The 41,806-nt window shown below is 73.0% G+C and carries 42 protein-coding genes and 2 pseudogenes (1 of these 44 cut by a window edge); 24 read left to right on the top strand and 20 right to left on the bottom strand.

Features of this window, described 5'->3' with window-relative positions; translation table 11 throughout:
* The 4 genes from ACFVVU_RS17125 to ACFVVU_RS17110 all read left to right on the top strand — a co-directional run.
* Positions 1-3,134: amino acid adenylation domain-containing protein (locus tag ACFVVU_RS17125; protein ID WP_387790645.1), on the top strand; the 3,134-nt coding region annotated here is incomplete at its 5' end.
* Positions 3,135-3,140: 6 nt separating this feature from the next.
* Positions 3,141-4,445: an MFS transporter gene (locus ACFVVU_RS17120; protein ID WP_380688329.1), complete on the top strand. Its 1,305-nt coding sequence runs from the start codon at positions 3,141-3,143 to the stop codon at positions 4,443-4,445.
* Between the two features lie 60 nt (positions 4,446-4,505).
* On the top strand, positions 4,506-5,318 hold the full coding sequence (gene ddaH, locus ACFVVU_RS17115) for a dimethylargininase (RefSeq protein ID WP_387790643.1): 813 nt from the start codon (positions 4,506-4,508) through the stop codon (positions 5,316-5,318).
* Positions 5,319-5,480: 162 nt separating this feature from the next.
* The gene (locus ACFVVU_RS17110; protein WP_387790641.1) at positions 5,481-5,696 is read left to right on the top strand and encodes a hypothetical protein; all 216 of its coding nucleotides are present in this window, start codon (positions 5,481-5,483) and stop codon (positions 5,694-5,696) included.
* A 98-nt stretch (positions 5,697-5,794) separates the two neighbouring features.
* Here ACFVVU_RS17110 and ACFVVU_RS17105 read toward each other — a convergent pair whose 3' ends face one another.
* Complete coding sequence (locus ACFVVU_RS17105; protein ID WP_387790639.1) at positions 5,795-9,007, bottom strand: BTAD domain-containing putative transcriptional regulator; 3,213 nt, start codon at positions 9,005-9,007, stop codon at positions 5,795-5,797.
* Positions 9,008-9,334: 327 nt separating this feature from the next.
* On the opposite strand from ACFVVU_RS17105, the gene ACFVVU_RS17100 reads away from it, so the two are divergent.
* Positions 9,335-10,354: a hypothetical protein gene (locus ACFVVU_RS17100; RefSeq protein ID WP_387790637.1), complete on the top strand. Its 1,020-nt coding sequence runs from the start codon at positions 9,335-9,337 to the stop codon at positions 10,352-10,354.
* Between the two features lie 7 nt (positions 10,355-10,361).
* Here ACFVVU_RS17100 and ACFVVU_RS17095 read toward each other — a convergent pair whose 3' ends face one another.
* Positions 10,362-10,700: a hypothetical protein gene (locus tag ACFVVU_RS17095; RefSeq protein WP_380687457.1), complete on the bottom strand. Its 339-nt coding sequence runs from the start codon at positions 10,698-10,700 to the stop codon at positions 10,362-10,364.
* Between the two features lie 56 nt (positions 10,701-10,756).
* Complete coding sequence (locus tag ACFVVU_RS17090; protein ID WP_387790636.1) at positions 10,757-13,120, bottom strand: tetratricopeptide repeat protein; 2,364 nt, start codon at positions 13,118-13,120, stop codon at positions 10,757-10,759.
* A 202-nt stretch (positions 13,121-13,322) separates the two neighbouring features.
* Between ACFVVU_RS17090 and ACFVVU_RS17085 the strand changes: the two genes are divergently transcribed.
* Positions 13,323-13,484, top strand: a complete 162-nt coding sequence (locus ACFVVU_RS17085) for a hypothetical protein (protein WP_387790634.1) — start codon at positions 13,323-13,325, stop codon at positions 13,482-13,484.
* Between the two features lie 321 nt (positions 13,485-13,805).
* Entirely contained in the window at positions 13,806-14,657 is an 852-nt protein-coding gene (locus tag ACFVVU_RS17080; RefSeq protein ID WP_387790632.1) for an S-methyl-5'-thioadenosine phosphorylase, read from the top strand.
* A gap of 13 nt (positions 14,658-14,670) precedes the next feature.
* On the opposite strand, the gene ACFVVU_RS17075 is transcribed toward ACFVVU_RS17080, so the two are convergent.
* Positions 14,671-15,474 (bottom strand): phosphotransferase enzyme family protein, encoded by an 804-nt coding sequence (locus ACFVVU_RS17075; protein WP_380687451.1) that lies wholly within the window; start codon positions 15,472-15,474, stop codon positions 14,671-14,673.
* Between the two features lie 142 nt (positions 15,475-15,616).
* Between ACFVVU_RS17075 and ACFVVU_RS17070 the strand changes: the two genes are divergently transcribed.
* Both ACFVVU_RS17070 and ACFVVU_RS17065 read left to right on the top strand, forming a co-directional pair.
* Positions 15,617-16,051 carry a GNAT family N-acetyltransferase gene (locus ACFVVU_RS17070; RefSeq protein ID WP_387790630.1) on the top strand — a complete coding sequence of 145 codons (435 nt, stop codon included), beginning with the start codon at positions 15,617-15,619 and terminating at the stop codon, positions 16,049-16,051.
* Between the two features lie 81 nt (positions 16,052-16,132).
* A complete protein-coding gene (locus ACFVVU_RS17065) occupies positions 16,133-16,705 on the top strand; it encodes a DinB family protein (protein WP_380687447.1) in 573 nt (190 codons plus the stop codon).
* A gap of 80 nt (positions 16,706-16,785) precedes the next feature.
* Here the strand turns inward: ACFVVU_RS17065 and ACFVVU_RS17060 are convergent, their stop codons facing one another.
* Positions 16,786-17,124, bottom strand: a complete 339-nt coding sequence (locus ACFVVU_RS17060) for a hypothetical protein (RefSeq protein WP_380689500.1) — start codon at positions 17,122-17,124, stop codon at positions 16,786-16,788.
* 267 nt (positions 17,125-17,391) lie between these two features.
* On the opposite strand from ACFVVU_RS17060, the pseudogene ACFVVU_RS17055 reads away from it, so the two are divergent.
* A pseudogene (locus tag ACFVVU_RS17055) lies at positions 17,392-17,484 on the top strand (integrase); the annotation flags it as partial.
* 54 nt (positions 17,485-17,538) lie between these two features.
* Here ACFVVU_RS17055 and ACFVVU_RS17050 read toward each other — a convergent pair.
* The 3 genes from ACFVVU_RS17050 to ACFVVU_RS17040 all read right to left on the bottom strand — a co-directional run bounded on the left by ACFVVU_RS17050 (position 17,539) and on the right by ACFVVU_RS17040 (position 21,803).
* Positions 17,539-18,048 (bottom strand): hypothetical protein, encoded by a 510-nt coding sequence (locus ACFVVU_RS17050; RefSeq protein ID WP_387790628.1) that lies wholly within the window; start codon positions 18,046-18,048, stop codon positions 17,539-17,541.
* Between the two features lie 460 nt (positions 18,049-18,508).
* Positions 18,509-19,894 carry an MFS transporter gene (locus ACFVVU_RS17045; protein ID WP_387790626.1) on the bottom strand — a complete coding sequence of 462 codons (1,386 nt, stop codon included), beginning with the start codon at positions 19,892-19,894 and terminating at the stop codon, positions 18,509-18,511.
* 535 nt (positions 19,895-20,429) lie between these two features.
* Positions 20,430-21,803 (bottom strand): tetratricopeptide repeat protein, encoded by a 1,374-nt coding sequence (locus tag ACFVVU_RS17040; RefSeq protein ID WP_387790624.1) that lies wholly within the window; start codon positions 21,801-21,803, stop codon positions 20,430-20,432.
* Between the two features lie 372 nt (positions 21,804-22,175).
* On the opposite strand from ACFVVU_RS17040, the gene ACFVVU_RS17035 reads away from it, so the two are divergent.
* Together ACFVVU_RS17035 and ACFVVU_RS17030 are read left to right on the top strand one after the other, a co-directional pair.
* Positions 22,176-23,231 (top strand): NAD-dependent epimerase/dehydratase family protein, encoded by a 1,056-nt coding sequence (locus tag ACFVVU_RS17035; protein WP_387790623.1) that lies wholly within the window; start codon positions 22,176-22,178, stop codon positions 23,229-23,231.
* Positions 23,228-24,376 (top strand): DegT/DnrJ/EryC1/StrS family aminotransferase, encoded by a 1,149-nt coding sequence (locus ACFVVU_RS17030; RefSeq protein ID WP_387790621.1) that lies wholly within the window; start codon positions 23,228-23,230, stop codon positions 24,374-24,376. The genes ACFVVU_RS17035 and ACFVVU_RS17030 overlap by 4 nt, the downstream gene beginning before the upstream one ends.
* A 19-nt stretch (positions 24,377-24,395) precedes the next feature.
* Here ACFVVU_RS17030 and ACFVVU_RS17025 read toward each other — a convergent pair whose 3' ends face one another.
* Positions 24,396-25,274 carry a glycosyltransferase family 2 protein gene (locus ACFVVU_RS17025; protein WP_387790619.1) on the bottom strand — a complete coding sequence of 293 codons (879 nt, stop codon included), beginning with the start codon at positions 25,272-25,274 and terminating at the stop codon, positions 24,396-24,398.
* A 28-nt stretch (positions 25,275-25,302) separates the two neighbouring features.
* Here ACFVVU_RS17025 and ACFVVU_RS17020 point away from each other — a divergent pair, with 28 nt between their 5' ends.
* Together ACFVVU_RS17020 and ACFVVU_RS17015 are read left to right on the top strand one after the other, a co-directional pair.
* Positions 25,303-26,052 (top strand): hypothetical protein, encoded by a 750-nt coding sequence (locus ACFVVU_RS17020; RefSeq protein ID WP_387790617.1) that lies wholly within the window; start codon positions 25,303-25,305, stop codon positions 26,050-26,052.
* A gap of 12 nt (positions 26,053-26,064) precedes the next feature.
* A complete protein-coding gene (locus ACFVVU_RS17015) occupies positions 26,065-27,366 on the top strand; it encodes a hypothetical protein (protein ID WP_387790616.1) in 1,302 nt (433 codons plus the stop codon).
* Here ACFVVU_RS17015 and ACFVVU_RS17010 read toward each other — a convergent pair.
* Positions 27,303-28,145 (bottom strand): SDR family oxidoreductase, encoded by an 843-nt coding sequence (locus ACFVVU_RS17010; protein ID WP_387790614.1) that lies wholly within the window; start codon positions 28,143-28,145, stop codon positions 27,303-27,305. The two genes, ACFVVU_RS17015 and ACFVVU_RS17010, sit on opposite strands and share 64 nt — an antisense overlap.
* Before the next feature lie 64 nt (positions 28,146-28,209).
* Here ACFVVU_RS17010 and ACFVVU_RS17005 point away from each other — a divergent pair, with 64 nt between their 5' ends.
* Positions 28,210-28,545, top strand: a complete 336-nt coding sequence (locus ACFVVU_RS17005; RefSeq protein WP_380689689.1) for a winged helix-turn-helix transcriptional regulator — start codon at positions 28,210-28,212, stop codon at positions 28,543-28,545.
* A 61-nt stretch (positions 28,546-28,606) separates the two neighbouring features.
* Here ACFVVU_RS17005 and lspA read toward each other — a convergent pair whose 3' ends face one another.
* Positions 28,607-29,140, bottom strand: a complete 534-nt coding sequence (gene lspA, locus ACFVVU_RS17000; RefSeq protein WP_387790612.1) for a signal peptidase II — start codon at positions 29,138-29,140, stop codon at positions 28,607-28,609.
* A gap of 314 nt (positions 29,141-29,454) precedes the next feature.
* On the opposite strand from lspA, the gene ACFVVU_RS16995 reads away from it, so the two are divergent.
* Together ACFVVU_RS16995 and ACFVVU_RS16990 are read left to right on the top strand one after the other, a co-directional pair.
* A complete protein-coding gene (locus ACFVVU_RS16995) occupies positions 29,455-30,531 on the top strand; it encodes an alpha/beta hydrolase (RefSeq protein ID WP_387790611.1) in 1,077 nt (358 codons plus the stop codon).
* Between the two features lie 239 nt (positions 30,532-30,770).
* On the top strand, positions 30,771-31,625 hold the full coding sequence (locus ACFVVU_RS16990; RefSeq protein ID WP_387790609.1) for an alpha/beta fold hydrolase: 855 nt from the start codon (positions 30,771-30,773) through the stop codon (positions 31,623-31,625).
* Between the two features lie 161 nt (positions 31,626-31,786).
* Here the strand turns inward: ACFVVU_RS16990 and ACFVVU_RS16985 are convergent, their stop codons facing one another.
* Positions 31,787-32,275 (bottom strand): NUDIX domain-containing protein, encoded by a 489-nt coding sequence (locus ACFVVU_RS16985; protein ID WP_380715186.1) that lies wholly within the window; start codon positions 32,273-32,275, stop codon positions 31,787-31,789.
* Between ACFVVU_RS16985 and ACFVVU_RS16980 the strand changes: the two genes are divergently transcribed.
* The 5 genes and pseudogenes from ACFVVU_RS16980 to ACFVVU_RS16960 all read left to right on the top strand — a co-directional run bounded on the left by ACFVVU_RS16980 (position 32,264) and on the right by ACFVVU_RS16960 (position 33,729).
* Complete coding sequence (locus ACFVVU_RS16980; RefSeq protein ID WP_380715220.1) at positions 32,264-32,479, top strand: hypothetical protein; 216 nt, start codon at positions 32,264-32,266, stop codon at positions 32,477-32,479. The two genes, ACFVVU_RS16985 and ACFVVU_RS16980, sit on opposite strands and share 12 nt — an antisense overlap.
* A 37-nt stretch (positions 32,480-32,516) precedes the next feature.
* Positions 32,517-33,021, top strand: a pseudogene (locus ACFVVU_RS16975) (DUF5753 domain-containing protein).
* Positions 33,018-33,224: a DUF397 domain-containing protein gene (locus tag ACFVVU_RS16970; protein WP_387790607.1), complete on the top strand. Its 207-nt coding sequence runs from the start codon at positions 33,018-33,020 to the stop codon at positions 33,222-33,224. The pseudogene ACFVVU_RS16975 and the gene ACFVVU_RS16970 overlap by 4 nt, the downstream one beginning before the upstream one ends.
* A 76-nt stretch (positions 33,225-33,300) precedes the next feature.
* The gene (locus ACFVVU_RS16965; RefSeq protein WP_387790605.1) at positions 33,301-33,510 is read left to right on the top strand and encodes a DUF397 domain-containing protein; all 210 of its coding nucleotides are present in this window, start codon (positions 33,301-33,303) and stop codon (positions 33,508-33,510) included.
* Between the two features lie 21 nt (positions 33,511-33,531).
* On the top strand, positions 33,532-33,729 hold the full coding sequence (locus tag ACFVVU_RS16960; RefSeq protein ID WP_387790603.1) for a DUF397 domain-containing protein: 198 nt from the start codon (positions 33,532-33,534) through the stop codon (positions 33,727-33,729).
* A 64-nt stretch (positions 33,730-33,793) separates the two neighbouring features.
* Here ACFVVU_RS16960 and ACFVVU_RS16955 read toward each other — a convergent pair whose 3' ends face one another.
* The 4 genes from ACFVVU_RS16955 to ACFVVU_RS16940 form a co-directional block, all read right to left on the bottom strand.
* On the bottom strand, positions 33,794-34,606 hold the full coding sequence (locus ACFVVU_RS16955; protein WP_387790602.1) for a hypothetical protein: 813 nt from the start codon (positions 34,604-34,606) through the stop codon (positions 33,794-33,796).
* A gap of 186 nt (positions 34,607-34,792) precedes the next feature.
* Entirely contained in the window at positions 34,793-34,927 is a 135-nt protein-coding gene (locus ACFVVU_RS16950) for a hypothetical protein (RefSeq protein ID WP_387790600.1), read from the bottom strand.
* A 309-nt stretch (positions 34,928-35,236) separates the two neighbouring features.
* On the bottom strand, positions 35,237-35,881 hold the full coding sequence (locus tag ACFVVU_RS16945) for a hypothetical protein (protein WP_387790598.1): 645 nt from the start codon (positions 35,879-35,881) through the stop codon (positions 35,237-35,239).
* Complete coding sequence (locus ACFVVU_RS16940) at positions 35,878-36,489, bottom strand: hypothetical protein (RefSeq protein WP_387790597.1); 612 nt, start codon at positions 36,487-36,489, stop codon at positions 35,878-35,880. The genes ACFVVU_RS16945 and ACFVVU_RS16940 overlap by 4 nt, the downstream gene beginning before the upstream one ends.
* A gap of 316 nt (positions 36,490-36,805) precedes the next feature.
* Here ACFVVU_RS16940 and ACFVVU_RS16935 point away from each other — a divergent pair, with 316 nt between their 5' ends.
* Positions 36,806-37,546 (top strand): VOC family protein, encoded by a 741-nt coding sequence (locus tag ACFVVU_RS16935; protein ID WP_387790595.1) that lies wholly within the window; start codon positions 36,806-36,808, stop codon positions 37,544-37,546.
* 80 nt (positions 37,547-37,626) lie between these two features.
* Here the strand turns inward: ACFVVU_RS16935 and ACFVVU_RS16930 are convergent, their stop codons facing one another.
* The 3 genes from ACFVVU_RS16930 to ACFVVU_RS16920 all read right to left on the bottom strand — a co-directional run bounded on the left by ACFVVU_RS16930 (position 37,627) and on the right by ACFVVU_RS16920 (position 39,915).
* Positions 37,627-38,028: a hypothetical protein gene (locus ACFVVU_RS16930; protein WP_387790593.1), complete on the bottom strand. Its 402-nt coding sequence runs from the start codon at positions 38,026-38,028 to the stop codon at positions 37,627-37,629.
* Between the two features lie 339 nt (positions 38,029-38,367).
* Positions 38,368-39,111, bottom strand: a complete 744-nt coding sequence (locus ACFVVU_RS16925) for an alpha/beta hydrolase (protein WP_387790592.1) — start codon at positions 39,109-39,111, stop codon at positions 38,368-38,370.
* Between the two features lie 225 nt (positions 39,112-39,336).
* On the bottom strand, positions 39,337-39,915 hold the full coding sequence (locus ACFVVU_RS16920) for a TetR/AcrR family transcriptional regulator (protein ID WP_380689723.1): 579 nt from the start codon (positions 39,913-39,915) through the stop codon (positions 39,337-39,339).
* Between the two features lie 114 nt (positions 39,916-40,029).
* On the opposite strand from ACFVVU_RS16920, the gene ACFVVU_RS16915 reads away from it, so the two are divergent.
* A complete protein-coding gene (locus ACFVVU_RS16915; RefSeq protein ID WP_387790590.1) occupies positions 40,030-41,109 on the top strand; it encodes a Gfo/Idh/MocA family protein in 1,080 nt (359 codons plus the stop codon).
* Positions 41,110-41,685: 576 nt separating this feature from the next.
* On the opposite strand, the gene ACFVVU_RS16910 is transcribed toward ACFVVU_RS16915, so the two are convergent.
* Positions 41,686-41,806, bottom strand: partial view of a prealbumin-like fold domain-containing protein gene (locus ACFVVU_RS16910; protein ID WP_387790653.1) — the 3' portion only. It continues 1,214 nt past the right edge of the window; the window shows 121 of its 1,335 coding nt (coding positions 1,215-1,335); its start codon lies off the right edge, out of view; its stop codon occupies positions 41,686-41,688.

Below are 41,806 nucleotides of genomic sequence, written 5' to 3'. Positions count from 1 at the left end.
TGGTCGCCGGCCGCTCGGACGAGGCGCTGGACGACCTGGTCGGCTTCTTCGTCAACACCCTGGTGCTGCGCACCGACACTTCCCCTCGCTCCATCGGGGGTGCCCCTCCCGTCGACCCGTCCTTCGCCGAACTCCTCGGCCGGGTCCGGGAGACCCAGCTGGACGCCCACGCCCACCAGGACGTGCCGTTCGAGCGCCTGGTCGAGGAGCTCAACCCGGCCCGCTCACTGGCCCGCCACCCGCTCTTCCAGGTGATGCTGCTGCTCCAGGGCGGCACCCCGGGGGCCGCGCCCGGCGACGCCCCGCTCGACCTGGCCGGGCTGCCGGCCACCGTCGAGCCGGTCGGCGGGTACGCGGCCAAGTTCGACCTCTCCATCGCCATGGGGGAGTCCTTCGACGCCGACGGCGCCCCCGCCGGTCTGGAGTGCGCGATCGACTACGCCACCGACCTGTTCGACCGCGAGACCGTCGAGGCGATCGCCGCCCGCTTCGGCCGGCTGCTGGCCGCCGTCGCGGCGCAGCCCGGTCGGCCGATCGGCCGGGCCGAGCTGCTGACCGAGCCCGAGCGCGCCGAACTCCTCGCCCCGGCCGACCCGTTGCCCGTCGAGATGCCACTGCTGCCGGCCGCCTTCGCCGCGCAGACGGCCCGCACCCCGGAGGCGACCGCGCTGGTCTTCGGCGCCACCCGGCTGACCTACGCCGAACTGGACGCCCGCGCCGAGCACCTCGCCGCCCGGCTGCGCGCGGCCGGCGCCGGAGCGGACACGGTGGTCGCCCTGGCCCTGCCGCGCTCGGCCGCGACGGTGGTCGCCCTGCTCGCGGTCCTCAAGTCCGGTGCCGCCTCGCTCCCGCTGGACGCCGAGTACCCGGCCGACCGGACGGCGGCCATGCTCGCCGACGCCGCGCCCGCCCTCGTCGTCACCGACGCCGGCTGGCCGCTGCCGGACCTGCTCGCCGGTCTGACCACCGTGCCGGTGCACTTCGACGAGCCCCTCGTCCCGAACCCGAGTCCGAGCCCGGCCTCGGCACCCGTCGCTCCCGACCCGGCCCACGCCGCCTACGTGATCTACACCTCCGGCTCCACCGGCCGTCCCAAGGGCGTGGTGGTGACCCACGGTTCGATCGCCGCGCTGCTGGCCCACCACCGGGCCGAGACCTTCGACGAGCCCCGTCCCGGGCGCCCGCACGGCCGCCTGCGGGTCGCGCTGACCGCCTCGCTCTGCTTCGACGCCTCCTGGGACAGCCTGCTCTGGATGATCGCCGGCCATGAGCTGCACCTGATCGGCGACGAACTGCGCCGCGACGCCGGCGCGCTCGTCCGGCACCTGCACACCACCGGCGTCGACGCTCTCGGCATCACCCCCAGCTACACCGAACTGCTGCTCACCGAGGGCCTGCTGGACGGCGAGGCCGCCCCGCGCCTGCTGCTCCTCGGCGGCGAGGCGGTCGGCCAGGCGCTGTGGACCAGGCTGCGCGAGGCAGCCCCGCGCACCGTCGCCCGCAACCTCTACGGCCCGACCGAATCCACCGTTGACGCCCTCACCCAGCCCTTCACCGCCACCGACCGCCCCTCGCTCGGCCGCACCGTGCGCGGCACCCGCGGCTACGTGCTCGACGAGCACCTCGCCCCCGTGCCGCCCGGCGTCCCCGGCGAGCTGTACCTCGCCGGCGCGGGCCTGGCCCGCGGCTACCTCGGCCGCGCGGCCCTGACCGCCGAGCGCTTCGTCGCCGACCCCTTCACGCCCGGCGAGCGCATGTACCGCACCGGCGACCTGGTCCGGCGCACCCGCGACGGCGGCGTCGACTACCTCGGCCGCACCGACCACCAGGTCAAGATCCGCGGCTTCCGGATCGAACTCGGCGAGATCGAGCACGTGCTCACCCGCCACCCCGGTGTCCGGGCCGCCACCGTGACGGCCCGCGAGGACGGCGCCACCGGCCCCCGCCTGGTCGCCTATGTGGTCCCCGGTTCCACCACGACCCCGCCCGACCCGGCCGAGCTGCGCGCCTTCGTCGCCGAGTCGCTGCCCGGCTACATGGTCCCGACGGCGGTCGTCCGGCTCGACGCCTTCCCGCTGACCGGCAGTGGCAAGGTCGACCGGCGCGCCCTGCCCGCCCCCGACCTCACCGCCTCGCCCACCGGCCGCGCCCCGCGCACCCCGCGCGAGGAACAGCTCTGCGGACTCTTCGCCGACGTGCTCGGCGTCACCGGCGTCACCGTCGACGACGGATTCTTCGACCTCGGCGGCCACTCGCTGCTCGCCATGAAGCTGCTCGGCCGGATCCGCGCCGCCTTCGGCGCCGACCTCGGCATGCGGGCGCTGTTCGAGGCCCCCACCGTGGCCGGCCTCGCCCGCCGCCTGGACACCGCCGGGGGCGAGCGCTCCGACGCCCTGGACGTGCTGCTCCCGCTGCGCGCCGAGGGCAGCGGCGCCCCGCTGTTCTGCGTCCACCCCGCCGCCGGCATCAGCTGGGTCTACTCGGGCCTGCTGCGCCACCTCGACCCCGAGCGCCCGGTGTTCGGCCTCCAGGCCCGCGGCCTGCGCGGCGGCTCCCCGGCCTCGGTCACCGAGATCGCCGAGGACTACCTGCGGGAGATCCGCGCCGTCCGTCCGCAGGGCCCGTACCACCTGCTCGGCTGGTCCTTCGGCGCGGTGGTCGCCCAGGAGATGGCCGTCCAGCTCCAGGCGGACGGCCAGGAGGTCGCCCTGCTGGCCCTGCTCGACGGCCTCCCGGCCGACCACGCCGGCACCCGGCGGACCGCCCCGGCGTCCGACGACCCGGTCGAGACGCTGGCCGAACTGCTCGCCTCGCTCGGCTACGACCCGGCCGACGGGCGCGGCCGGGCCGAGCTGACCGCCCTGCTCGGCGAGGCCGCCGACGTCCTGCCCGACGTCTTCGACCTGCACCGCAAGCTGATGGCGGAGCACGTGCCGGGCCACTACCGGGGCGGGGCCGTCTTTGTCGGCGCCACCGCCGACAAGCCCGCCGACTGGCCCTACGAGGCCGCCTGGGCCCCGTATGTCACCGGCCCCGTCACCGCCCATCGGATCGACTGCGCACACGGCGCCCTGACCCAGCCCGAGCCCCTCGCACGGATCGCCGCCGTGCTGGCCGACACGCTTGGAGTGTGACCCGCGATGACCACGAGCACCACGACCGAGACCGCGGTCCAGCCGCCCGCGGTGGCCGACCGGCCGCCCCGCGGCCGCTGGGGCCTGTGGGCCCAGGGGAACTTCCGCAAGCTCTGGATCGGTGAGACCACCAGCGGTCTCGGCACCGCCGTCGGCAACGTCGCCCTCGCCCTGGTGGCGGTGGTCACCCTGGACGCCTCGCCGTTCATGGTCGGCGTGCTCACCGCCTCCGCCTGGGTGCCGTGGCTGTTCCTCGGCCTGCTGGCCGGAGCCTGGGTGGACCGCTGGCCCAGGCTGAAGGTCATGCTGGTCTGCGACCTGCTGCTGCTCCTGCTGTTCGGCAGCGTGCCGGTGGCGGGCTGGTTCGACGCCCTGACGATGGCCCAGCTGATCGTGGTCGCGCTGCTGGCCGGCGCGGTGAAGGTGTTCTTCTCCACCGCGTACAGCGCCGTGCTGCCGTCCCTGGTCGCCAAGCCGGACCTGTTGGAGGCCAACGTCAAGCTGCGCTCCGGGGACTCCGCGGCGGAGATCGCCGGGCCCGGTCTGGCGGGCCTGCTCTCCCAGGTGTTCGGCGCGGCCAGCGGACTGCTCGCCGACGCGGTCACCTACCTGGTGTCGGCGTTCTGCCTGGGCACCATCCGGGCCGAGGAGACCCCGCCGGCCAAGTCCGAGCGGCGCGGCATCCTGCGCGAGATCGGCGAGGGCGTGCGCTTCCTGGTCCACGACCCCTACCTGCGCACCCTCGCCTCCTTCGCGGCCGTCGGCAACCTCGGCCTCAACGGCATCCAGGCGGTGCAGACGGTCTTCCTGGTCCGCAGCGTCGGGGTGTCGCCCGGCGGTGTCGGCGCCGTCTTCGCGGTGGTCTCGGTCGGCGGCCTGGCCGGCGCGGCCCTGGCCGGGCGGATCGCCCGCCGCTTCGGTACCGCCCGCGGGCTGCTGCTCTGCGAGCTGGTCGCCGCCCCGTTCATCCTGCTGCTGCCGATGGCCGGCGCGCGGCTGCCGCTCGCGGTGAGCGCGGTCGCCTGGTCGGTCGCGGTCTGCGGGGTGATCGCCGGCAACGTCATCGCCGGCAGCTTCTACCAGGCCTACTGCCCGCCCGCGATGATCGGCCGGATCCGGGCCAGCGCCTCCACCGTCAACTTCAGCGCCATCCCGGTCGGCGCCCTGCTCGGCGGCTGGCTGGGCGAGGTGCTCGGCGCCCGGACCACCATCTGGATCATGGCGAGCGTGCTGCTCTCCGCCGGCGCCGTGCTGCTGAGCAGCCCGCTGCGCGCCATGCGGGACTTCCCCGAGCGCCCGGCCCACGCCTGAGCCCCGTTGCCTCCCGAGCCCCGCAGCTCCACCCACCCTCTCACCCTCCCGGAGCCCGCCATGACCCGCACCGCCCGCCCCCGCCGCTACCTGATGTGCCGTCCGACCCACTTCGAGGTCAGCTACGCGATCAACCCGTGGATGGACCCGGCCAAGCCGGTCGACACCGCCCTCGCGCTGGCCCAGTGGGAGCGCCTGTACGAGCTGTACGTCGACCTCGGCCACCGCGTCGACCTGATCGACCCGCTGCCCGGCCTGCCCGACATGGTCTACGCGGCGAACGGCGCCACCGTCGTCGACGGCCGGGTGCTCGGCGCCCGGTTCCGCAACGCCGAGCGGGCCGCCGAGGGCCCGGCGTACCTGGAGTGGTTCCGGGCGCACGGCTTCACCACGCTCGACCCGGTGCACGTCAACGAGGGCGAGGGCGACCTGCTGCTGACCGACCGCTACCTGCTGGCCGGGCGCGGCTTCCGCAGCGTCTCCGCCGGGCACGCCGAGGCGCAGGAGTTCCTCGGCCGCCCGGTGATCGGGCTGGACCTGGTGGACCCGCGCTTCTACCACCTCGACACCGCGCTCAGCGTGCTCGACGGCGATCAGATCATGTACTACCCGGGCGCGTTCTCGGCCGGCAGCCGGGCGGTGCTGCGCCGGCTCTTCCCGGACGCGGTGCTGGTGGGGGAGGAGGACGCGGAGGCGTTCGGCCTCAACGTGGCCAGCGACGGGCTGAACGTGGTGGTCCCGGAGCCGGCCACCGGGGTCGCGGCCCGGCTGCGCGCGCACGGCTTCCGGCCGATCGGGATGGACCTGTCCGAGCTGTTCAAGGGCGGCGGCAGCGTGAAGTGCTGCACGCTGGAGATCCGGGAGGCCGTCTGACCTGGGCCGACGGCGATCAACACGCCGATCAACGCGGCCGATCGACGCGCGCTGCTCGCGCGTCGATCGGCCGTTGAACGCTCCTTGCGATGCTCTTCACGTCAGCCGGGGAGAGCCCGGCGGAAGCCCTTCCCGGCAGGGAAGAACACCCGAGGAGCAGTCATGGCGAAGCGTTCGACGATCGGTACCGCCCGGATCAGCCTGGCCGTCGCGGGCCTCGGCCTCGGCGCCCTGCTCGCCCTCGGCGGCGCGGCCGGCACCGCGGTGGCGGACGGCGCGACCGGCACCGGCACCACCGCCCCCACCGCCACGCCGACCCCCACCCCGACCCCGACCGACGGCAACGGTCACGGGGACTGGAACAGCACCGGTTCCTGAACCCCGGCAGTCCGAACAACCGCGCGCAGAACCGTTTCTGCCCGCACCCGAACCACCAGCACGCACGGATCGACCCCCGCTCACGGATCCACCCCCGCTCACGGATCGACCAGCGCGAACGCCGGCTCCGCGAGCAGCCCCGCCACCTCGGCGGCCTCCGGAAGCCCCAGCCGCCGGAAGATCGCGTGGGCCTCCCGCAGCCGCGCCCCCGCCTCGGCCCCGCGCCCGAGGTCCGCCAGCGCACAGCCGAGCACCACCAGCGCCTGCGCCTGGTCCCGCTCCGCCCCCAGCTCCACGCAGAGCGCCAACGCCTGCTCCGCGTGGTCCAGCGCCTCGTCCGCCCGGCCCAGCTCGCGCAGACTGTCCGCCAGCCGGTAGCGCGCGTGCGCGGCCCGGTCCCGCAGCCCGGCCGCCACCGACACCGCCAGGCACTCGCCGAACCAGGTCACCGCCTCCTCGTGCCGCCCCAGCGCGTGCAGCGCCAGCCCGAGCACGTACAGCGTGTACGCCCGGCCCGGGTCGTCCTGCCGGGTCCGCAGCTCGGCCAGCACCTCGTGGCAGATCATCACCGCCTCGTCCGCCCGGCCGCTGCGCACCCGCGCCAGCGCCGCGTTCACCGTCGTCACCAGCGCGCCGGAGCGGTGCCCCAGCCGGTTGGCCAGCAGCAGCGCCTCGTCGTAGTGGTCCACCGCCTCGTCGTAGCGGCTCAGGAACTGGCAGATCAGCCCCAGGTCGTTGAGCGCCTGCCGCAGCACCACCGAGTCCTCGGCGGCCCGCGCCGCCTCCACCGCCCGCCGGGACGCCTCCTCGGCCGCCTCCAGCCGGGTCGCGGCCAGGGCGACGTTGCCGCGCAGGAAGTGCGCCCGCCCCTCCGCGCGGACGTCGCCGTCCCGGGCGGCCGCCTCGGCCAGCGCGTCGGCCGTCGCGGCGAGCTGACGGCTCGGCGGGGTGAGCACGAACGGGGTGAGCGCGATCAGCAGGTCGATCGCCGCCCGCAGCGCCGGACCCCGCCCGGCAGCGGTGTCGGCGGCCACCTGCGCCGCCAGCGCCACCGCGCCCGCCCGCTCGACCGCCGCCCACTCGCGGGCGGCGTCCCGGCCGGGCAGCGGGACGCCGGGGGAGTGCGCCGGGCCGAGCGCGCCGGCCGCCGGGTCGCCCGGCACGGCGTGCTGGAAGGCGGTGCAGGCGGTGGCCAGCAGGTGGTCCAGCAGCCGGTCCCGGGCCGCCACCGCCTCCCCGCCGTCCGCCTCCCCGTCCGCCTCCCCGTTCGCCCCGCCGGCCCCGCTCGGTCCGTCCGCCCCACCGGGGCTCCCCGGGTCCCGCGCCGGTCGTCGGCGCGCGAACGCCCGCAGCAGGTCGTGGTACCGGTAGCGCCCGGGGAACGGCGACTCCACCATCGCCACGTCCACCAGCGCCTCCAGCAGGTCCTCGGCGTCGTACTCGTCGAGGTCCAGCAGCGCCGCCGCCGCCGGCAGCCCGATGTCCGGCCCGTCCACCGAGGCCACCAGCCGGAACGCCCTGGCCTGGTCCTCCGCCAGCTGGCGGTAGCTCAGTTCGAAGGCCGCCGCCACCGCGAGATCGCCGATCCGCAGCTCGTCGATCCGCCGCCGCTCCACCTGCAGCCGGCGGCTGAGCGTCTCCACCGTCCAGCCCGGCCGCGCCGCCAGCCGGGCGGCCACGATCCGCACCGCCAGCGGCAGGTGCCCGCAGGCCACCACCAGCTCCCGGGCGGCGTCCGGCTCGGCGGCCAGCCGCTGCGCGCCGATCGTGCGGCCGAGCAGGTCCAGCGCCTCCTGCGGCTGGAACACGTCCAGGTCGACCTGCACGGTCGCGGGCAGTCCGGCCGGTCTGGTCCGGCCGGTGGTGAGCACCGCGCAGCCCACCGCCCCCGGCAGCAGCGGCCGGATCTGCGCCGCGTCCTTGGCGTTGTCGAGCACCAGCAGCAGACGGCGGCCGTCCACCACCGAGCGGAACAGCCCCGAGCGTGCCTCCAGCCCGTCCGGCACCGCGTCCGCCGCGACCCCGAGCGCCACCAGGAAGCCGCTGAGCACCGCCTCCGGATCGGCCGGCACCGGGTCCGAGCCGCGCAGGTCCACGTACAGCTGGCCGTCCGGGTAGGCCTCCCGGACGCGGTGCGCGACGTGCAGCGCCAGCGCCGTCTTGCCGACCCCGCCCATCCCGACCACGGTCGCCACCACCAGCGCCTGCGACGGCTCCGCCGCGCCGTCCGCCCCGCCCGCGCCGCCGGCGCCGTCCTGCGGGGGAGCGGCCAGCGCCTCGCACAGCACCCGCACCGGCGCCGTGCGCCCGGTGAAGTCGGCGGCGTCCGGCGGCAGCTGGGCCGGCCTCGGCGGCGCGCCCGACGGACGGCCGGTCCGGCCGGGCGCCGGGACCCCGTCGGCGCCGCTGCCCGGCGCCGCCGTTCCGCCCTCGCCCTCTGCCGCCTCCGCACGGTCACCGGTCACACCCTCCGCCGCCGCCGGGACCGCCGGGACCGGCGCCGCCCCGGCCGCCGCGCCGGCGCCCGGGGCCTGCGGCGCCGCCAGCGCCGGATCCCCCTCCAGGATCCGCCGGTGCAACTGCTCCAGCTCCGCCCCCGGAGCCACCCCCAGCTCCGCCAGGAACAGCTGCCGCACGCCCCGGAACACCGCCAGCGCGTCCGCCTGCCGCCCGGCCTGGTACAGCGCCCGCATCAGCAGCCCGTACGCCCGCTCGTGCAGCGGGTGCTCGGTGGTGAGCGCGGTCAGCTCCGGGATGCACCGCGAGTAGCGGCCCAGCGCCAGGTCCAGGCCGATCCGCTCCTCCAGCAGGGTCAGCCGCAACTCCTCCAGCCGCTGCCGGTGCCGCTCCGCGAACGGTCCGGGAATCCCGGCCAGCGGCTCGCCCTGCCACAGCTCCAGTGCCTGGTTGAGCAGGTCGCGGGCGCGCAGCGGCTCGGCCCGGGCGGTCCGCTCCGCCTCGGCGGCCAGCGCCTCCGCCTGCGCCGCGTCCACCGCCAGCTTGGGCAGCACCAGCCGGTAGCCGTCGCCCATCGAGACCAGGACGCTGCCCGCCGCCTTCTCGCCCGGCTCCCCGGACCCACCGGTCCCGCCGCTCCCGGCGGGCTCCACGGCGTCCAGCACCTTGCGCCAGCGCCACGCGTACGTGCGCACCGTGGTCATCGCCGCGCTCGGCGGCTCCTCGCCCCACAGCGCCGCGATCAGATCCGTGGCACTCGCCGAATGACCTGGTCGCAGGAGCAGTACCGCCAGCATCGCCTGCTGCTGCGGGCTGCCCACCTTGAGCGCCGTCGCGCCGCGGTGAGCCCGCATCAGACCCAGTACGGAAAAACGGAGATCGCCCATCCTGCCCCCTGCTGCCCAGGACAGTGCCCGCCCCGCTCGTGCACATGTCAGTGATGTCTGTGACGTTATTAACCACCAGCTCGCGCACGGTGTCGAGGCTCCGTTGAGCCTGTGGTGACCGCACGTTGAACCCGACCGGCCAGAATCACCGTGCCGGGGCCCGCCGGAGACGGTCCGGTCCGCCCCTCCTTCACCTCCGCGACCGGGTACCCCTGGTAACCGGTCGTGATCGCCCCCGCCCTCGGCCGTCGGCGGCGTCGGGCGCCATGACGATACCTTCGGAGGCGGACGTCCGTGAACACCGCTTTGCTGTACAACTTGCTCGACGTCGACCCGGCCGACGGGCCGGCCGAACTGCTCCACCGCGCCCGCGGCAGCCGCCACCTGCCCCACCTGGTGCTCTCCGCACTGGCCCGCGACGCCGTCCGGATGGGCGAGCCCGCCCGCGCCGAGCTGCGCCGCGCCCGCACCCGCGCCGACCACTACGCCCGCCTCGCCCACGACCTCGCCCGCTCCACCGGCGTGCGCGCGATCCACGGCATCCCGCTGGCCGGCTACTACCCGGCCGACCTGCTCCGGCCCCAGGCCTCCCTGGACCTGGTCGCCCCGGGCGAGGCCGCCCTCTGGCAGGCCGTCGTGCGGCTGGTCACCGACCACCCCGTGGAGACCATCGACGTCACCCTGCTCGGCGACCGCCCGCACCACACCGCCGTCACCGTCCGCTGGCCCGCCGAGGACCCGCTGCTCGACCCCTGGTACCGCGTCCACCTCACCACGGCCGCCCTCCCCGGCGACCAGGCCACCGTGCCGGTCCGCCCCTACCTCGTCGCGGACGACCACGTCGAGTGCCTGATCGCCCTCGCCGAGGCCCGGCTGCACGCGCCCGCCGGGGCCGGACCCGACCCGCTGACCCTCCTCGACCTCTCCTGTCTCACCCACCAGCCCTTCGAACCCGCCGAGACCGCCGCCGTCCTGGCCGCCTACCGGCTGGCCCCCGAGGCCGCCGCGCTGCTCGACCTCGCCGCCCCGCGCCTCCCGCTCGGCACCCTCACCGCCGTCCGAGCCGCCCTCACCCCCGAACTCGCCCCCGAGCACCGCCGCCGCAGCGACGCCGCCGCCACCCCCCGGCTGACCGCCCGCCACGGCACCCTGCTGCGCCGCACCGTCATCCGCCACACCTGGGACGAGGCCCGCCTCCTCCCCGCCCCCGACCACGCCACCCTGCTGCTGACCCCCGTCGCCGACTACCTCCTCGGCCCGGCCGACCGCACCACCGCGCTGGCGGCCCTCCAGCAGTGGGACGAGGAGCAGTGACGGCGCGTCAGTCCGCGATCTCCTCCGCTTCGCTCAGATCCTCCACCCGCACCGGCCGCAACCCCTCGAACCACACGCCCACCCCGAAGGGCTCGCAGGCCGGCAGAGCCCCCTCCGCGAACCGCAGCATCCACCCGTCGGTGTAGACGTCCACCTCCGGTCCGTCCAGCGCCGCCTCCTCCTCGGTCACCGCCCACTCGGCGCAGACGAACCGCCGCGCCTCCGCCACCACCTCGTCCAGGTGCTCCAGCACCTCCCCGAGCCCGTCGAGATCCACCGCCCCGACGTCCTCACCCGCCTCCACCATCACCTGCACGCCCACCCCCCACCGTTCGGGCTCCGTCAACCCCCACACCACGAGCCCACCCGGCCCGTCACACACGTGCACCAGCGGTCCCACGCTCACTCTTCGCCCTCCAGTACCTTCCGCGCTTCCTCTTCATCGCCGGCCCGCCGGTACGCCTCCGCCGCCGCCTCGCGGACTGCCCGCACCTCGGAAATGTCGCGTCCGGCCGCCTCGAGCGCCGTCGCCAGGTTGCCAAGTGCCTCCGCGTGCTGGTGGTGGTCGCCGACCTCGTCGAACATCGCCACCGCCCGCTCGGTGGCTTCGACTGCTGCCGTGGACTCCCCACGTTGCTGCAGTGCGATGCCGAGGTTGCCCCAGACCGTGGCTTCGCGGGCCCTGTCGCCGAGGCACTGAAAGCCGGCCAAGGCAGTGAAGAACGCGGTCTCCGCCTCCGCATCGCGCTCAAGGGCGGAAAGTGTACTGCCGAGGCTGTTCCAGCTGGCGGCTTCGGTGTGGGGGTTGCCGAGACGACGGTGGATGGTGAGTGCAGCGCGGTGCGCTTCCTCCGCGTCCTCGTACCTGCCCTGATGGCCGAGCACGACACCGAGGTTCTCCCAGGCCACGGATTCGTTGTGGTCGTCACCAAGGCCCTGAAAGGCCTGCAGCGCGGTGCGGAAGGCTGTCTCCGCGTCCTCGAAGCGCCGAAGGCCGTTGAACGCGATGCCGAGGTTGATCCAGGTCCCGGCGATGTGTGTGTCGTCGCCGACTGCCTCTGCCGAATCGCGCGCGATGCGGCACATGGTGAGCTGGTCCTCATGGAGGCGGCGGAGCTCCTGGTAGTCGACGAGGCCGGCGGACAGGCGCAGCGGGAGGGTGTGCCGGCCGACGGAATGGGCGGCCTGGACGGCGCCGAGAAGGTTGGCGTGTTCGGTGTCCAGCCACCGCAGAGCCTCCACACGGCCGCAGAACCGCTCCGGGTTCCCTCGGATCCTGGGGGTGAGATGGGTGGCCGCGTCCAGGGTGGTGTTCTCGTAGAAGGTGAGCAACCGTGCCAGCGCCGCCCCCGCTACTGAGGGCTGCCGTTGCGCCAGCTCGTCGGCATACGCCCGCACCAGGTCGTGCATGCTCCACCGCCCGGTCACCGGATCCTGCCGGAGCAGGCTGGCCTTCTGCAGCGCGGCGAGCCGGGCCCGGACGTCCTTCGCCTTCCCGACTCCGGCGAAGGCGACCACGGTCTCCGTGGCGAAGTCCAGTCCCGGGTTGACCGACAGCAACCCGAACAGCTGCTCCTGCGGGTGCGTCAGCCGCCGAACCGACCGCTCCAGAACGGCCCGGACCGTGCGGGTCCCGTCGTCCAGCAGGTCCAGCCGCTCCTTCGGATCGGCCAGTTCCTCGGCGAGCTGCCCCGGCTTCAGCGCACGGTCGGCCACCAGCTGTGCGGCGGCGATCCGCAGCGCCAGCGGCAGGTACCCGCACAGCGCGGCCGCCCGCCGGGCGCCGTCCACGTCGGCGGCGAGCCGGGTGTCCTGGGGAAGCGTGGTCCGCACCGTGACGTCGAGCAGCTCGACGGCCTGCTCCGCCGGGAGCACGTCCAGGTCGACCAGGCAGGCCCCGACGGCGGACAGATCGTCCCGGGAGGTGACCAGCAACCGGTGCGGGCCCTCGCCGGGCAGCAACCGTTCGATCTGCTCCGCCCGCGAGGCGTTGTCCGCGACCACCAGCACCCCCTCCCCTTGCCGCGCCCGCAGGGCGAGCTGGGCGCGGTAGACGGCGGCGCGCTGGTCGTGGTCCGGCGGGATCGACTCCGGCTCCACGCCCAGCTGACGCAGCACGCCGTCCAGGACCTGTCCGGCGTCCAGGGGCGTGTCGTCGTACCCGCGCAGGTCCAGGAAGACGGCTCCGGTGAAGGCGCCGCCGGCCAGCGCGGCATGGGCGGTGGCCAGGGCCAGCGTCGTCTTGCCGATCCCGCCCATCCCGCGCACCGAGGCCACCACGACGGCGGTCCCGGTGCCCCGCCCGAGCAGGTCGAGCAGCCCGCGCAGGTCGTCCTCCCGCCCGGTGAACCCGGCCGGTACGGCGGGCGGCGGCGCGATCGCCGACAGCTCCGGTCCCGGTCCCGGCTCCGGCTGCTTCGCCGCCGCGACCCGGTCCAGGCGCTCGACCACGTTCACCAGCGTCGTGTACTCGCCCTTCCAGTGGGCGAGTTCCGTGCGCGCGGCGCTCAGGACCCTGGTGTTCCGCTCGTCGTACACGCGGCACGCCGCGACGAAGGCCGATACGGCCTCCCACGGGTGCACCCGGTGGAGACCGGCGCGCCCCTTCTGCAGCTCGCTGATCACCGACTTGGTGAGCCGCCCGGTGGCGTCGGCCTCGATCAGCCGAGGTCCGTCGGGATCACCCGCGTCCCTGCGCAGCTGGTCGAGCCGCTGCGCGAACTCCCGCAGTGCCTCCTGCGCTTCCCGGCTCGCCCCTACGGCCACGCCCCGCCCCTCGCCCGTCGCACCCGGTCCGCGATCCTCCGCCGACCGGCCTCCCAGCGTAGTGCCGACCAGCGGCGACGGGCTCCCCGCTCCGCGATCCTCCGGACCCGTCCGCGATCCCCCTCAAGCACCCCTCCCGCCCGGGATCGTGACGTCCCGGCCACCCGGCCAGGACACCCACGCACCCACCAGGGAGACCCCGATGCCCCGCAAGCGCCGCCCCGCCGCCCCCACCCCTCCGATCGCCCCCGACCACCCCCACCTTCCCCACCTCCCCACCGAGCTCGCCAAGGCCGCCACCTCCGGCAGCGCCCGCGCCCTCGCCGCCTGGCTCCTGGAGCGCCTCACCACCCTCCTGGACTGAGGCGGTGCTACTCCGTCAGCCCCACCCGTCCGGTCCGCCCGGACGCCCACATGGTGTGCTCGCGCGAAATCGCCGCCTCCGCCCGGTCGACGAAGGTCGCCCACGCCCGGGCGTCCGCCCCGCTGTCCGTGAGGGAGAGGATGTGCCGGATCTCCCTCGCCCCCACCGGCGCGGCCGGCGCCTTCAGGCCCCGGGAGCCTCCTCGGCGCGCCCCATACGTCGTCACGCCGGGGCAGCGCGGCACTCCTTCGCACCCCGTTCCCCAGATGTATGCAGGCCTAGGCTGGTACCCGCGGAGACCTTCGACGAGAGGCGGGCGGCATGACGGACCACCGGGCGGAACTCGGGGTGATCGGCGGGTCGGGGCTGTACGCGCTGCTCGACGACGTGACCGAGGTGGCCGTCGAGACGCCGTACGGGCCGCCGAGCGACTCGCTGTTCCTCGGCGAGGTGGGCGGCCGGCGGGTGGCGTTCCTGCCGAGGCACGGGCGGGCGCACACCATCCCGCCGCACCGGATCGACTACCGGGCCAACCTCTGGGCGCTGCGCTCGCTCGGGGTGCGGCAGGTGCTGGGGCCGTGCGCGGTGGGTGGGCTGCGGCCGGAGTACGGGCCGGGGACGCTTCTGGTGCCGGACCAGTTCGTGGACCGCACCGCCGCCCGGGCGCAGACCTTCTACGACGGTGTGCCGCTGCCGGACGGCTCGGTGCCGGGCGTGGTGCACGCGCCGATGGCGGACCCGTACTGCCCGGCGGGGCGCGCCGCGGTGCTGGACGCGGCGCGCGGGGCCGACTGGGAGCCGGTGGACGGCGGCACGCTGGTGGTGATCGAGGGCCCGCGCTTCTCCACCCGCGCCGAGTCGCGCTGGTTCACGGCCAACGGCTGGTCGACGGTCGGCATGACCGGTCACCCGGAGGCGGTGCTGGCCCGTGAACTCGCGCTCTGTTACACCTCGTTGAACCTGGTCACGGATCTGGACGCGGGCGTGGAGACCGGTGCGGGCGTCACCCACGCGGAGGTCCTGGAGGTGTTCGGCCGCAACGTCGACCGGCTGCGCGGTGTGCTGTTCAAGGCGCTGGAGGCCCTGCCGGCCGTGCGCAGCTGCCCGTGCCGGAACGCCCTCGACGGGTTCACCCCCGGCCTGCCGGGCCTGGACGGCCTGCCGGGGGAGTGACCGGTCCCACTCCTCACCCGTCGAGCAGCGCGCGTTGCCACCGCTCCTCGCGCTGCTCGATGTACCCGGTGTTCGCCAGCCAGGTGTCTCCGTGTCCTTCCTGCCACAGCCGGGTCCACGGCTGGACGCCGAGGCCCGCCTGCGCGCGCAGGAAGTCGTGCATGGCCCGGGTGCGCCGCCCCAGCAGCGGGACCAGCAGCCGCCGTTCGCCCTCGTCGAGCCCGTAGGCGTCGACGAAGGCGCGCAGCCGGCCGGCGGCGTCGGCGCGCCGGAAGGCGGGGTCCGCGGCCAGCGGCAGGAACCCGTGCGCGGCGTAGGCGAGGTCCCAGAGCCGGGAACCGGGCGCGGCCGTGTCCCAGTCGATGAACGCCCACCGGTCGGGCCCCTCGTCGACCACCAGGTTCCACGGCGCGAGGTCCTGATGGGCGATGATCTCGCCGGCCGCGGCGGAGTCGTCCCGCATCAGTACCTGCCACCGGGCGTCGGCCGGCGGTGCGAAGCCGGCCACGGCGTCGTGGAACTCCCTGATCAGCCGGGCCACCCGGGTCAGCCGTGCCACCGGGTCCAGCAGGGCGAAGCGGTCCGGCCAGACCACCCGGCCCGGCATGAACTCCAGGACCTCCCGGCCCTGTTCGTCGATGCCCAGCGGTCGCGGCGCGGCCCGGAAGCCGGCCTCGTGCAGGTGCGTCAGCAGCGCGTGCACGGCGGGTGTCCACGGGCCGACGGGGCGGCGCACGGTGTTCCCGACCCGGACGACGGCCGCGGTGGCGTTCCCGCCGGTCAGCCGCTCCTCGTCGTGGCCCTCTCCTTCGTTCACGCGCGGACGGTACCGCTTCCAACCGGACGGGCGCACCCGCATTTCGCCGAGCCGGAACGGACGGGAACGAACGCGGCCGGACTTGACCAGGCAATGTGAAGGAACGCTGTATCCCGCGCAAGGATTCTGTCAGCATTTCCTCATGGAAATCCGCCGCGTCACCCGCGCCGAGGACGTCCAGGCCGCCGGGCACCTCTTCGACTCGCCACCGCTCCCCGAGGCCACCGCGCGGTTCCTCGCGGACGACCGCCACCACCTGCTCGTGGCCTACGTCGACGACGCGCCGGCCGCGCTGGTCACCGGGGTGGAGACCACCCGCCCGGACCGGGGCACCGAGATGTTCCTGCACGAGCTGGGCGTGGACGCGCGGTTCATCGGGCGCGGCATCGGCCCGGCGCTGACCACGGCCCTCGCGGACCTGGCGCGCGACCTGGGCTGCCACGGCATGTGGGTGGTCGCGGACGCCGACAACCCGGCCACCCGCTCGGTGTACCGCTGCGCGGGGGGCACCGCGCAGTCGGGGGCGCGGGAGGTGCTCGTCTGGTCCTTCGACGACACCGGGACCGCCCCTTTCTGAGCCCCGGTCTGCTGCTGCCGCCCGCTGCCCCGCCCCTGCCGCCGGGAAACCCGGTGGCGGCCCCGCCCGCCACGGACGACCATGTCCGGCATGAACGACCAACCCGCGCGATGGACCGAGGCAACCGTCTACCCCGACATGTGGATGGACCCGGACGACGACCCGCGTTCCCTGGAAGGCCCCGGCCCGGACGGCGAACTGGCCGTCCTGCTCGACTGCATCAAGAACTACCGCCTCACCCTGCGCCTCAAGTGCCAGGGCCTGGACGCCGAGCAGCTGGCGCGCCGCTCGGTGCCGCCGTCGACGATGTCGCTGCTCGGCCTGGTCCGCCACCTCGCCGAGGTGGAGCGCGACTGGCACAACTGGATCACCGACGGCGAGCCGCTGCCCAAGCTGTACGGCCCGCGCGACGCCGACTTCGACGGCGCCGTCGCCGAGCAGGCCGTGGTGGACGCCGCGTTCGCGGACCTGGAGCGCGAGCAGACCGCCCTGGACGCCACCCTGGCCCGGCACTCCGCCGACCTCGGCGCGCGTCTGGGCCGGGAGCGGATCGCCGTCCGCGAGTTGATGGTGCACATCGTCGACGAGTACGCCCGCCACTGCGGCCACGCCGACCTGCTGCGCGAGTGCGTCGACGGCCGCGTCGGCCAGTAGCAGGAGGGCGGGCCGGGACAGCCGAAGGGGCGGACGCCGCGACGTACGGCGCCCGCCCCCTGTTCTTGGCGCGGGTCGGGTCAGATGATCCAGACCCCGGTCACCCAGACGTTGCCCAGCGGGATGTTGGCGCCGGCCCCGAAGCCCAGGTAGGTGGTGGACCCGTTGGCGTTCTCGATCCTGACCTGCCCGTTGTTCACGCCGGACGTGACCTTGGTGACGCCCTGGATGTTGGCGTACCCGTAGCCCGGGGTGCCGGCGTAGCAGTAGGACTTGTTGCCGTTGCTGTAGTAGATCGTGATCCCCCTGGTGGGACACGACACCTGGTCGATGGCACTGGCCGGCACCGCCGTCGCGAGCCCTCCGGCCAGGACGCCGGCGGTCAGGGCCGCCGCGGCGAGCTTCCTGCGAGTCTCCATGATCGTTCTCCCCTTGTGAGCCTGCACCGATGGCACTTCGAGTGCTCGCCCCGCCGCCGGTGCGGCCGGGCCGTGATCGAAGCCGTGGCTCAACGATCGACTGCCGGAAGCGCGTCGACCAGGCTTTTGCATGAGCATGCAAAAGCTCCCGGGACGGCCTGACCCCGCCCGTCCGGGACGGGCGCCAGGATTCAGCCGGCGAACGCTCCGGTGCGGGCGGCGAAGGGACGCAGGCCGGACAGGCGGGTCGGGGAGTGAACGATGCGGCGCACCGTCCTCGCGGCCCAGCGCAAGGAGCGAGCCCGCATCCGCAGCGAGAAAGGCATTCGCTGGCGAGGCCGACCGGCCCTCGCCGCGTGATCAGGCTCAGGCGCCGCCAGCGCCCGGCCCGGGTTGAGTGGTCAAGACGGTTCGTCAGCAGTCCCCGACGGGATTGAGCGTGAGGACTTCGCGGTCCCCGTCGTAGGTTCGATAGATGTCATAGAGCGTGCCGCCCAAGCATATCTGCGGCCTGCTGCGCTCACTCGTAGCCGAGAAGGGCTGTCTGTCACTCCTCGGAAGCCCGCCGGGCGTCCTGGTAGGCCCAGGGCTTGTGAGCGCCTGAATCGAGGCGATCTCGATTTTCTGTACGAGTACCTGGGCGTCGCGGTCCACATCGAAGTCGAACAGCTCTTCGCCCTCGGTTGTGTGTTTTCCAGTGGCGGACTTCTGGCGGATGCTGTCGGCGGGCAGCCACCAAATATCGGCCCCGCCGCAGCAGTCGCAGGGATCGATGATGCAAACGCACGTGCAGGGAATTACGGCCACTCGGTCGGGCGAGAAGGATTGGTCATCCGCCTCTGAGGCCTCCACGGGAACAGCCTTTATCCGGATGGTCGCTGCCCTGTCTGCCCTTGCGGTCAGCGCCTGTCGAACGGTTACCACTTCGACTCCTCGGCCGGCTGGGGTGCGTGCCAGTCCAGGATGCGACGAGTGCTCTGTAGATCGCAACCGTGTGAGGAGAGTCTGGCGCATGCCCGGATGTTGTGTTTCGGTTGCGCTCGGTTGACTGCTTGCGGTGTGCGAGCCGGTGGGGTTCAGTGGTCGGCGGCGGGTTGTGTCCTCCGAGTCGGGATTGTCTTTGAATCTCCTGCAGTTCTCTCAAATCGAGAATTCCCTGGCGGTAATTCAGCGCTCCCGGGGTCGACACCATGGTCTTCCATTGACTCGCCGTACGGGACTACGGCGTTCCCGCGCCTTGGGGCCTGCTCCAGGACGACAGGCCCGAGCTCCAGCACTGGCTCGCCGCCCACCCGGACCAGCTGACCGCTGATCCGCCCACGCCGCCGGGGCCGCGTCCGAACGCATCGGACGCGGCCCCGGCTCGTACGCGGCTGACAGACCGTCAGCGCACCGGCTGCGGCGCCGGCCGGGCCGCGCGCGCCGTCGGGGCCTTCGCCATGCCGGGCGAGGCCGCCGCCCCCAGCGCCGTGCCCCGGGTCTCCTCGGCCCAGAGCACCGAGACCAGCAGGCCCGCCGCAGTGACTCCGGCGGCGATCAGCATGGTCGGCCCGGTGCCGATCCCGGACAGCGACAGCGGCAGCAGGAAGGTGCCGACGGCCGCGCCGATCCGGCTGACCGAGGTGGCCACGCCGACGGCGGTCGCCCGGATCTCGGTCGGGAACAGCTCGTTGGGGTAGGTCCAGTCGAGCACGTTCGGCCCGCCGCACAGGAAGGCGTAGGCGCAGAGCGCGACGACCACGACGGCGGCTGGCGCGTCCGGCCAGATGCCCAGGACGGCCAGCGGCACGATCATCAGCGCGAACGAGCGGATGATCACCGGGCGGCGGCCCCAGGTGTCGATCAGCCGCAGCGCGGGGTAGCAGCCGAGCAGGAAGACCAGGCTGATCAGGCCGGTGCCGAGGGTCTCGACCATGGTCCCGCCCGGCATGCCGAAGGCCTCCAGCAGTTGCGGGCCGAAGGTGAGCATCGCGAACAGCGGGGCGACCTGGCAGAGGAAGAACAGTCCGCAGAACAGTGTCCGTCGCCGGTAGGGCGGGGTCATCAGCAGGCGCAGGCCGGTCGGCGTGCCGGGAGCGGTGCGCTCGGGCATCAGCTCGCGGCCGTCGACCTTGACGCCGAGGTGCCGCTCGACCAGGCGGACGGCCTCGCCGACCCGGCCGTTGGCGGCCAGCCAGCGCGGCGATTCCGGCGAGCCGCGGCGGATCACCAGGAAGACCACGCACAGCACGGCGGAGCTGCCGAGCATCCAGCGCCAGCTGCCGGGGCCGCCGATCTCCAGGAAGAGGTAGCCGGTCAGGTAGGCGAGCACGGCGCCGGCGTACCAGGCGACGATCTGCTGACCGAGCAGCCGCCCGCGGTGCTTGGCGGGCAGCCACTCGGCGAGCAGGGAGGTGGCGATCGGGTAGTCGGCGGCCACCGCCATGCCGAGCACGAAACGCAGCAGGGCGATCGCCCAGACGGCGTCGACCCAGAAGGACAGCACGGAACAGACGATCATCACGAGCAGGTCGGCGGTGTACATCACCTCCCGCCCGATCTTGTCGGTCAGCACGCCGAAGAGCGCGCCGCCGACGAACATGCCGACCAGCGCGGCGGCGCCGATCAGGCTGACGTCCGCGGTGGAAAGGCCCAGTTCGGGGCGCATGCCGATGAGGGCGACGCCCACGATGCTCAGGATGTACCCGTCGAGCAGCGGTCCACCGGAGCAGGCGAGGGCGAGCCTGCGGTGGAAGGCGGTATACGGGGCGTTGTCGATAGTGCGGGACATTCGTTCGGGTCCTCCGGGCCGCACCGCGTGCTGTCGCACCCGTGCGCCGCGTAGACGATCGTGGGAGGCCCACCCGGAAGGGCGGGCCACTCGCCCGGTGTCCACCGGGCGACCGTCCACAGTTGCCCGGGCCGGAAGGGTGTCCCCCGGGGGCGAAGGTCAGCGGAAATCAGGGCGAACGTCCCGAAACGGACGGGCCCTCGGCCCGTGCCGAAAGCGCCCCCGCCCTGCAACCCCGGGCCGTACCCGCCCCCGGAGCCCCCCAACGCCACCCAATGTGACGCTCGGCACCTCCGCGGCCTACCGAGCACGCCGCGCGGCCCCCCGGCCGCCCAGGCGCCGACCGGGCACAGTTCGCCCACCTCGACGTGGGTGGGCCCCGGCGGGCGCGGGGGCAGGATGTCGGTTGTTTCGGCGGGATCCAAGCCTTGGAGGCAGGCAGGCAGGCAGGCAGCCTGCAGGCTGTCCTGAAGGGCCTGGCCGCCCTGTGGTGAGCAACTCGATGATTTTCCTGAGTGACTCCGCATTGCGGGTGTCAGGTCGTGAGAATGTGCGCGGCGCGGTGGGCGAGGTCGGCGGCGCCGGGGATGCCGCGGCGGGCGTAGGCGGCGAGGCTGGAGCGCATGGTGTGCATGTCGTTGCGGTTGCGTTTGGAGTCGAGGCCGTCCATGAGGTCAAGGCTCTTGGACCAGAGGGCGACGGCTTCCTCGGCGCGGTGTTGGGCGGCGACGGACTTGGCGATGTTGGCGAGGGTGGTGGCCCGCATGCGGTGGTAGGTGCCGGGGGTACGGTTGCGCGGGGCGGTGCGGTAGTGGCGTTCGGCGGCGGTGTGGTCGTTCATCGCGGTGAGGGTGCGGCCGGTGTGGGAGGCGACGGTGGCCGCGGGAGGGCCGGCCGCGGCGGCGTAGGTGGGGATCGGGTCGTCGGCGGCGAGCAGCGCGTCTTCGGCGGCGAGGACGAGTTCGGCGGCGCGCGGGCCGTTGCCGGTGGCGCCGTGGGCGCGGGCGGCGGTCACCAGCAGCAGGGCTTCGGTCTGCCGATCGGTCTTGCCCCGGGCGCGGGCGAGGGCCGCTTCGGCGAGGTCGACGCAGCCGTGGGTGTGGCCGAGGTCGAGGGCTTGGTGGGTGAGGGCGCGCATGGCCCAGGCGGCATGGCCGGCGGGGTCGGACTCGCAGGCGAGTTGGTGGGCAAGCAGGTAGACCCGTTGAGCGGCGCCTTCGCGTCCGGCGTCGTGGAGTTTCCAGCCGATCAGGTTGGCCAGTTCGGAGGCGGCGCCGAAGGCCGCGGTGCGGGCCTTGGCGGTGGCGAAAGTGCCCTTGAGCATGGGGGTGACGACATCGGTCAGGTAGGAGGTGACGGCGATGAGCCCGTGGCCGCCGCCGAGGCGTTCGTCGGTGGCGCGGAACATCTCGGTGAACTGCCGGACCGTGGCGACTTCGTAGGCTCCGATGCGGCGGCCGACGGCCAGGGAACGCAGCAAGATCGAGGCGCCCTGGTGGTCGTAGGTGAGGGGCAGGCCGACGGCGGCGGTGGAGAAGGTGAGGGCGAGCAGGTCGCGGCGGCGGAGCATGATGAGCCTCCCGAGGTCGGCTGCGGTGGCCAGGGGGTCGAGGGCCATCGCCCCCTGGGGCGGTGTGTCCTCAGTGGGGTCGGAGCCCAGGCCGATCTCGGCGGGGGTGACGGTGCGGTTGAGCTTCCTGCTGAGGGCTTCGGCGATGTAGGCCGGGGTTCGGCCGGCCGGTACGGCGCCGTCGGCGACCCACTGGTGCACGGCGGCCTTGGAGGTGCGCAGCGTGTCACCGGATTCGGCCGCGACCGCGCGGACGGCCTTGGCGAGGGCCTCGTACGTGCACCCCGCTTCCGTGATGACGGCCGCGAGGTATCGGTTGGGCTGCTTCTGGCGGGTCAACTCGGCCTCCCTGCCGTAACCAGCTAAACGATCATGAACGGGATTGACCAGAAGGGCGGTGGAAACCGTACCGCCGGACTGCGGCGGGGGAGTTCACTTGAGCCACCATCCATTCTCCCAAGAGGAGGCGAGAGCCTCATGGTTGACATGCCTTCAGGTACTCGACGGAGACCTGTCGCGCCGGGGCCAGGCGCGCGGCCGACCTGCTCAGCTGACGCCGGACGGTCGCGCTCGTCGGCGGCATGGACCGCTACGTGACCTGGCTCAAGGCCACCCCGGACGCCGTCCCGGGCTGGTTCACCACCTCTGCTGCCTCGGCCATCTCCACCGCCCCGGCCGACTTGGCCGCATGAACGACAAGGACACCTCCTGATGCGCATCGTGCTGCTTGGTGGCGCCGGCTACCTCGGCTCCGTCGCCTCCCACCACCTCGCCTCGCGCGGCCACGACGTCACCGTGGTCGACGGGCTGATCTACCGGCGCGGCGACGACCCCGCCGAACTTCTGCCCGCCGCGGCCCGCTTCGTCCCCGGGGACCTGCGCGACCGCGACCTGCTGAGCCGGGTCGCCGGCGGCGCGGACGTCATCGTGCACATGGGCGGGATCGTCGGCGAGCCCGCCAGCCGAGTGGACGAGCACCTGGCGGTGGAGCTGAACTACGCCTCCCCCATGATCGCCGCCGAGGCCACCGCCGCGGGCGGGGCCGGGCACTACGTGTTCTTCTCCTCGTGCAGCGTCTACGGCAGGCACGAGGGCACCGTGGACGAGGAGACCGAACCGAACCCGCTCGGCGTCTACGCCCGCACCAAGGTTCTCGCGGAGCGCCGCCTGCCCGGCGTGCTCGGCGACGGCACCGCGCTGACGAGCCTGCGGCTGGCCACCGTCCACGGGGCTTCCCCGCGTCAGCGGCTGGACTCGGTGGTCAACGCGATGGTCTCCCGTGCCGCCTCCACCGGCCGTATCCCGCTCAACGGCGGCGCCCAGCGCCGCCCGCTGGTGCACGTCGGCGATGTCGCCCGGGTTCTGGCCGGCGTCGTCGAGTGGGGACTCACGGGTGCGTGGAACGTGGGCGCCGACGGCGAGAACTTCACCATCGGGGAGATCGCCGAGACGGTGGCCGCGGTGGTGCCGGGCGCGGTGATCGACCGTGGGCCGGAGCGCGACGAGGCCGACACCCGCGACTACCGCACCTCCTTCGCCCGCCTGAACCGGGTCCTGCCCGGCGTCTGCTCCACCACGTTGAAGGAGGGGGTGCGGGAGATCGCCGACCTGGTGCGCACCGGCCGGGTCACCGACCCTGCCGCCCCCCAGTACGACAACCACCGCGGCCTGGTCGCCGCGGTCGCCTCCGGTGCGCTCGGCCGGTGGGGCGGGGCGGACTGCGCCCGGTTCGCGTCCGAGTACGACACGGCCTGGAGCACGCAGTGAGCGCCGTGGAGGCCCGGCCGCCGTTCCTGCCGTGGAACCGGCCCTCGATCGGCCCGGAGGAGGAGCAGGAGGTGCTGGACACGCTGCGCTCCGGATGGCTGACCGCCGGGCCGAAGGCCGCCCGCTTCGAGCAGGCCGTGCGCGACGACCTCGGCGTGGAAGAAGCCTTCGCCGTCTCGTCCTGCACCGCCGCGCTCCACCTGGCGCTCCTGGCCGTCGGCATCGGCTCCGGGGACGAGGTGATCACGCCGAGCTTCACGTTCTGCGCCGCGCCGAACACCGTCCGGCAGGTCGGCGCCACCCCGGTGTTCGCCGACATCCACCCGGCCACGCTCGACCTGGACCCGGCGAAAACGGCCGAGGCCATCACCGGCCGGACCCGGGCGATCATGGTGATGCACTACGGCGGCCAACCGTGCGACCTCGCCGCGTTCCGGAAACTGGCCGACGACCACGGCCTGCTGCTGATCGAGGACGCCGCCCACGCCCTGTACGCCCGGCGCGACGGCATCCGGGCCGGCTCCGTCGGCGACCTGGCGGTGTTCTCCTTCTACGCCAACAAGGTCATCACCACCGGCGAGGGCGGCATGCTCGCCGGGCGCGGCGACCTCGTCCAGCGGGCCCGGCTGCTCGGCCGGCACGGCATCGACAGCTCGGTGTGGCAGCGACACGGCACCCGCAGCACGGCCGCCTACGAGGTCACCGTGCCCGGGTTGAAGTACACGATGCCCGACATCACCGCCTCCGTCGGCTTCCGCCAGTGGGAGAAGCTGCCCGCCTTCACGGAGGCTCGTGCCCGGATCGCCGCCGTCTACGACCGGGAGCTGGCCGGCCTGCCGGGCCTGCGTCTGCCGGTCGTCGAGGCCGGAGTCGAGTACGGCCGCTTCCTCTACCCGGTACTGGTCGAGCCAATTGGCGACCGCTCACGGGACTCGGTGGCCGAAGAAATGCGCGAAGCGCACGGGATCGGCACCAGCGTGCACTTCCAGCCGGTGCACCGGCTCGCCGCGTACCGGCACCTCGAGTGCCACCTGCCGGTCACCGAGCACGCCGCCGCCCGGCAGCTGTCCCTGCCCTGCTACCCGGCGATGACCGGCGACGAGGTCCAACGCGTCATCGGCGCCCTGCAAGCCGTCTGGTCGTGACCCGGCGCCGGGCCGGTCGTCAGAACACCGGCGGGCGGCCCAGCTGCGCCATCCGGCGAACCGTGCTCCACCGCATCGGTCGCCGGGGCGGGCATGGGACCCGCAGGCCCTCGAAGAAGCCGCCCCACCACGCCTTCAGCCCGTCCATCGGGGGTCGGCGCAGCAGGGTGTAGGCGATCCAGGAGGTGAGGTAGACCGGTACGAGCGGGGCAGGCAGGTGGCGTTTGGCGAGCCAGACGCGGTTGCGGGCGGTCATCCGATAGTAGGCGGCATGGCGAGCCGGATCGGTGCGCGGGTGCTGGAGGACCATGTCGGCGCGGTAGTCGATGCCCCAGCCGCCGTCGAGGGCGCGCCAGGCGAAGTCGGTCTCCTCGTGGGCGTAGAAGAAGGGCGCGGGAAACAGTCCGACCTGATCGATGACGCTCATGCGGATGGCGTGGCCACCGCCGAGGAAGGTGGTGACCGGGCCCGACTGCATCGGATCGGACTTGCCGAGTCGGGGGACGTGGCGGCGCTGGGTGAACCCGGTCTCATCAGCAATCCGGAAGGACACGATGCCCAGGCACGGGTCCTGCTCGAAGGCCTCGCGGATCAGGCGGAAGGTGTCGGTCCTGGGCAGCAGGCCGTCGTCGTCCAGCACCACCATCACATCGGTGCCGCCGAGTTCGCGCAGCCGCTCGACGCCGGCGTTCCGCCCGCCCGGGATACCGAGGTTCTCCGGCAACTCGACCGCATCCACCCACGCGGGCAGCTCGGGCAACTCGACGCCCTGACCGAGCACCACGGTCCGCACCCCGCTGCCGCCCCCCTCCTGCGCTTCGACGGAGTCCAGCAGCGCGCGCAGCTCCGCCGGCCGATTGCCCATCGTCAGCACCACCACGCCCAGCGTGACGCCCATCGAACCGACTCCACTTCCAGGGAACCTCATGACCACCTTGACACCCCCGCCCGAGCCGGGCCGGACACTGCGGGAGCTGGCCGAGGCCGGACGGCTTGCGAACCACCAGGCGATGGACCGGCCGACGCTGGACTGGATCGCCCGCAACCGGCCCGCCGGCGCGCGTGTCCCGGCCAGCCTGCCACACCGCCCGGCCCCACTGGTACCGGACGCCGCGTGGTTCGCCCGCAAGGGGACGGCGTCCTCGATCCACGGCGTCCTGCACGGCGCCCGCGTCGCCACCCTCCTACAACTGCTCGCCCACCACCACGACGTCGATCCCGCCCGTGCGCGGGCGCTGGCCACTGCCGCAGCCTGCCACGACGGCCGGCGCCTGGACGACCGCGCCGACCCCGGCCACGGCCGGCGCGCCGCCGACTGGTTGACGGCCAACGGCCACCTGGTGACCACCGTCCTCGGGAGATCGCCCACCCCGGAGGCGATCATGGCCGTCGCTCTGCACGACGTCCCCCACGAGGCCTTTGCCGGCTCCGAGGCCGAGGCCTACCGACGGCACCGCCTCGCGGTGGACCTCCTCAAGGCCGCCGACGCCCTCGACCGCTACCGCCTGCCCCTCGCCCGCTGGTGGCCAGACCTCCGCCGCCTACGCCTGCCGGTCCCCGACTGGGCGCCCCCGCTCGCCCACGACCTGGTGGTGCGCAGCGAGCAGGCCCGGCTCGACGGCGCCACCGACGCCCACGCGATCGAACTCGCCCTCCACGCCGTCCTGCCCGAGTAGGAGGAGAGACCGATGGAGCCCGACTGGGACCACGCCCACACCACCGCCCCGGCCGCCAACCAGACGCCGCGCGGCCTGGCCGAGAGCGAAGCCGACTGGCGCCGGCGCCTCGAACAGACCCCCAACGGTCACCTGCTGCGCGACAACGCCATGCTCCGCTCTCTCGCCTCCGGTGCCCCGGTCCACCTGCTGCACCTGACCCGCTCGCTGGACGCCGTCCGCTCCAGTGGCCAACTCCTCGCCTCCACCGGCTGCCTGGTCGGTGCCGTCTACGGCTCCCCCCTCACCCCGGCACCCGGGGGCGCGCTGCGCCCGCACAACCTCGGTACCCACCTGCTGGCGAGCCGCGACACGCTCAACAGCCGCCGCGGCAGCACGCCCCTGGTCATCGAGATCACTCCGGACCGAGCGGGACCCGCCGTCGGCCTCGACTACGTGCGCCTGGGCCCCGTCCACCTGCGGGCCTACGAGGCGCAGCGGCACGTCCTGACTCCGGCCGAGCACGAGCACGTTGTGCGCTCGGTCACCGACCGGGTGGCCGTCGCCGCCCCGTTCCTCGACGCCCTCCTGCACAACTCCGGCGGCCGACCGAGCCCGGACCGGCCGTTCATCGACGCCCTCGCCGCAGCGGTTCCGATTCTCCCCTACCTCGGGTACCTGTACTTCGAAACCGTCGCCGAGTACCTGATGCTCCACTCCACCAGCCCGGCGACGAAGGAGTTCGCGGCCCGTGGGGAGATGAACAACCGCCTCTACAAGGACCTGGCGTTCAGCGCTGTGACCGGGATGGACACGCTGTTCGACCTCGGCCGCTTCCACCCCGGCCACGGCCGGCTGCTGGACCTTGTCGGCCGGATCGAACCCGCCCTGGCCGCCGGGGCGCCCGCTTACATTCGCCGGCGCCTGTCCCACACCTTCGCCACCACCTGTCTTGCCTCCGGCCAGGACACCACGGCCGTGACGCCAACGCCGCGATCGGGCGATCGGGCTTCAACTCTCGCTGGTCGCCGATCCGATTGGCTTGTTGCTCGCCAAGGACTGCCGCAGCAGGTCGGCCTCCACCTCGGCCGCCTCGAACGCGGCCTCGGCGTCGACCGCCTCGGCCGGGCCGGCGAAGCCGCCGCGCCCACCGACCCGTTCCCCCCTCTGCACCGGCCCGGCGCGGCTGCGCCGGCGGTCCCGCACGGGAGCGGGACGGCCGGGCCCTCCGGCGAGGTGCCCGGCCGTCCGGGTGTGCCGTGGTCAGCCGGTCAGAGGCCGATGTCCGTCAGCCACCGGCCGGGGGTGCGGGCGGTGACGCCGAGCAGCTTCTGAGCGGAGTTCTCGGGCGTGATCGAGAGCTCGGGGAGCGCGCTCAGCGCTTCGTAGACGGTGGCGACGCCGGCGGCGGGGCCTTCGCCGATGAAGGGGGCGACCGAGGCGCGGAACTGCTCGGGGGTGATCGGCTCGAAGACCACGTCCTTGTCGAAGTGGGTGCCGAACGCTGCGGCGAGGTCCGGTCCGGTGACCGCCGGGTACTGGCCTATGGAGACGACGCCGGTGACGTCCGGGCGGTCGAACAGCGCGACGACGGCGTCGGCGATGTCCAGGTGCGACGCCCACGAGACGGGGAAGTCGGCGCGGATCGGGTAGGGCAGCGCGCCCCGCTCGCGCACCGTGCCGATGACGAACGGCAGGAGCAGGTTCTCCAGGTACAGCGTGGGCTCGATCACCGCGTGCGACAGCCCGCTGTCCGCCAGGCCGCGGACCAGCTCCGAGGCCGCGCCGCCGGTGCCCGGGTCGATCGGGGCACCGCTGGTGGAGAACACCACGCGGGCCGGGCGGGCCTCGCGAAGGGCGGCGAGGACGTTGCGCGCATAGGTCCGGCGGTCCTCCTCGGAGCCCATCGGCAGGTGGACGAACACGCCTTCGGCGCCGCGGTAGACGTGGGTCAGCTCCGCGGCGGAGTCGTATCCGGCGGCCACCACGCGCGCGCCGTCCACGACGGCGTCGGCCTTGCGGGTCGGGGCGATCACGGACTTGCCCGCGGCGGCGAGAGCGGCGACGACGGGGGCACCCTGGGCGCCGGTGGCGCCGTGAATCACGTAGGTCATGGCGCAATTAGTGCATGCGATGCATCAGTTACATCAACTGCACTAACGGGGTACGGTCAACAACGTGACCGATTCCCGTCTGCCGGAGTGCGGTGTCGCCCGGTTCCTCACCCTGCTCAACGGCCCGTGGGCCACCCTGATCGTGCGGGAACTGCTGCACGGCCCCCATCGCTTCAACCAGCTGCGCGAGGCGCTGCCCGGGATCAGCCCGCACACCCTGACCAGCCGGCTGCGCCAGTTCGAGCGACACGGCATCGTCACCCGCACGACCTATGCGGAGATCCCGCCGCGCGTCGAGTACGAGCTCACCCCGCTCGGCGAGGGGCTTCGCGACGTCCTCGAAACCATGGGGACCTGGGCCACGGCGGTGCCGGATCCCGCGACCGACACCGCCGGTTGAGAGTCGCCGATCAGCCGCTCGCGCGGCTGATCCTGCTGTGCGAAACCGGAACGACTGGTCCTCAGTCGTTCCCGGGGCCCGGAACCACGCGGTTCCGGGCCCCGGGCGTTGTGGGCTCCGTCCCGCCCGACTCGGCCGGCGCCTCGGACTCGCGCGTGCCGTCCAGGCGGATGCCGCGCATCAAGGTCCACATCACCAGGGCGCTCCCGCAGACCACGCCGCAGTCGGCGAGGTTGAAGACCGGCCAGTGCGGCAGTTGGATCCAGTCCACGACGAGCCCCTGCCCCGGGGAGGGGGCCCGGAACAGCCGGTCGGCGAGATTTCCGGCCGCCCCGGCGATCACCAGCCCGAAGGAGACCGCCCAGACGGGCGTGCGGATCCGGGGCGATATCAGCAGCATGAGGACGATGACCGTCATCTTCACCGCGGTGAAGAACCAGGTCTCCCCCTCACCGATGGAGAACGCTCCGCCCGAATTGAAGGCCAGCGTGAATTTCAGAAGCCCGCCGAGTGTCTCGGTCGGATCGAGCCCCGAGAAGTTCGTCACCGCTATCTGCTTGGTGATGAGATCCGACGCCAGCACCGCGAGTGCCACGGCTGTCATCGTTCCCAGCCGTCGAGGCAGGTCACCGGGCGAGGAGGCTCCGCGCGCGATCCGTAGACGTAGTAAGCCAGTCATGGCCGCATTGTAGGTGGCGGCGGCGGGCGGACGAGCGCCCCGACGGGTGCCGGCGACGAGTACGCGGACCGGCCGGAACGAGTGCACCGCGTGTACAAGCGGGGCGGACGAGGGTTCCTAATCTGGGGCCCACGCCCAACCCACAAGCAATGGCCGCGAGTTCCCTCCGGTCTGACGTCACCTCGAAATCCGGTGGCGCCCACCGGTGGCCACCGGGCCAGGAGTTCCCCATGCGCACCGTCCCCTTCCGTCTCAACCGCAAGATCGCCGTTGCCGCGGCCGCCGCCCTCGTCGCCGGGGCCACGATCGCCGCCAACGCCTCGGCCTCACCCGCCCCTCCGTCCGCCAGGTCGACCGCCCCGGTGCTGGAGAAGGACGCCCAGGCGTTCGCCACCGCGGCCGCGAAGAATCCGCCGATCTACACGCTGTCCTACGCCGACGCCCGCAAGGCGCTCGACAGCGCGCAGAGCGGGCCCGTCGACAAGCTGCCGGCCGACGTCTCTCACCGGACGCTCAAGGTCGGGCCCACCGGTGAGGTGACCGTCCGGATCGTCCGCCCCGCCGGTGCGAGCGACAAGCTCCCGGCCGTCATGTACTTCCACGGCGGCGGCTGGGTCCTCGGCAACGAGAACACCCACGACCGGCTGGTGCGCCAGCTCGCCAACGGCGCCCAGGCCGCGGTCGTCTTCGTCGACTACACGCCCTCGCCCGAGGCCCGCTATCCCATCGCCATCGAGCAGGCGTACGCGGCCACCAAGTGGGTCGCCGAGCACGGTGACGAGATCAACGTCGACGGCTCCCGGATCGCTGTCGTCGGCGACAGCGTCGGCGGCAACATGACGGCCGCCGTCACGCTCATGGCCAAGCAGCGCGGCGGCCCCGCCCTGCGCGAGCAGGTGCTCTTCTACCCCGTCACCGACGCCAACTTCGAAACCCCCTCCTACCGGGAGTTCGCCGACGGCCCCTGGCTGACCCGCAAGGCCATGAAGTGGTTCTGGGACGCCTACGCCCCGAACGCCAAGGATCGCGGGCAGATCCTCGCCTCCCCGCTGCGCGCGAGCCTCGACCAGCTGAAGGACCTGCCCAAGGCCCTGGTCATCACCGACGAGGCCGACGTCCTGCGGGACGAGGGCGAGGCCTACGCCGCGAAGCTCCGCGCCGCCGGCACCGACACCACCACCGTCCGCTACCCCGGCATCATCCACGACTTCGCCATGCTCGACGCCCTCGCCGGCACCAACGCCGCCGAGGCGGCCGTCGACCAGGCCAGCCGTTTCCTCTACACCGGTCTGCGCACCGGTTCCTGACGCCACGTCAGGGTGGTGCGGCTCCCCCCCGGGCCGCCCACGGACACCCCGTACTTCCCATGGTCGGACGCCGCGCACCGCGCAGCACCTCCCGGCCGACCGGCCCAGCTCGACCGGCGGCCCGCCGTCATCGGTGTGGCCGTTCAACCGCCGTCGCTGATCAGCACGGTTCGAAACGCGGCACACCCGCGCCTTCCTGCCGGACCGTGTCACCGGCGACCGCCTTCAAGGAGACCGTCATGTCCCGTTCCTCACAAACCCGTTCAAAGCTTCGGTCCGCCACCACCGTGGCCCTCGCCGCTGCCGCGGCCGGCTCCCTGCTGGCCGCCACCGCGGCGAGCAGCAGCGCTGCCGCCTCGCAGAACACCGGGGCGAGCCGCACCAAGCCCACCGTCGTGCTCGTCCACGGCGCCTTCGCCGACGCTTCCAGCTGGTCCGGCGTCATCAAGCGACTGCAGCACGACGGCTACCCGGTCGTCGCCGCGGCCAACCCGCTGCGCGGTGTGAGCAGCGACGCCGCCTACCTGCGCAGCGTCCTGGACGGCGTGCACGGACCCGTGGTCCTGGTCGGCCACTCCTACGGCGGCTCGGTGATCACCCAGGCCGCCGCCGGTGACCCCGACGTGAAGGCGCTGGTCTACATCGCCGCGTTCATCCCGAACGTCGGCGAGAGCGCGGGTGAGCTGGCCGCCAAGTTCCCCGGCAGCACCCTGGGCGAGACCCTCAACAGCAGCTCCTACCCCCTGCCCGGCGGCGGCACCGGTACCGAACTGACCATCAAGCAGGACCTGTTCCACCACCAGTTCGCCGCCGACGTCCCCGCTCCCACGGCCGCGATCATGGCAGCCACCCAGCGGCCGGTCTCCACCCTCGCCCTGGAGGAAAAGGCTTCGAAGGCAGCCTGGAAGGACATCCCCTCCTACGCGCTGACCGCCGGCCAGGACTACAACATCCCGCCGAAGGCCGAACAGTGGATGGCCGAGCGCGCCCACGCCCGCACCGTCACCATCGCCAACGCCTCCCACGCGGTCGCCGTCTCCCACCCGGCCGCGGTCGCCGACCTCATCCTCCGCGCGGCCCGCGAAACCCGCTGAACCACCACGGGCGGCCGTGCCGCCCAGGTCCGCGGAGTGCTGCCACTCGCTGATCATCGGCTCACGCAGGTGCTCGGCCGCTCGGCAGCCTTCACGGTGTTCACAGCGTTCCCGGGGCCCGGAACCACACGGTTCCGGGCCCCGGGCGTGCTTCGGGTCGGTTATTCGGCGGGGGTGCCGCGGAGGAGGAAGGGGAGGTGGGTGCCGTTGGTGAGGGCGGTGAGGGCTTGGGTGGTGCGGCGGTGCTGGTCGGGGGCCATGGCGTCGGGGAGTTGGTGGGGGTGGAGCCAGTGGACGGCGGTGATGGTGGCGGGGGGTCGGTGGCGGGCGACGATCGTTTCCTGGGCGGGGGTGAGGTGGCCGCCCCAGTAGACGAAGTTGATGCCTTCGGGGAGGAGTTGGGCGTCGACGTAGTCGGTGGCGAGGATTCGGCGCAGGGGGAGGACGAGTCCGGTTTCGGTTTCGGTGTGGCGGCGGGCGGCGAGGTGGGGGAGTTCGTTGGCTTCGGCGCTGCCGCCGGGGAGGATGAGGCCGGACTTGTAGGTGGTGCCGATCAGGAGGACGGCGCCGTCGCGGTTGAGGATGAGGGCCTGGTGGCCGAGGCGTCGGCGGGGCGGGGTGGTGAGGATGGCGGGGAGGTGGTGAAGCATGTGGTGCTCCTGTTGGGCGAGAGCCGGGTGAAGCAGGCGGGCAGTCCGGCGCAGATGCCGGTGGTGAGGATCAGCCCGGATATCAGCAACTGCGGTGCGAGCGGTCCGTCGTGGATGGGCCAGCAGGCGGCCGTGGCGGCGAGGGTGGAGAGGGTGGCGACGCCGAGGACGGCGGCGAGCAGCCTCACGTCACGTCGGCGGTGACGGCGAGGCGAAGTGTCGTCGGATCCGCGAATTCTCGATGATGATCGTCACTGGGCTGTTTCAGGTGCCGGAGTATGCGGAGGCGCTGGCGTATGCGGCTGTACAGCGCGGGGCGATCACCCAGTCCGAGGCCGAGCAGCGCGTCGAGTTCGTGTTGGCCCGTCAACGACTCTTTGAGCGGAAGAACCCGCCACTGATCCACCTGGTGATGGACGAGACCTGTCTGGCTCGACCGATCGGCGGACGGCGTGAAGCAGCTCGACCGCATTGCTGACTTGGCCTCTCGCCCGAACATCACCGTTCAGGTGGCGCCGTTCTCCCTGGGCGAGCACCTGCCGTTTGCCTTGCCGGTGACCTTGCTTGACCTGCCGGATGGTTCGGTCGTGGGATACGCCGAGTCGCACGCTCGTGGCTACCTTGAACGGGTCCGTGAGACGGTCAGGGCGTGGGAGAGGCAGTACGATCAGTTGGTGGTGGAGGCGCTGCCCAAGGCTGCCTCCCTGGCGCTGGTCCACAAGGCTCGAAAGGAGCTAGCCCCATGAACCTCGACCTGTCTGGCGCATCCTGGGTTAAGTCGTCGCACTCCACGAACGGCGGTCAGTGCGTGGAAGTCTCCGCGAGCTTCCCGGGCGCCGTCCCCGTCCGTGACTCGAAGGACCCGGAGGGCCCGTCCCTCGTCTTCCCGGCCTCCGCCTGGCGCGCGTTCGTCGCCGGTGTGCAGGCGGGCGAGTTCGGTACGGTCTGACTCAGTCTCACAGCGCGCCCCGACCGGATTCCCGGTCGGGGCTCGGTGCTTGTGGCGTCGCGCTACCGTGTTCGACATGAAGCCGAACGCCTCCACCCCTGTGCACTGGCGCAAGAGCTCCTACAGCAACAACGGTGGCCAGTGTGTCGAGGTCGCGACCCCGCACCTCACCACCGTTCACGTCCGCGACTCCAAGGACCCCGACGGTCCCGCTCTCCTCTTTCCCGCCCCCGCCTGGCACCCCTTCCTCACGGCCGTTCGGGCAGGCGAGTTCGACATCCTCTGACGATCGAAGGGATGCAGCCTCATGAGCCCCGATCTCACCTGGTTCAAGTCGTCGTTCTCCACCAATGGCGGTGAGTGCGTGGAGGTCTCCGCGAGCCTCCCCGGTGCCGTCCCCGTCCGTGACTCCAAGGACCCCCAGGGTCCGGCCCTCGTCTTCCCTGCCTCCGCCTGGCGCGCGTTCGTCGCCGGTGTGCAGGCGGGCGAGTTCGGCACCGTCTGACCCAAGCGCACCGCACGGGCCCCGACCGGATTCCCGGTCGGGGCCGGCTCATCGGAGTGCCGCGCTACCGGCGTCGTGCGGCAGTTGCCCGAACTTCCGCCAGGGCGCGTTCACGGTCGACCGGCGGAGGCCGGAACCGGTCCGGGGCCAGCCGGACGTGCTCCTGCCAGGAGTCCTGCCAGAACTCCACGGTCCAGCCGGGCCAGCGCTCCGCCATCTCGTACGCTTCGGCCGTCGCCCCGAGCGCCCACCACCCCACCCGGCGCCGCAGCGGATCGATATGGAGGCCGGCATCGGCGGGCACCGTGCACAGCCCGTGTTCGGGGCCGCCCCGCAGCCGGTCGAGCAGTGCGGCGCCCTCCCGGACCGGGTGGTCGGAGACGTTCGCCACCACGTAGCAGTGCTCCGAGCCGACGGTCACCACGATGACCGTCGGCTCGGGGTCCAACAGCTCCTCGTGCCCCGGTTCCAGCACCGCTCCTCGAAAAGTGTCCCGCCCGCGATCACGCACAGGCTCCGGGTCCAGTCCCAGATAGGTCCGCAGCTCGGCGGGGCCGTCGTACATCCACCGCACATCCCACCCCGGCCACGCGTCCCGCAGCAGTTCCAGGGTCGCGGCCCGGTACCGCATCACGGTGCTCGGCCCCTCCCAGGCGAACAGCAGCAGCACCTTCCGGCCGAGGTCGATCAGCGCGGCTCCCTGGCAGTACACGTCGTCCAGCCACCAGCCGTCCGCCCCCAGACTCCGGACCGCCGAGAGCGTCTCGGCAGGCCCCGCCAGCAGGTCGAGATCAAGGCCCACCGCACCCCAGCGGTCGAGGTACAGCTCGTACTCGCCGCTCTCGCGGACAACGACAAAGTTCGCTCGATCGGCCACGCGGCCAGCATGACGGGCACCGGCAGCCGCACGCCACCCAATTGGCGTCCCTGCGGGGTCACCCCAGAACAGCCGCAGGTCAGCACCAACGACAGCGCCCCGCCGGGTGCTCGGCCGAACGGGGCGTCTTGCTGTCCGGCCACCGGACAGGGCGGTGCACGATGTTGACCCAAGGGCCCGCGTGCGTCAGATCGGCAGGTCCCACCCGGGGCCGTCCTCGGCGCCGAGCCGGACGCGCTGGCCGGCAGCCGAGACCGTGATCCCGAACCGGTCCTGATGGGGTTCGCCGGCGGCCTGCCAGCGCTGTACGGCTCGTTCCACCCGGTCCCACAGGCGGACGGGACCGCGTTGGACGACCGTCCACCCGCCGTCAGGGTTGAGGCTGGTCCGGGCCTGCGAACTGAGCTTCCCCCACTGAGCGGGAGGTGTTGATTACCTGGTCAGGACGGGGGTGGCGGTGAGGTGGGCACGACCGACGCCGGTCTCCGGGACGAGTCTCGGAGACCGGCGTCACCCACCGATCACTCGCAATCGACCAACAGCAGCTGGCTTCCCGGTCGGGGCCCGCTGCTCGGGGTGTGCCGCGCCACCGTAACCGGGGCACCACCGTGGACACGCCCGCAGGGCGGCTCAGACCATCCGGAACGCCAGGGCGTTGTCGGCGGACAGCTTGAGGGTGTAGATCAACACCGATCCGTAGACCTCGTCCCGGTAGGTGGTCCGGACGGCGTCGAGGAAGTATCCCCAGCGATCGTCCTGGATCACCGACCAGCCCGCCTCGTTGGTGTGGATGCGGAACTTGAGTCCCCGGCCCTGGATATCGACGCACGGGTCGACGGTGACTTCGGCGTTGGGGCTCGCCACCGGATCGGTGACGGTGAGGCAGTCGAAAGCGGGCCAGGGCATGAGGTAGACGGCCGGCCCCTCACCCCGGCAGATGTACCAACTGGTGCTCCCCTCCCAGTCGGTGGTCAGCAGTTCGGCCTGGTGGCGGCGGAACGGCCGGTCCGGGTCTGACTTCTTGTAGGGGTGGCTGGAGAGATAGGTCGGACCGTACTTCTGTATCGGCCGTGGGAAGACACGGGGATCCGACGGCTTGCCCCAGTCGTCGTAGGGGCTCTGGAACCGGACCGTGGACGGGTCGCACACCGTGCCGCCCGGGCCCGGCAGGGAACCGGCCGCCGAGGCCTGCGGGGCCGCGAGTAGCAACAGGGCGCTGGCGAAGGCGAGTACCAGCGCGGCGAGGGCGCGGGCGGGGCGGGTGACCGTGCTCACGGGCACTGCAGCCTGCGCCGGGCCAGATCCTGGACGCTGCCCGGGGTGACGGTGCTGTCGCAGGCGATGGAGCCCTTGACCTCGGCGTCGAACGTCAGATAGGTGCTCGTGCCGCCGGGCAGGGTGTTCACCCAGACACCTGTGCTCGGGCCGGTCCGGGCGCACTGGTAGCGGACGAAATCGCCTTCGACCTTGTTGGTGCCCTTGAACATCCCGTAGTCACCGGGCCGGTTGATGTTCACGGTGAGCGTCTGCGACCAACTGTGGGTGCTGGCCGTGGTCCTCTGCACCGACCAGCCGATCTTGGCCGAGACCTTGGCGAACAGGATGCCCGCCGACGCGTTGATCTCCACCGAGTTGTTGTAGGTGGTGCTGACGCTCTCGACCTCGGAGAGCGTCTCCGTGAAGGTGCCGGTGGTGCCGGGCGCGATGGAGATGACGGCCCAGTGCGTGACCGTGGGGGTGACCCGGACGTTGACGACGTCCTGCCAGATCGTCTCCAGGTTCGGGTTGCAGGTGTCGGACGGCGGCCGGGGCAGCGGGTCGGCATGTGCCGCGCCCGCGGCGAGGCCGCTGACTCCGGCGAGGGTGGCGGTCAGGGTGGCCAATGCGGCCAGACGTCGGCGAAGGTGGTGCCGCGAGACAGCTTCCACAGGGAACCTCCAGGTGGTCGGGCTGCCAGGCCAATGACAGTGCGTGCCCGGCACGTCACCGGATTATTCCTCGCCTACGAATGACATGCCCATCCCAGGGGGTTGGGATGTTCACGACCCCGGGCGGCGTGTTACGGACAGCGCGCCGACAGGGACGTGCGCGCCGCGTGAGTGCCTCTGCCGAATCGGCCTCCAATGGTCGGGCCACGGCGGTCTGGGCGCATCCAAATCGCGTTGGCCTGGGCCGATGACGGCTCCTAGGATCCTCGGTATGGCAACAAGACTCGTGCAGATCAACATGAAGGCCCAGGACGACGCCGCCCTCGGCCGGTTCTGGGCGGAGGCCCTCGGCTGGGGTGTCGACAGCGAGGGACCCGGCGTGACCAACCTCGAACCCGTGGGTTTCGCCTACCCCGACCCCGTGGCCGTCTGCATCGACATTGTCGCCCGCCCGGAGCCCAAGACGGTGAAGAACCGGGTGCACATCGATCTGGCCACCACCTCGACCGCCCATCAGGCGGAGCTGGTCGCGCGTCTGAAGGCTCTCGGCGCGAGGCTCGCCGACGTGGGTCAGGGCGACGTCCCCTGGACGGTCATGGCCGACCCTGAAGGCAATGAGTTCTGCGTCCTGGAGCCCCGCCCGGTCTACCGGAGCACCGGGCCGATCGCTGCGGTGGTGGTCGACTGCGCCGATCCGCGGGAGATGGCCCGGTTCTGGGGCCAGGCGATGGACTGGACGGTGCACGAGGTCACTGACGACACCGCGACCATGCGGTCCGCTGCGGGCGTCGGCCCCTACCTGGAGTTCGTCCGCACCCCCGACACCAAGAGCGGGTGGAACCGCGTCCACCTCGACGTCCGCCCCTACCCCGGTGACGACCCGGAGGCGGAAGCGGCCCGACTGCGCGCCCTGGGTGCCACCGACCCCGGCGACTTCGACCGGTCCGCGGTCTCCTGGACGGTTCTGGCCGACCCGGAGGGCAACGAGTTCTGCCTTCTCAGCCCTCTCTGACCCGGGCCGGCGGCCATTCGACTCCGTCCGACGCAAGCTCACCGCGCGTGCCCCGACCGGCTTCCCGGTCGGGGCTCGGCTCAGAAGATCTCCAACAACGGCGAGGTCAGCGTCACCTCAAGGTCCGCCGCGACAACGAGGGCCGCGAACGCGACGACACCGCGCTCGGGCGCGCGGAAGTGCCATACGGGTCCGGTGAAGTCCGCGAGCTCGGCACCCGAGGAGTCCACGACACGGTTCCGCGGGAATCGCGCCCTGGCGACGAACACGGTGTCACCGGCCTCCAGCCTGACGAACCGGCCTCGCGGCCCGAGGGTGCGCCGGCGGGTGAGGCGTCCCTTCACGCCGAGCAGGGAGACCTCGACCCCGCCCTTAACATGGCGCCGGGCCGCGTAGCCCGGCGGGCCCATGCCGTCCACCGAGAGGATCTCGGTGCCGTCCAGCACGAACTCCCAGCGCTCGACGGCGCCCCCGAGCGACACCGGGGGACCGGCCGGCCCTCTGAAGACGGTGATCCTTCCCAGCGGCGAGTCCAGTTCCGCGGCCGCCCGCCGCGACTTCACCGGATTTCGCCATGCCCTGCGGCTCTCAACAGGCCGGAGTTCCACACCCGTTCCCTCCCCATGGCCCACCCGCGCCGGGAGCCTTCAGAGCCTCTACCCACCTTGGGTCGACGCACCCGTGCGCGCCCGATCCAGGTCGGCCTTCGCCGCCGTCCGACGTCATCTCACCGCGTGGGGCCCATGCCGAATCGGCATGGGCCCCACGCGGTAGGGCCGGCGGCGTCTATCGTCCGGCGCCGGCGGCCCGACGGCCCGGCATCACTTCAGGTGCCGGGCGAAGAAGCGGGCGCCCGCGTCGAGTTCGAAGTGCGGGACGCCGGTGTGCCCACCCGTATTGGCGTGCAGCGTCTTCTGCTCGGAGCCGAACGCGTCGAACAGGTCCAGTGCCGCCTGCCGGTCGTTCCCCTCGTCGTCCCACTGCAGGAGGACCTGCAACGGGACGGTGACCCGGCGGGCGTCCTCGACGATCGCGGTGGGCACGAAGCTCCCGGCGAACAGGTTGGCGGCCGCGATGCGCGGCTCGACCACCGCCAGTCGGACGCCGATGGAGATCACGCCTCCCTCGTACCCCACCGGGCCGCCGGTCTCCGGCAGCGACAGCAGGGCGTCCAGGGCGGCCCGCCATTCCGGGACCGCCCTGTCGACGAGCGGGAGGACGAGCGCGTCCACGATCTCGTCGGTGACCGGCTCGCCCGCCTGCATCACCCGGCGCAGGTCGGCGCGAGCCTGCTCGGCTGCGTCCCAACGGGGCCGGTCGCCGCTGCCGGGGAGTTCGATGGTGGCCGCGGCGAAGCCGTACTCCGCCGCGTAGTACCGGGCCCGCCCGGCCACCCGGGGGTACATCGTGCGCAGTCCGAGCGGAGGAAGGCCGATCAGGATCAGCGGGGCCGGCGCGGACGCGGAGGCGGATCCGGGCGTCCACAGGATGCCGGGGATCTCGCCGAGGGTGAATTCGCGTTCGAGGACGCCGTCGTCGAGGAGGTTCTCGGAAGTGAAGTGCACGGTCGTGCCTTTCGGGAGTGCTCTGGAACGGCGCTCCCGGACGACCTATCGCCCGACCGTGGCCCCGGAGGGGAGCGCCCATGTCGATACTGCGTTCACGGGTCCCACCTCCTCTTTCTCTCGCACGGCCTCCGGAAAGCTAGCAGTGATCGCGGCGGTCTGCCAAGCGGGTTTCGCCGCGCGACCTCCGCAGCCGGGGCACCGCCTCGCCGAGGCCGGGCCCGTTCAGTCGAACAGGGCACGCAGGGCCGACTCGGCGACCCGGGTCAGCTCCTCGCGGGTGCGCCCGGCGGCGGCCTGGACGGCGATGCCGTCGGAGACGGTGTGGACGAGTACGGCGAGGTCGGCCGGCTCGTGGCCGGGCGGCAGGTCGTCCGCCTGTTCCAGCCGGCGGCGTAGCGCCGCCTCCCCGGCCTTGCGCGCCGCGACCGCGTCGCGCCGCACCGGTGCGCCGTCGGGCCCCCCGGCCTGGACGCTCTTGACGCACAGGCAGCCGTGCGCCGTCTCCTGGCCGGTGGTGAGGTCGACGGCGCCGTGGACCAGCAGCCGGACGACCTCGCGGGCGGTGGGCGCCTCCAGTGCGGCGGCGGTGTAGCCGCCGGGGCCTTCGAGGTAGCGGGCGAGGACCTTGCCGAAGAGTTCCTCCTTGTTGCCGAAGGCCGCGTAGAGGCTGGGCTTGTTGATGCCCATGGCGGTGGTGAGGTCGGTCAGCGAGGTGCCCTCGTAGCCCTGCCGCCAGAAGACCTCAAGGGCCCGGTCGAGGGCGGTGTCGGCGTCGAACGAGCGTGGGCGTCCGCCGGGCATGGTGTCCTCCGTGCTCCCCGGAAAGTTTTTTACCTATCGGTACATTACCCCTTGCGCCCGCGCCCGACCCCGTCCTAGTTTCTTACCGATAGGTACACAACTAGGGGGTACAACATGATCCGAGTCGGAGTGGTCGGGGCGAGCGGATGGGCGGACGGCTCGCACCTGCCCGCGCTCACGGGACTCCCCGAGTACGAGGTGACCGCGGTCGCGACGACCAACCAGGCCAGCGCCGACCGCGTGGCCAAGGCACACGGCGTCCCGCACGCCTTCGCCGACGCCGCCACGCTCGCCGCCCACCCGGACGTCGACCTGGTCGTCGTCTCGGTGCGGGTGACCCGGCACGCGGCGGTGATCCGCGCCGCGCTGGAGGCGGGCAAGCACGTCGTGTCCGAGTGGCCGCTGGCCGTCAGCGAACAGGAGGCGGGCGAACTCACCGCCGCCGCCGAGGCCGCGGGCGTGAGCCACGCGGTCGTCCTCCAGGGCCACCATTCCCCGAGTGTCAGGTTCGTCGCCGACCTGGTCGCCGCGGGCCGGATCGGCACGCTCGAATCGGCGGCGCTCATCGCCGCGGGCGACCCGTTCGGCGGCACCAGTATCCCGGCCGACCTGGCCTGGAGCCTCGACGCCGCCGCCGGGAACTCCATCCTCACGATCATGGCGGGCCACTTCCTGGCGACCCTGGAGCGGGTCGCGGGCCGGTTCACCGAGGTCTCGGCCCGACTCCCGCGCCTGCACGAACGCGTCCGGGTCGACGGCGCGGAGCGCACCGAGGCCAACGGGACGCCCGACCAGGTGCTGCTGCACGGACTGCTGGAGGGCGGCGCCGCCGCGTCGGCGACCATCCACGGCGGCCACGCGCGTGCCGCGGACGGGTTCCTGCTCAAGCTCGCGGGCAGCACCGGCACCCTCACCGCCACCCCCGCGGACGGGGCGGCGTACATCCACTGGGGCGACTGGGAGATCCGGGTCGACGGCGAACTCCTGGCGGTGCCCGACTCCTACCGGACCGTACCGGCGAGCGTCCCGGCGGGCACGCCCGCCCACATCGCGGCCCTCTACCGGGACGTCGCCGCCGCCATCGCCGAGGGGCGCCGACCGGACCCCGACTTCGCGGACGGCCTGCGGTACCACCGGCTGCTCGCCGCCATCGAACGCTCGGCGGCCACGGCGAGCCCGCAGGAGGTTCCGTGAACCCGCCCGGCGTGCGTCCTTGAGCGCGACGCGCCGACCGACCCGCGGTGCGACGGGTGCCCGAACGCCGTCCGGCCCCGCCGGACCGGCTCGCGCCCGTGGGCCCGGGCGCGAGCCGGACGGGAGGAGGGTCGGTCAGTCTCCGACGGCCGGCCCGGCCGGACGTCCCCGGCCTACCCGACGCGCACTCAACAGGTGACCGGCGCCGTGACCGTGGCGGTCAGCGGCGACCAGCGAGGTTCTCTATCTTCGGGGAGCGGCAGTAGGGGCTGTGAAGTCATGTGATATGTCGCGCCTGATACTTGGGATGGTGTCACCATGTCCCGCCCCTGGCCGGCTGCCCGACGCGATCGGGACGGCCTGGTCGCAGGCCATCACGCAGGCCTGCGTCGTCCACTTGATGCGACGCGCGAGCTTCCGCTACGCGGCCCGACAGGGCTGGGACAGGACGAGTGAGTAGGGCCGACGCCCGTTGGCCATGGGTTGCGACCGCGCGCGAATGCGCGGAGCGCGAGGACCGGTGGTGTCTTGCTGTGGCCTGGCGCTCCGCGAGTGGATGTGTGGTGTGGGTCGCGGTCAGCTGTCGTTGTCGCCGTGGCCGGGGGGCTCGGGTGTGTCGTAGTCATCGTGGTCGCCGTGGTCGCCGTGGTCGCCGTGGTGACCGTGGCAGTGCGGCTTCGCGGTGTCGTCGGCGGTG

It is taken from the genome of Kitasatospora sp. NPDC057965 (assembly GCF_042887135.1).
GTDB lineage: Bacteria > Actinomycetota > Actinomycetes > Streptomycetales > Streptomycetaceae > Kitasatospora.
The sequence above is the reverse complement of the archived record's forward strand: the minus strand, read 5'-3'. Positions and strand labels throughout refer to the sequence as shown.

What these genes read in the sequence shown, in the direction of transcription:
- ACFVVU_RS16985 (WP_380715186.1), bottom strand. Translation starts at nt 32,275, where the DNA reads ATGCTTCACCACCTCCCCGCCATCCTCACCACCCCGCCCCGCCGACGC.
- ACFVVU_RS17015 (WP_387790616.1), top strand. Translation starts at nt 26,065, where the DNA reads ATGGAGCCCGACTGGGACCACGCCCACACCACCGCCCCGGCCGCCAAC.
- ACFVVU_RS17105 (WP_387790639.1), bottom strand. Translation starts at nt 9,007, where the DNA reads ATGCGGGCTCACCGCGGCGCGACGGCGCTCAAGGTGGGCAGCCCGCAG.
- ACFVVU_RS17120 (WP_380688329.1), top strand. Translation starts at nt 3,141, where the DNA reads ATGACCACGAGCACCACGACCGAGACCGCGGTCCAGCCGCCCGCGGTG.
- ACFVVU_RS17025 (WP_387790619.1), bottom strand. Translation starts at nt 25,274, where the DNA reads ATGGGCGTCACGCTGGGCGTGGTGGTGCTGACGATGGGCAATCGGCCG.
- ACFVVU_RS16915 (WP_387790590.1), top strand. Translation starts at nt 40,030, where the DNA reads ATGATCCGAGTCGGAGTGGTCGGGGCGAGCGGATGGGCGGACGGCTCG.
- ACFVVU_RS17110 (WP_387790641.1), top strand. Translation starts at nt 5,481, where the DNA reads ATGGCGAAGCGTTCGACGATCGGTACCGCCCGGATCAGCCTGGCCGTC.
- ACFVVU_RS17060 (WP_380689500.1), bottom strand. Translation starts at nt 17,124, where the DNA reads ATGGAGACTCGCAGGAAGCTCGCCGCGGCGGCCCTGACCGCCGGCGTC.
- ACFVVU_RS17020 (WP_387790617.1), top strand. Translation starts at nt 25,303, where the DNA reads ATGACCACCTTGACACCCCCGCCCGAGCCGGGCCGGACACTGCGGGAG.
- ACFVVU_RS17035 (WP_387790623.1), top strand. Translation starts at nt 22,176, where the DNA reads ATGCGCATCGTGCTGCTTGGTGGCGCCGGCTACCTCGGCTCCGTCGCC.
- ACFVVU_RS16960 (WP_387790603.1), top strand. Translation starts at nt 33,532, where the DNA reads ATGAGCCCCGATCTCACCTGGTTCAAGTCGTCGTTCTCCACCAATGGC.
- ACFVVU_RS16990 (WP_387790609.1), top strand. Translation starts at nt 30,771, where the DNA reads ATGTCCCGTTCCTCACAAACCCGTTCAAAGCTTCGGTCCGCCACCACC.
- ACFVVU_RS16970 (WP_387790607.1), top strand. Translation starts at nt 33,018, where the DNA reads ATGAACCTCGACCTGTCTGGCGCATCCTGGGTTAAGTCGTCGCACTCC.
- ACFVVU_RS16965 (WP_387790605.1), top strand. Translation starts at nt 33,301, where the DNA reads ATGAAGCCGAACGCCTCCACCCCTGTGCACTGGCGCAAGAGCTCCTAC.
- ACFVVU_RS17065 (WP_380687447.1), top strand. Translation starts at nt 16,133, where the DNA reads ATGTCCGGCATGAACGACCAACCCGCGCGATGGACCGAGGCAACCGTC.
- ACFVVU_RS17085 (WP_387790634.1), top strand. Translation starts at nt 13,323, where the DNA reads ATGCCCCGCAAGCGCCGCCCCGCCGCCCCCACCCCTCCGATCGCCCCC.
- ACFVVU_RS17070 (WP_387790630.1), top strand. Translation starts at nt 15,617, where the DNA reads ATGGAAATCCGCCGCGTCACCCGCGCCGAGGACGTCCAGGCCGCCGGG.
- ACFVVU_RS16935 (WP_387790595.1), top strand. Translation starts at nt 36,806, where the DNA reads ATGGCAACAAGACTCGTGCAGATCAACATGAAGGCCCAGGACGACGCC.
- ACFVVU_RS17010 (WP_387790614.1), bottom strand. Translation starts at nt 28,145, where the DNA reads ATGACCTACGTGATTCACGGCGCCACCGGCGCCCAGGGTGCCCCCGTC.
- ACFVVU_RS16995 (WP_387790611.1), top strand. Translation starts at nt 29,455, where the DNA reads ATGCGCACCGTCCCCTTCCGTCTCAACCGCAAGATCGCCGTTGCCGCG.
- ACFVVU_RS16920 (WP_380689723.1), bottom strand. Translation starts at nt 39,915, where the DNA reads ATGCCCGGCGGACGCCCACGCTCGTTCGACGCCGACACCGCCCTCGAC.
- ACFVVU_RS17045 (WP_387790626.1), bottom strand. Translation starts at nt 19,894, where the DNA reads ATGTCCCGCACTATCGACAACGCCCCGTATACCGCCTTCCACCGCAGG.
- ACFVVU_RS17080 (WP_387790632.1), top strand. Translation starts at nt 13,806, where the DNA reads ATGACGGACCACCGGGCGGAACTCGGGGTGATCGGCGGGTCGGGGCTG.
- ddaH (WP_387790643.1), top strand. Translation starts at nt 4,506, where the DNA reads ATGACCCGCACCGCCCGCCCCCGCCGCTACCTGATGTGCCGTCCGACC.